The organism is Tautonia marina, from assembly GCF_009177065.1.
In the GTDB taxonomy this organism is placed as follows: Bacteria; Planctomycetota; Planctomycetia; order Isosphaerales; family Isosphaeraceae; genus Tautonia; species Tautonia marina.
In genome coordinates, this window is the sequence record NZ_WEZF01000007.1 from 1 (window position 1) to 57,671 (window position 57,671).

44 protein-coding genes (1 of these 44 running past the window's edge) are annotated in these 57,671 nt (G+C 63.8%); 21 read left to right on the plus strand and 23 right to left on the minus strand.

Going from position 1 to position 57,671, the window contains the following annotated elements:
- Positions 1–273 (plus strand): hypothetical protein (locus tag GA615_RS28120; RefSeq protein WP_235905301.1); only part of this gene is annotated, 273 nt, incomplete at its 5' end.
- 673 nt (positions 274–946) lie between these two features.
- Here the strand turns inward: GA615_RS28120 and GA615_RS10055 are convergent.
- On the minus strand, positions 947–1,456 hold the full coding sequence (locus GA615_RS10055) for a tRNA (cytidine(34)-2'-O)-methyltransferase (RefSeq protein WP_152051171.1): 510 nt from the start codon (positions 1,454–1,456) through the stop codon (positions 947–949).
- Positions 1,453–2,067 (minus strand): hypothetical protein, encoded by a 615-nt coding sequence (locus tag GA615_RS10060; RefSeq protein WP_152051172.1) that lies wholly within the window; start codon positions 2,065–2,067, stop codon positions 1,453–1,455. The genes GA615_RS10055 and GA615_RS10060 overlap by 4 nt, the downstream gene beginning before the upstream one ends.
- Before the next feature lie 283 nt (positions 2,068–2,350).
- Between GA615_RS10060 and GA615_RS10065 the strand changes: the two genes are divergently transcribed.
- Complete coding sequence (locus tag GA615_RS10065) at positions 2,351–3,124, plus strand: MlaE family ABC transporter permease (RefSeq protein ID WP_152051173.1); 774 nt, start codon at positions 2,351–2,353, stop codon at positions 3,122–3,124.
- Positions 3,125–3,265: 141 nt separating this feature from the next.
- The gene (locus tag GA615_RS10070; protein WP_152051174.1) at positions 3,266–4,390 is read left to right on the plus strand and encodes an MlaD family protein; all 1,125 of its coding nucleotides are present in this window, start codon (positions 3,266–3,268) and stop codon (positions 4,388–4,390) included.
- Positions 4,391–4,405: 15 nt separating this feature from the next.
- Here the strand turns inward: GA615_RS10070 and GA615_RS10075 are convergent, their stop codons facing one another.
- The gene (locus GA615_RS10075; RefSeq protein WP_152051175.1) at positions 4,406–4,828 is read right to left on the minus strand and encodes a hypothetical protein; all 423 of its coding nucleotides are present in this window, start codon (positions 4,826–4,828) and stop codon (positions 4,406–4,408) included.
- Positions 4,829–4,990: 162 nt separating this feature from the next.
- Complete coding sequence (locus GA615_RS10080; protein ID WP_161602264.1) at positions 4,991–5,401, minus strand: hypothetical protein; 411 nt, start codon at positions 5,399–5,401, stop codon at positions 4,991–4,993.
- A gap of 411 nt (positions 5,402–5,812) precedes the next feature.
- On the opposite strand from GA615_RS10080, the gene GA615_RS10085 reads away from it, so the two are divergent.
- Together GA615_RS10085 and GA615_RS10090 are read left to right on the plus strand one after the other, a co-directional pair.
- Positions 5,813–6,631, plus strand: a complete 819-nt coding sequence (locus GA615_RS10085; RefSeq protein ID WP_201750154.1) for a metal ABC transporter solute-binding protein, Zn/Mn family — start codon at positions 5,813–5,815, stop codon at positions 6,629–6,631.
- On the plus strand, positions 6,628–7,464 hold the full coding sequence (locus tag GA615_RS10090; protein WP_152051177.1) for a metal ABC transporter ATP-binding protein: 837 nt from the start codon (positions 6,628–6,630) through the stop codon (positions 7,462–7,464). The genes GA615_RS10085 and GA615_RS10090 overlap by 4 nt, the downstream gene beginning before the upstream one ends.
- A gap of 17 nt (positions 7,465–7,481) precedes the next feature.
- Here GA615_RS10090 and GA615_RS10095 read toward each other — a convergent pair whose 3' ends face one another.
- Complete coding sequence (locus tag GA615_RS10095) at positions 7,482–8,315, minus strand: FkbM family methyltransferase (RefSeq protein ID WP_152051178.1); 834 nt, start codon at positions 8,313–8,315, stop codon at positions 7,482–7,484.
- A gap of 137 nt (positions 8,316–8,452) precedes the next feature.
- On the opposite strand from GA615_RS10095, the gene GA615_RS10100 reads away from it, so the two are divergent.
- The 5 genes from GA615_RS10100 (at position 8,453) to GA615_RS10120 (ending at position 15,262) form a co-directional block, all read left to right on the plus strand.
- Positions 8,453–9,742 (plus strand): metal ABC transporter permease, encoded by a 1,290-nt coding sequence (locus GA615_RS10100; protein ID WP_161602265.1) that lies wholly within the window; start codon positions 8,453–8,455, stop codon positions 9,740–9,742.
- Positions 9,739–11,139 (plus strand): metal ABC transporter permease, encoded by a 1,401-nt coding sequence (locus GA615_RS10105; RefSeq protein ID WP_152051180.1) that lies wholly within the window; start codon positions 9,739–9,741, stop codon positions 11,137–11,139. Before GA615_RS10100 ends, GA615_RS10105 begins: the two co-directional genes overlap by 4 nt.
- 252 nt (positions 11,140–11,391) lie before the next feature.
- Positions 11,392–12,810 (plus strand): HEAT repeat domain-containing protein, encoded by a 1,419-nt coding sequence (locus tag GA615_RS10110; protein ID WP_152051181.1) that lies wholly within the window; start codon positions 11,392–11,394, stop codon positions 12,808–12,810.
- A gap of 143 nt (positions 12,811–12,953) precedes the next feature.
- Entirely contained in the window at positions 12,954–14,282 is a 1,329-nt protein-coding gene (locus GA615_RS10115) for an NAD(P)/FAD-dependent oxidoreductase (protein WP_152051373.1), read from the plus strand.
- Between the two features lie 62 nt (positions 14,283–14,344).
- Positions 14,345–15,262, plus strand: a complete 918-nt coding sequence (locus GA615_RS10120) for a uracil-DNA glycosylase (protein ID WP_152051182.1) — start codon at positions 14,345–14,347, stop codon at positions 15,260–15,262.
- A gap of 64 nt (positions 15,263–15,326) precedes the next feature.
- Here GA615_RS10120 and GA615_RS10125 read toward each other — a convergent pair whose 3' ends face one another.
- From GA615_RS10125 to GA615_RS10135, 3 genes are all read right to left on the minus strand, one after another.
- Positions 15,327–16,934: a serine/threonine protein kinase gene (locus GA615_RS10125; protein WP_152051183.1), complete on the minus strand. Its 1,608-nt coding sequence runs from the start codon at positions 16,932–16,934 to the stop codon at positions 15,327–15,329.
- 237 nt (positions 16,935–17,171) lie between these two features.
- Positions 17,172–18,383 carry a dolichyl-phosphate-mannose-protein mannosyltransferase gene (locus GA615_RS10130; RefSeq protein WP_152051184.1) on the minus strand — a complete coding sequence of 404 codons (1,212 nt, stop codon included), beginning with the start codon at positions 18,381–18,383 and terminating at the stop codon, positions 17,172–17,174.
- Between the two features lie 50 nt (positions 18,384–18,433).
- Complete coding sequence (locus GA615_RS10135) at positions 18,434–19,375, minus strand: rhomboid family intramembrane serine protease (RefSeq protein WP_152051185.1); 942 nt, start codon at positions 19,373–19,375, stop codon at positions 18,434–18,436.
- A gap of 199 nt (positions 19,376–19,574) precedes the next feature.
- Between GA615_RS10135 and GA615_RS10140 the strand changes: the two genes are divergently transcribed.
- Positions 19,575–20,585 carry a hydroxyacid dehydrogenase gene (locus GA615_RS10140; protein ID WP_152051186.1) on the plus strand — a complete coding sequence of 337 codons (1,011 nt, stop codon included), beginning with the start codon at positions 19,575–19,577 and terminating at the stop codon, positions 20,583–20,585.
- Between the two features lie 27 nt (positions 20,586–20,612).
- Here the strand turns inward: GA615_RS10140 and GA615_RS10145 are convergent, their stop codons facing one another.
- Together GA615_RS10145 and GA615_RS10150 are read right to left on the minus strand one after the other, a co-directional pair.
- The gene (locus GA615_RS10145) at positions 20,613–21,071 is read right to left on the minus strand and encodes a hypothetical protein (protein WP_152051187.1); all 459 of its coding nucleotides are present in this window, start codon (positions 21,069–21,071) and stop codon (positions 20,613–20,615) included.
- Positions 21,072–21,178: 107 nt separating this feature from the next.
- Positions 21,179–22,324 carry a DUF1559 domain-containing protein gene (locus tag GA615_RS10150; RefSeq protein ID WP_152051188.1) on the minus strand — a complete coding sequence of 382 codons (1,146 nt, stop codon included), beginning with the start codon at positions 22,322–22,324 and terminating at the stop codon, positions 21,179–21,181.
- 304 nt (positions 22,325–22,628) lie between these two features.
- On the opposite strand from GA615_RS10150, the gene GA615_RS10155 reads away from it, so the two are divergent.
- Entirely contained in the window at positions 22,629–24,044 is a 1,416-nt protein-coding gene (locus tag GA615_RS10155) for a deoxyribodipyrimidine photo-lyase (protein WP_152051189.1), read from the plus strand.
- A gap of 31 nt (positions 24,045–24,075) precedes the next feature.
- On the opposite strand, the gene GA615_RS10160 is transcribed toward GA615_RS10155, so the two are convergent.
- From GA615_RS10160 to GA615_RS10170, 3 genes are all read right to left on the minus strand, one after another.
- Positions 24,076–25,551 (minus strand): hypothetical protein, encoded by a 1,476-nt coding sequence (locus tag GA615_RS10160; protein WP_152051190.1) that lies wholly within the window; start codon positions 25,549–25,551, stop codon positions 24,076–24,078.
- Between the two features lie 150 nt (positions 25,552–25,701).
- A complete protein-coding gene (locus tag GA615_RS10165) occupies positions 25,702–28,002 on the minus strand; it encodes a DUF4159 domain-containing protein (protein ID WP_201750155.1) in 2,301 nt (766 codons plus the stop codon).
- A 79-nt stretch (positions 28,003–28,081) separates the two neighbouring features.
- Positions 28,082–29,188: a hypothetical protein gene (locus GA615_RS10170; protein WP_152051191.1), complete on the minus strand. Its 1,107-nt coding sequence runs from the start codon at positions 29,186–29,188 to the stop codon at positions 28,082–28,084.
- A gap of 670 nt (positions 29,189–29,858) precedes the next feature.
- On the opposite strand from GA615_RS10170, the gene GA615_RS10175 reads away from it, so the two are divergent.
- From GA615_RS10175 to GA615_RS10200, 6 genes are all read left to right on the plus strand, one after another.
- Positions 29,859–30,893 (plus strand): AAA family ATPase, encoded by a 1,035-nt coding sequence (locus GA615_RS10175; RefSeq protein ID WP_169977046.1) that lies wholly within the window; start codon positions 29,859–29,861, stop codon positions 30,891–30,893.
- 53 nt (positions 30,894–30,946) lie between these two features.
- A complete protein-coding gene (locus tag GA615_RS10180) occupies positions 30,947–31,528 on the plus strand; it encodes a Uma2 family endonuclease (RefSeq protein ID WP_152051192.1) in 582 nt (193 codons plus the stop codon).
- 101 nt (positions 31,529–31,629) lie between these two features.
- Complete coding sequence (locus GA615_RS10185) at positions 31,630–32,529, plus strand: DUF58 domain-containing protein (protein ID WP_152051193.1); 900 nt, start codon at positions 31,630–31,632, stop codon at positions 32,527–32,529.
- A 32-nt stretch (positions 32,530–32,561) separates the two neighbouring features.
- Positions 32,562–34,796 (plus strand): BatA domain-containing protein, encoded by a 2,235-nt coding sequence (locus tag GA615_RS10190; protein ID WP_152051194.1) that lies wholly within the window; start codon positions 32,562–32,564, stop codon positions 34,794–34,796.
- 74 nt (positions 34,797–34,870) lie between these two features.
- The gene (locus GA615_RS10195; RefSeq protein ID WP_152051195.1) at positions 34,871–37,099 is read left to right on the plus strand and encodes a glutamine amidotransferase; all 2,229 of its coding nucleotides are present in this window, start codon (positions 34,871–34,873) and stop codon (positions 37,097–37,099) included.
- A gap of 100 nt (positions 37,100–37,199) precedes the next feature.
- The gene (locus GA615_RS10200) at positions 37,200–38,507 is read left to right on the plus strand and encodes a hemolysin family protein (RefSeq protein ID WP_152051196.1); all 1,308 of its coding nucleotides are present in this window, start codon (positions 37,200–37,202) and stop codon (positions 38,505–38,507) included.
- Here GA615_RS10200 and GA615_RS10205 read toward each other — a convergent pair.
- The 7 genes from GA615_RS10205 to GA615_RS10235 form a co-directional block, all read right to left on the minus strand.
- Positions 38,467–40,899 (minus strand): hypothetical protein, encoded by a 2,433-nt coding sequence (locus GA615_RS10205; RefSeq protein ID WP_152051197.1) that lies wholly within the window; start codon positions 40,897–40,899, stop codon positions 38,467–38,469. The two genes, GA615_RS10200 and GA615_RS10205, sit on opposite strands and share 41 nt — an antisense overlap.
- A gap of 8 nt (positions 40,900–40,907) precedes the next feature.
- On the minus strand, positions 40,908–42,395 hold the full coding sequence (gene rsmG / locus GA615_RS10210; RefSeq protein ID WP_152051198.1) for a 16S rRNA (guanine(527)-N(7))-methyltransferase RsmG: 1,488 nt from the start codon (positions 42,393–42,395) through the stop codon (positions 40,908–40,910).
- A 26-nt stretch (positions 42,396–42,421) separates the two neighbouring features.
- Positions 42,422–43,498 (minus strand): AI-2E family transporter, encoded by a 1,077-nt coding sequence (locus tag GA615_RS10215; RefSeq protein WP_152051199.1) that lies wholly within the window; start codon positions 43,496–43,498, stop codon positions 42,422–42,424.
- Positions 43,499–43,535: 37 nt separating this feature from the next.
- Positions 43,536–44,348 carry an ABC transporter permease gene (locus GA615_RS10220; RefSeq protein ID WP_152051200.1) on the minus strand — a complete coding sequence of 271 codons (813 nt, stop codon included), beginning with the start codon at positions 44,346–44,348 and terminating at the stop codon, positions 43,536–43,538.
- A 120-nt stretch (positions 44,349–44,468) separates the two neighbouring features.
- The gene (locus GA615_RS10225) at positions 44,469–45,461 is read right to left on the minus strand and encodes a site-specific tyrosine recombinase (RefSeq protein ID WP_152051201.1); all 993 of its coding nucleotides are present in this window, start codon (positions 45,459–45,461) and stop codon (positions 44,469–44,471) included.
- A 173-nt stretch (positions 45,462–45,634) separates the two neighbouring features.
- On the minus strand, positions 45,635–46,633 hold the full coding sequence (locus GA615_RS10230; protein WP_152051202.1) for a sigma-70 family RNA polymerase sigma factor: 999 nt from the start codon (positions 46,631–46,633) through the stop codon (positions 45,635–45,637).
- Between the two features lie 23 nt (positions 46,634–46,656).
- Entirely contained in the window at positions 46,657–47,580 is a 924-nt protein-coding gene (locus GA615_RS10235) for a MerR family transcriptional regulator (protein ID WP_261343935.1), read from the minus strand.
- A gap of 503 nt (positions 47,581–48,083) precedes the next feature.
- On the opposite strand from GA615_RS10235, the gene pyrE reads away from it, so the two are divergent.
- The gene (gene pyrE, locus GA615_RS10240) at positions 48,084–48,659 is read left to right on the plus strand and encodes an orotate phosphoribosyltransferase (protein ID WP_152051204.1); all 576 of its coding nucleotides are present in this window, start codon (positions 48,084–48,086) and stop codon (positions 48,657–48,659) included.
- Positions 48,660–49,307: 648 nt separating this feature from the next.
- Here the strand turns inward: pyrE and GA615_RS10245 are convergent.
- Together GA615_RS10245 and GA615_RS10250 are read right to left on the minus strand one after the other, a co-directional pair.
- The gene (locus tag GA615_RS10245; RefSeq protein WP_152051205.1) at positions 49,308–52,214 is read right to left on the minus strand and encodes a hypothetical protein; all 2,907 of its coding nucleotides are present in this window, start codon (positions 52,212–52,214) and stop codon (positions 49,308–49,310) included.
- A 305-nt stretch (positions 52,215–52,519) separates the two neighbouring features.
- Positions 52,520–54,025, minus strand: coding sequence for a matrixin family metalloprotease (locus tag GA615_RS10250; RefSeq protein WP_152051206.1), 1,506 nt, complete (start codon positions 54,023–54,025; stop codon positions 52,520–52,522).
- Positions 54,026–54,615: 590 nt separating this feature from the next.
- Between GA615_RS10250 and GA615_RS10255 the strand changes: the two genes are divergently transcribed.
- Positions 54,616–55,680, plus strand: a complete 1,065-nt coding sequence (locus GA615_RS10255; RefSeq protein ID WP_161602266.1) for a MerR family transcriptional regulator — start codon at positions 54,616–54,618, stop codon at positions 55,678–55,680.
- Between the two features lie 140 nt (positions 55,681–55,820).
- Here the strand turns inward: GA615_RS10255 and GA615_RS10260 are convergent, their stop codons facing one another.
- Positions 55,821–56,561, minus strand: a complete 741-nt coding sequence (locus GA615_RS10260; protein WP_201750156.1) for a hypothetical protein — start codon at positions 56,559–56,561, stop codon at positions 55,821–55,823.
- A gap of 607 nt (positions 56,562–57,168) precedes the next feature.
- Here GA615_RS10260 and GA615_RS10265 point away from each other — a divergent pair.
- Positions 57,169–57,671: the 5' end (the start) of a hypothetical protein gene (locus GA615_RS10265; RefSeq protein WP_152051208.1), read on the plus strand. It continues 1,093 nt past the right edge of the window; 503 of the gene's 1,596 nt are visible here — the first part of the coding sequence; its start codon is at positions 57,169–57,171; the stop codon falls past the right edge of the window.

The following is a 57,671-nucleotide window of genomic DNA, read 5'->3' on the forward strand; positions in this document are numbered from 1 at the left end:
ATCCGATCGGCTAGACCTCCAGCAACCTCCCGCGTCGGCCCGTTCCCCCTCCCTCGGGCCGACACCATTCCCTCCCCGACGCCGCTCCGCGCCCTCTGGCGGAGCGGCGTCGTTCGTTTGCGCCGCGACCCGACGGGCAATCTGCCCCCGATCCCCTGGCAGTCCGGGTCAAGGGCGACCAACAGCCTCGGGCCTCGGGCCGACGATCTCGACGCGTACGCTGTCCTCTCTCTCGTGCCCCGGCCCAATCCTCAAATTCCTCAAACCGTGTGACTGAACCTCCCCATTTTCCCGATCCTTTCAGACGGGGATGCTCTGCGCCCCTCCCCCCGATCTTTGGCAATTCGCCCCCATCCCCTCGTCATTCAGCAAGTGTCTCTGTCTCTGTAATCGACACTCCTGAACGCAATATCGCGTCTTGTGAGCAGCACACCCTGATCCCGAAACGAATTCCCGAAACCGCAACACAACTTCTTTCAGGGAAGTGCTTTACCCCAAAAAATGCCCCGCGCACCGAGGCGCACCACACCCCGTTTTGGAGGCGCACCCGAGCCCACCACCGCGTCCGTCGCACCTTAGGAGTTCACCGTCACCGTCACCCCATCTCATTCCGACGCCGATTTCCCGAAACGAACCAGCCACAATTTCCCAAAACCCGTTTCACACCAATGATTTTCGTCTCTTATTCGGGTGCGCACCGGGGCGCACCACGCCCCGTTTTCGAGGCGCACCGGCGCGCACAACACGTCATCCCTCCCCCGGTGTGACCGGGGCCGAACGACCGGGACACCCCCTCGACCGATTTCCCGAAACGAACCAGGCTATTTTGACGGAACTTCCATGTCCACAACAGGATTCCGTCATCGCAACCTCGCGCACCAGGGCGCACCGACGCCTGTCTTCGCAGCGCACCGGGGCGCACCGGCTTCTCAACGAAGCGGCGCGATCACCCCTCCGCGTCGAACTGTCGGACCGCCTCGAAGACGCCGACGGCAACCGAAACCGACAGGTTCAGGCTCCTTGCCTCGCCCCGGATCGGAATGCGGACGGCCCGATCGGGCCGATCCTCAACCAGTCGGGCGGGCAGGCCGCGGCTCTCGGGGCCATAGACCAGGGCGTCGCCGGGCTGGTAGCGGGCCTGCGTGTAGGGAGTCGAGGCCCTCGTGCTAAACGACCAGAAGCGGTCGTGCCCGATTGCCTCGGCCACCTCGTCGAGGCTGTCGACGACCCGATAGCGGAGGTGTTCCCAGTAGTCCAACCCGGCCCGCTTGATGCGGCGATCGTCGATCAGGAAGCCGAGCGGCCGGATCAGCCAGAGCATCGCCCCGGCCGCCACGCAGGTCCGGCCGACCGCCCCGACATTGGCTGCGATCTCCGGCTGATACAGCACCACATGAAGCCGGGCGGGAGGCGCGTCCCCTGCCTCTCCCCGATCGGCGGCGGACAGGTTCGTCATGATGCGCTCGGGTCCGCCTCGACCAGGTCCGGCCGTCGCTGGCGCTCGCGGCGGAGCGAGAGGGCGATCCCCTGAAGGATCGCCCACCAGGCCACGCCGATCATCAGGAAACTCCACTCCATCATCGGCACCATTGCCAGCCCCACAAAGTACATCAAGACGGCCGGAATCAAAAACCGGATGCCACACAGCCAGGCGGTCGTGGCAAATCCGAACGTCGCCAGCCCGGCCCAGACAAGAAAGTACCAGCGGAACCCCAGGCCGGTCATGCCGTTGAGTGTCACGGCATTGAAGCCAATGATCAGGGACGTGGCCCAGACCCGCGTCAGAATTCCAATCAACGGAGACGTCTTCGTCCACCCCTTGCCGAGCATCGCGTTGAACAACGCCAGCACCAGAAGCAGCTCCGCCGGCCAGAGGGTCAGGTGAGGCCACTTGGCGTTCAAGGCCATCGCCGCCCACTGATGGACCGCGAAGAAGACCAGGTGAATCCAACCCAGCGTCATCAGAACCCGATCCCAACCATCTCGGAGCGCCACCCGAAGCAGATCGGTCCGAAGCTCGGCCTGATAGTCCGACAGGTTCTCCAGCGGCAGCGGTGCGTGAGCCATCAGCGAATCATGGGATTGAACGAGGAAGACAGGTCGCCACAAACGCTTCCCCTCAGCCGTCGGCGGAGGACCACCTGGCCGAAGGGAGAACCGAATGAACCCTTTTGTTTATCCTATCATACGGGACCATCGATGACCTCCCCATCTTTCCCAATCGTGCGCCTTGCGAGCAAGGTCGTAGGGGACCGGGCGATCCTCGGATCGGTCGGCGTCCGATTCGAAGCGAAGGGCCTCGGAAACCGCCTGAAGCCAAGTCCACCTGCCACGGGTGAAGGACACGACCATGCCGATTGACGGGTTGATCCGGCTGGGTCGATTTGTCGACTTCGCCCTTCGGGTGATTCTGGCCGCGCCGGTTGCGATCGTCCGAAGACCCGGCGAGGTGCTCCGCCAGTTCGAGCGCGTGGCCTGGGGCAGTCTCTCCCTGGTTTCGGTGGCGGGCCTGAGTATTGGCCTGGTCTCGTGGCTCCAGACCCGCCGCCTGCTGGTCCGGTACGGGGTCGAGGCGACCTTACCAAGTGTCCTGGCCGCGGCCGTGCTGGTCGAGACCGGCCCGATGCTTGCGTCGATCCTCGTGGCCGCCCGGCTCGGGGCGGGTCTGGCGGCCGAGCTCAGTTCGAAGGTCTTGACCGAGGAAGTCGATGCGGCCGAGGTCCTCGGTGCCTCGGCCATCCCGAGCCTGGTGGCCCCTCGGGTCGTCGCCTGTGCCCTGGCGGTGCCGCTCTTGACGATCGTGCTCGACACGGCCGCCCTGCTCGGCGGCCTGGCGGCCGAGCTGACCGGCGGCTCCCTCTCGGCGCAGGCTTATGCCGAGCGCTGCCTCGATTATCTCAGGCTGGCCGACGTGGTTCCCGGCACGCTGAAAACGGTCATCTTCGGCCTGATCGTGGGCCTGGTCGGCTGCTGGGTCGGCCTGCGGTCGGAGCGCTCGACCGAGGCGATCGGCAGCGCCGCCACCCGAGGAGTGGTCGCGTCGGTCCTGCTCATCTTCGGAGCCAATGTGCTGCTCGTTCCCTTGATCCAGTGGGGGACGGCGGCGGTCGGGTGGGTCGGGTAACCGACGGGAATTCAGGACTCCTCTTGACCGATCGGGGCGGTTTGGGTCGTACAATAGAATTCACACAGGCGAATCGACGCGGGCGACGGGGACTCCGCACCACCCTTCCCCGATCGGATCGAGCACCAAGGAACGTCTGCCATGCATCGAGAAATCGGCCCGCTGCGGGCCCTGGTCAACGGGGTGTTCTGCCTGGGCATTCTGGGGCTGGCCGGATTCGGCGCGGTCCAGGTGGCCGGGAAGAACTGGCAGGTGCAAGACACCTATCAGCTCTCCGCCGCGTTCGATTCGATCAGCGGGCTAGAGCCTGGAGGCCGGGTCTTCGTGCAGGGGGTCGATGCCGGGGTGGTCGAGGCGATCGTCCCACCCTCAACCCCAGGCGATCCGGTTCGGCTGACCCTGCGGATCGATGCCCGGCTTCGCCCCTTGATCCGGACCGATGCCGAGGCGAGGATCGTCACCCAGGGGGTCGTCGGCGCCCGGGTCGTCGAGATTCACCCCGGAAGCGCGGAGGCCAACGTCCTGCCCGACGGCGGTCTGATTGCCAGCGTTCGCCCCATGGAACTGGCCGACCTGATGCAGAAGGCGTCGCAGGCGCTCGAACGGCTTGATCACGTGGCCGGTTCGGCCGAGGAAGGTCTGGCCGAGGTTAACGCCATCGCCTCGGCCATTCGAGGCGGTGAAGGCACCCTCGGCCGGCTCCTGACCGACGACGAACCCGTCAACCGGCTGGTCCGCCTGACTGACCGCGGCGAACAGACCCTTTCCGACATACAAGACAATCTAGATGCATTAAAGAATACCTGGCCCATCTCGCGCTATTTCTCCCGACGCGGTTACGACGACCGAGACCTGGCACTTTACCGACCCAACGCCAGCCGAAAATCGATGACGATTTCCGAATCCGACCTGTTCAATCCGGGTCGAGCCGTCTTAACCAAGGCCGGGCGGGATCAGCTGAACAGTGTGGCCGAGTGGACCAAGGAACATCTGACGAAGACGACCGAGGTGGTGATCGCTTCGTTTACCGATAACTCGCTGGACGACCTGATGGCCGAGCGTCTGACCCAGCAACAGGCCGAGGCGATCCGCGAGTATCTGGTCGAGAACCACGGGATCAACTCGGCCGGCTGGTTTCGATCGAGGACGGTGGCCGCGGTCGGGTTCGGCCGGCACCGGCCTCGGATGGTGTCGGCCGAGCCTCAGGGAACGTCTCCCGATCGCCGGGTCGAGATTATCCTGTTCACCCCACAGGCATCATCGTGATCGGTTGGCCGCTGGTCAGGGCTGAACAACGATCGGCGGGCCAAGGGCGGGAGCATAGTAGCCGACCGGCACCCCCGACGGAGGCGTGACCCCTCCCCGAGCGATGGGGAAGGTACTGTAGCGGCCCGGAGCGGCGTAATCGCCCGGATCGGCCGATCCGGGCCGCCAGAGCGAGGCCCCAAAGGATCCAGGAAGCAGCACATACGGATCATACCCATATCCGTATCCGACCCCACCGAACGGCGTGGCGAAATTCGAGTGCGTGCGGGGAACCCCGTAGCTTGGCACCCCCCAGGCCATGCCGTAGTAGCCCGGAGGATCGTAGATCGGGGCGGCCATCGGAGCGCCGGTCAGATCCACGGATTGAGCCGGGCTGACCTGGACCGCTCCCAGTGCGATCACGGTTCCGAGCAAGGCCGAGACCATCAATTGCCTCATCTCAATGGTGCTCCAGGTGAAAGTCGGGAGAGGCACGATCCTAAGTGACACGGACCTCGGAACGAATCAAGCCGCTCCGATCATCTGACCTCCCAGGAAGGGAAGACCGACCGCCAGGCGCTCGGTGAGGAGTGCCTGGCGGCTGAACCACCTAACCATACCTCACTTCGGGCAGGTCGGGCAGTTTGCGCCGGGAATCGCCCCAGTGGTCGGCACGCCGAGGGGTGTCGAGGGCTGGATGATCCGGTATCCCGGGCCGCGGTTTCCGAAGAAGGGCCGCCGGACCTGAGTGGTCGGGACGCTGGGCGGCTGGCGATAGATCTGGGGAGCAAAGGCAACATTCCCGGCTCTTGAGGGGGCCGCGAACGGGTTGATCCGCCGCGCGGCCGTCTCAATGAGCCCCCCCGAAGCGACGCGACGCCCGTAGCGGGCCGCAGGAGTCGAGGCGACGGCATCGCCCGGCAGGACCTCGTAACCACCGACGTAGGATTGTGGGGTGGGATCGATCACCCTCCACCCCTGAGCCTCTGCCCTGCCCGCCATGACCAGCAGCACCGACAGACCGAGGGCCATCCTGAACCTTCGGGACATTACTCGCTCCTTTATGCTTCGGAACCGTGTTTGATCCAACCCGCCGCGATTCATCGTCCAGGCATTCGCAACCACGCCGAAATCAACCGACCGAATGTTTTGGGGCTCCCAAAAAATTGAATTGCGTCTCCCGTGAGGGTGGCGTAGACTTGAATTCGAGTGATTCGATCTGAGGAGAAAGGATTGATTGCCGTGGCTCGTGATCCGCGAAGGGCATTGACCAGTTTCACTGTTGCATGGAATGGGCGGCAGGGAAGGAGTCGGGGCGAAAATCGCTCTCCGGTCGTGCGGGCCGCACTGATTGCAATGGTTCTGGCGGTATCGGGATGCGGAGGACGGGCGGAATCCAGCAGCCGAGGCGCGGAACCTTTTACGGGATCAGGACCGATCCGGGTGGTTTGCTCGACCGGCATGGTGGGCGAAGTGGTCGAGCGGGTCGGGGGCGATCGGGTCGAGGTGACGGTCTTGATGGGGGCGGGGGTAGACCCTCATTTATACAAGCCGTCACCGGGAGACATCATTGCCCTGTCAGGTGCCGACATGATCGTGTTTTCCGGGTTGCACCTTGAAGGCAAGATGGGCGAGGTGTTCGCAAGGCTTGGGCGGAGCAAGCCCTCGGTCCCCCTGGCCGACGGGATCGCGTCGGGCGAGTTGCTCGAAACTAGCGGAGGGCAGGTGGACCCGCATGTCTGGTTCGACGTGAGGTTGTGGGCCGACGTGGTCAGCGTGGCCCGAGACGCCCTGGCCGGCTTCGACCCATCCTTTGCCTCGGAGTATGCTCGGAACGCCGAACGCTATCGAGACGAGTTGATCCGGCTCGACGAGGAGGTCCGGGAGAAGATCGTGGCGATTCCCGAATCGCAACGGTTGCTGGTCACGGCCCACGATGCCTTCGGCTATTTCGGGCGGGCCTACGGAATCGAGGTCGAAGCGATTCAGGGGATCAGTACCGAGAGTGAGGCCGGTGTGCATGAGATCAACGCGCTGGTGAATTTGCTGGTCGATCGAGGGGTGCCGGCGGTGTTCGTCGAGGCGAGCGTCAGCGATCGCAACGTTCGGGCACTGGTCGAGGGCTGTGCCGCGCGGGGCCATCGGGTCCGGATTGGGGGAGAGCTGTTTTCCGATTCGATGGGAGCGCCGGGTACTCCTGAAGGAACCTATGCGGGCATGGTCCGACACAACGTGTCAACAATCACGGAGGCGTTGCGATGAATTCCGCATCGTTCCTCGATCAGACCGACGCGGCCGAGGGTGCGACCACGACCTCGGACTCGGCCCCCCCTCCCCCGGTGCTGGACGTCCACGACGTGACGGTCGCCTATCAACGGAAGCCGGTCCTTTGGGATGTCGATCTGACGATCGAAGGGCCCTGTCTGGCCGGGATTGTCGGGCCGAATGGTGCAGGAAAGAGCACGCTGATCAAGGCGATTCTTGGTCTCGTGCCGATGGCGAGCGGTTCGGTGCAACTGCTTGGCAAGCGGGTGTCGGCCCAGCGGCGTCGGATCGGCTACGTGCCGCAGCGTGAAAGCGTGGACTGGGAGTTCCCGGTCACGGTGCTCGACGTGGTGTTGATGGGAACTTATGGGCAGCTCGGCTGGTTCCACAGACCGGGCAAGGCCGAACAGACCTGGGCGCAGGAGTGCCTGGACCGGGTCGGCCTGCTGCATCTGGCCGATCGTCAGATTGGGCAGCTCTCCGGGGGGCAGCAACAGCGGACCTTCCTGGCCCGAGCGCTGGCCCAGCGGGCGGAGGTCTACTTCATGGATGAGCCGATGGCCGGAGTTGATGCCGCGACCGAGGCTGTTATCTTCGATTTGCTCAGGGACCTTCGCGCCGCGGGGAAGACGGTCTTCGTCGTGCATCACGACCTGAGGACCGTCCCCGAATATTTTGACTACACCATTCTCTTAAATATGCGGCTGATTGCTCATGGACCAACCGCCGCGACCTTCACGACCGAGAACCTGCGCAAGACCTACGGCGGTCGGCTGGCGATTCTCGAAGCGGCGGGGGCGGCGGTCCAGGCCAGGGAACGAAGTCAGTGACGCAGCGCGAAGTGAGATCACCCGGCCTCGCGGCCGATCCAGTTGCGGGCGATCGCGGCAAGACGTGGGTGGCGCGCCGCCCGGTCGTGAAGCCAACGGGCCAGGTTCAGCGCTCGAGGGCCGATTTGCCGGTACGAGTCGAGGCGATGGGTCAGGTCGGCGATCTGCTGGGCGTAGCCGAAGATCTCGAAGTTGTCGGTCTGGTTGACGGGCACACTCAAGGGGGCGATCAGGTGGGCGTCTTCGTCTCGGACATAGACGCGATTGATTCCGTCAAAGAGCGTGAATTGGTAACGGGCGGCCGAGAGTGTCGGCTCCCAGCGCTCGGGGGCATACGATTCAACGATCAGAACCCGAGGACGCCAACGTTCCCAGTCGTGCCCAATCACGACTTCGTATTCATGCGACTCGACATCGATCTTGAGAAAATCGATTGTCTGACCAGCGGGAACGTGAGCCTCGCAGACCGCGGCGAGGGTGGTGGCGGGCAGTTCGATCTCACGGAGATCCTCGGGTCGGGCGCCGAACCATCCGGTGATCAAGTTTCGATCGACCGACGGATGCGCCGCCCCTTCCGCCGTGTAGAGGCGAAGCGTTCCTGCGCGATCCGAGATGGCCAGGTTCAGATTGATGTCGTTTGGCCGATCCTCACACAGGCGAGCGAAGGGGGCGGGGTCGGGCTCAATGTTGATCCCTCGCCAGCCAAGGTTCGAGAAATGCTTGGTGACCGAACCGTCGACCGGATCGTACGCACCGACATCGATGAAAAAGCCGGTCGATTGATCGGCAAAGGCGCGACGGAGCAGGACATCTTCAAAATTTCCGGCGTAGGAGATCATCCGCGACAGCATGCGGTACAACCCTCCTGGCAAGGATTGAGCGTGGGGAACGTCCTCTCAGCGCGCGGACGATCGCAAGGCTGTTGTCTAGCACGAGCCCCGGAAGGGGTCAATGCGAACCCCAGACGATGGGGGTGGGAGCGTTGCTCATGACTCCCTCGTTTCTGACGTACAACACGCTGATTGTCTTGCTCGGCACTGGCCTGCTGGGGGCGAATGCCGGGCTTGTGGGTAGCTTCGCCGTCTTGCGAAGGCGATCGTTGACGGGAGACGCCCTGGCGCATGCGGCCCTGCCGGGGTTGGCGCTGGCGTTTCTGGTGGTCGGGCAGCGGAACTTGCCGGCGATGCTGGCGGGGGCCCTGGTTTCGGGTCTGCTGGGCGTGGCGGTGATCTCGGGTTTGCGATCGAAAACGCGGGTGAAGGAAGACGCGGCGATCGGCATTGTCCTGAGCGTTTTCTTCGGCGCGGGGGTGGTGCTGAGCCGGATCGTCCAGAATACGCCGGGGGTCGGCAGCAAAGCGGGGCTCGATTCGTATATTCTGGGTAAGACGGCGGGGATCATCCGGCAAGACGTGTTCATTATTGGCGGTGTCTCGCTGGTCAGTCTGCTCCTGATTCTGCTGGCGTACAAGGAATTCAAGCTGACGGTGTTCGACCCCGACTTTGCTCGGGTGCAAGGCTGGCCGGTCTTGCGGCTTGATTTGCTCTTGATGGGTTTGATCGCCCTGGCGGTCGTCTTCGGCTTGCCGATGGTGGGTGTGGTCTTGATGGCGGCCTTGTTGATCTTGCCGGGGGCAGCGGCGCGGTTCTGGACCGACCGACTCGGCCCGTTGCTCGTGCTGGCCACGGTGTTCGGGCTGTCGATCGGGTTGATCGGCACGGCGCTGAGTGCTCGATATGCGGGGATGCCGGCCGGTCCGATCATCGTGCTGGTGGGGGCGGGGGTGTTTCTGCTCTCGGTGCTGGTCGCGCCCAAGCGAGGGGTACTCGGCCGGGCGGTGGCGGCCTGGAGGTTCCGGCGATCGCTCGATGATCGGGCGATGCTTCGCCGGCTGTACGATCTGGTCGAGCCCGACCTGCCGAGCGTTCGAGCAATCAACACCGCGGAAGAACTCAGTCGGAACGGCACGCACCGGCGACGACGCAGGGCGATTCTGGCTCGCCTGGTTCGCCAGGGGGCGCTTCGTGTGGAGCGTGATTCGGGGGGGATCCTGATGACCCTGACCGATGAGGGATTGCGACGGGCCAGGGTCGTGGCCCGAGATCAACGGCTCTGGGAGCAGTTCTTGCTGCACGCTCCGGAACTGGCGGGGACGATGGCTGACCTGTCTCAGGAAACGGTGGAGGTGCTGCCGGCCGATCTCATCGCCGAGCTGGAGCAAGGGCTTCGAGACACCGGCCGATTGCCCGAGCTTGAGCGGAGGGAGCCGGCACGATGAACGAGTCGTCTGAATCCTTGACACGTCCGGGGTGGATGTCGGGACGACGGGGGACCATCCTCCCACTGCTGGCCGTTTTGGTGCCGAGCGGATGGGCCCTGGCGGTGAGCGACGAGATCGGCCGCTGGACGATCGTGCTGGGTGTGCTGGCGAGTGTGCCGTGTGCGATTCTGGGCTGTTACCTCGTGCTCCGGCAGTTGAGCCTGCTGGGAGACGCGATCAGCCACGCGGTCTTGCCGGGGATTGCGCTGGGATTCTTGCTGAGCGGCCAGTTGATCGGCCCGGCGATTGTGATCGGGGCGATGGTGGTCGGCATCCTGACGGCGGTGTTGACCCAGTTGCTCAGTAGACTTGGCAAGGTGCCGGAAGATGCGAGCCTGGGAGTGGTCTTCACCTCCTTGTTTGCGGCGGGGGTGTTGCTGATCACCCAAGCGGCGAGCGATGTGGACCTCGACGCTGGCTGCGTCTTGTACGGGCTGATTGAGCTGGCCCCGCTGGAAAGTACGCCGATCGGCGGGATTGAGGTGCCCCGGTCGTTCTGGGCGCTCGGAATGGTCGCCCTGGTGACACTTGGGTTCGTGACCTTGCTGTGGAAAGAGCTGTTGCTCGTTTCGTTCGACGCCCCGCTGGCGACGGCGGTGGGGATCAACGCAACGGTGATCCATTACGCCTTGATGGCGATGGTGGCCGGGGCGACGGTGGCGGCGTTTGAGGCAGTCGGCTCGATTCTGGTCGTGGCAATGCTGATCGTACCGGCGGCCACGGCCCATCTCCTCAGCAATCGGCTGCCGAAGATGATGCTGGCGGCCTCGGGGGTGGCAGTGCTGGCCTCGGCGCTCGGGTATCGCGGAGCAGTGGCCTTGAATTCGAGCGTGGCGGGCATGATGGCGGTTGTGGCGGGCAGCTTGTTCGCGGTGGCCGTGATTCTTGCACCCAACCAGGGGATGCTGGCCCGAGTCATCACGCGGCTTCGGCTGTCGCTGCGGATCGCCCGAGAGGACACCCTTGCCCGGCTTTATCGGGCCGAGGAGCACGCGCCGGAGTCTCCCTCGCCGGCCGGGCCTGAGGCCCCCGCGGCGACCTCAATCGCGGATCGATGGGTCGAGGTCCTTGCCGTCGGGCAATTGCGGCGAGGGGAATTCGTCCGCGCTTCGGAGACGGGCGAGCTCACCCTGACCGATCGAGGACGGGCGGAGGCGAGCGAGCTGGTCCGCGCTCACCGGCTCTGGGAGTCGTATTTGAGCACGCACTTCGACCTGCCCCCCGACCATCTACACGACCCAGCCGAGCGCCTGGAGCACTTCATCGGCCCCGGCCTCCGCGCCGAGCTGGACGCCGCACTTGAGGCTCCCGCCGCCGATCCGCACGGCCGGATCATCCCCCCCGAGCAACCCTGAATCGCCTGATCCGGTCGAGCCGAAGCCCGAACGGCATCCAGGGCTGGGGGCGAAACCGAGAGAGCATCGTCCGCTCGCCACAACCCTACTCTGCGACGCAAACCTCCGAAACCCCAGAGCTTGCGCCACTTAACAACTGAAGACGTTTGGTTGCCGATGTCGTGGTCGGGGTCGTAAAATCGACGAGTTGATCGGCAAGTCTTCGCAGACTCGCGCGATGGGCACCCAGCGAGACTCAACGGGGGGGTCGAGATGCGACGCAACCGGACAGCGACGGGAGGAGCATGGGTCGCGGCCCTGGCAGCGGTCCTGGTCGGCTCGACCGGCGAGGCCCAGGCCGATCAGGTCAAGATCCGAGGGGGCGGAACGCTTCACGGTGCAGTCGTACCGATCGAGGATCGTCCAGGGTACGTCGAGATCTACACGGCGACCGCGTCTCGGCCGTATGTGTTTCGGCGCGATCAGATTGAGCAGATTGTTCCTGAAGCGTCTCCGATGGACGACTACCTGAAGCGCCGCCAGACGATTGAGGACAGCGCCGACGCCCATTTCGAGCTGGGGCTCTGGTGCGAGGAGCAAGGGCTGTCGGGTCCGGCCCTGGTGCATCATGGTCGAGCCGTCGAGCTGGACGAGCATCACGCCCTGGCCCAGAAGAAGCTCGGGCGGGTCTTTTTCGACGGACGCTGGATCACCTACGACGAGCGTCGGCAACTGCAAGGCCTGGTCAAGCATGGCGGCCGATGGGTCACTCCGGAAGCGAAGGAAGACCTGAACGAACAGCAGCGGATGACGCAGTCTCAGGAGGCCTGGGCCCGTCGAATCGACCTGCTGGTGAAGACGTTTTTGGAAGGAGCCCCCGCCGATCGGGCCGAGGCCGAGCAGCAGCTCCGGCAGATCAATGATCCGGATGCCGTGGTCCCTCTGGTCAACCGGCTTGGTCGGCAAGGGGTGGAGCTGAGGCTGATTCTGGCGCAGCTCCTGGGAACCATTCAGGACCCGATGGCCGACTCGGGCCTGGTGCATCTGCTGGTTCGGGAAGAGGATCGACAGGTCCGGCTGACGATGCTGAACGAGCTGGCCCGGCGCCAGGAGCCGACGGTCGTTCCGAAGTTGATTCGAGAACTGAGCAAGCCGGACCCCGACCGCGTGGGTCGAGCCGCCTGGGCCCTGGCGGGTCTGGGGGCCACCGAAGCGGTGCCGAAGCTAATTCCGGCCCTGGTGAGCGTGCAGAAACGGGTCGAGACTGTGCTGGTTCCGAGTGAGCCGGTCGGGGGAGGCATGGGGATGGGGGTGAACTTCGGCGCCTCGGGAGGTCCGGCCTTCGGCTTCGGCAGCGGCCCGAGCATCCCGGTGCTGACGGGGCCGGCCGTGGCTCCCGGGGCGATTGCCTTTGGCGCCCAGGCCGTCCCCATTTTCCAGTACCGCGGCCAGGGGACCGGCGTGGTTGTTGGGAATGTCGGTGGTGTGACCGCACCCGTGCCGGCCCCTCCGGTTCCTCGGCAAGTGGTTCGCCCGTACCAGCACCGCAACGTCGAGGTCCTGGCCGCCCTGGAGCGACTGACCGGCGAAAATCTGGGATACGATGTCTCAGCCTGGAACCGCTGGCTGCGGACCGAGTTCCGCCCTCCGGCCGAGGAGGAGCGGCCCGCTCGGCTCGTTCCCCAGCCCTGATCGGATCGGGATGGGGGACGGCTCCCAATCATCGCTCCTTTGGATCGTAGCGTCTGGCTTCGGTGGCGTTGGTGGATGCTCGCCGGTGATGAGCCGTCGCACGGACTTCCCACAAGGGACCGACTCATGCGCCGACCTGAATGATGACTGATTCATCGATTTCGCACGGTGATCGCCCGGATCGTCCCCATGTCGTAATCCTCGGGGCGGGGTTTGCCGGTCTGGCAGCCATGAAGGTGCTTGGCGGCAAGGCGGTGGACGTGACGGTCATCGACCGGACCAACCACCACCTGTTTCAGCCGTTGCTCTATCAGGTGGCCACGGCGGCCTTGAATCCGGCGGACATCGCCATGCCGATCCGTCGGATTGTGAGACGATCGAAGAACATTCGCGTCCTTATGGGAGAGGTCCAGTCGATCGATCCGGAGCGTCGGGTCGTGCGGCTGGATCACGGCGAAATTCCCTACGATTTCCTGATCGTCGCAACCGGCGCAGGGCATTCGTACTTCGGTCACGACGAGTGGGAAAAGGATGCCCCTGGGCTCAAGAGCATCGAGGATGCGCTGGAAATCCGTCGCCGGGTGCTCTCGGCGTTTGAGGTGGCCGAGCGGGAATCGGACCCGAACCGTCGCCAAGCTGCGCTGACCTTTGCCATCATCGGGGCGGGGCCAACGGGGGTGGAGCTGGCGGGGACGCTCTCGGAGGTCGCCCGGAAAACGCTCGCCCGAGACTTTCGGCGGATCGATCCGACTCAGGCCCGCATCCTCTTGCTGGAGGGAGGGCCTCGGGTGCTGGCGGCCTACCCGGAAGAACTGTCTGAATCGGCCCGCAAGCAACTGGAACAGCTCGGGGTCGAGGTTCGACTCAACAGCAGGGTCACGCACATCGATCCCGAAGGAGTGAACATTGGTGACGAGCGGATCGAGGCCCGCACGGTGATCTGGGCCGCAGGGGTGGCCGCCTCTCCCCTGGCAACGGGCCTCGGAGCGCCGTTGGATAAGGCGGGGCGGGTGAAGGTCGAACCAGACCTGACGATTCCCGGCCATGCCGAGGTGTTTGTGGTCGGCGACCTGATGGCCAAATTCCAGGATGGCGAGATGGTTCCCGGAGTCGCCCCGGCCGCCATGCAAGCGGGGCGATATGCTGCAAAAAGTCTTCTTCAACAGATCGCGGGAAAACCCCGGAAACCGTTCCATTATGTCGATAAAGGGTTACTGGCAACGATCGGGCGCGCCTCGGCGGTGGCCGATCTGCGGGGCTTGACGTTTTCCGGATTACCGGCCTGGCTCCTCTGGCTTTTTGTGCATCTTTTCTTTCTGATCGGGTTCCGGAACCGCTTGCTCGTGATGATTCAGTGGGCCTATTCGTATCTGACCTACGACCGAGGAGCCCGGCTGATCACCACGACCTGGCATGGTCTGACCCAGATGCGACCCGAGACGAACGGCTCCGAGTCTCACCGGTCGTCCTGAGCGATCGCCTCGGATTCCGAAGCGCAATCAAGTGATGGTTCTCCATATCGGACGTGACACGCATGGACGGTGACCACCAACGCCTGATCCGACAGATCCGCCAGCGGCTCGAATCGCTGGCCCGAGCGGGAATTGACCGGGCTGCGCTGGGACCGCTTCCCGAGATGCTGCCCGTAGCGGTCGCCCCGGCCGTGCCTCGGATCGCCCGAGCCGAGACGGCCCAAGCTCCGGTCGACAATCGTCCGGAGCCGAAGGAGTCCGAACCGGTACCGACCGCCACCCCCCTGCCTCGGCGTCGGCCGGCGGCCCCGACACCACCCTCTCCCATTCCCGCAACGCTCGGTTCGCTCTTTGACGAACCAGGGATCACCGAGCCGGTTGTTCCGCCCGAGGAACGACCGGAGGCCCTTCGCGTGCTGGCCGCGGAGATCGCCGAGTGCTCTCGGTGCGAGGTCCTCTGCGCCAATCGGACCCACACGGTTCCCGGCGAGGGGAACGCCTCGGCTCGCCTGATGTTCGTGGGGGAAGGGCCAGGTCAGACCGAGGATGAAACCGGCCGTCCCTTTGTCGGGAAAGCGGGGAAGCTACTCGACGACATGATTACCAAGGGCATGGGTCTGAGGCGAGCGGATGTGTTCATCGCCAATATCGTGAAGTGCCGACCGCCCAACAATCGCGATCCCGAGCCGGAGGAAGTGCGCAACTGCATCGGTTACCTGGAACGGCAAATCGCCATTATTCGCCCCGAGTTTCTGTGTCTGCTCGGAAAGCCGGCCGCCCAGACCTTGCTGAACACGTCGATGCCCATGGGCCGTCTTCGGGGCAAATGGCAGCGCTACAAGGGGATTCCGACGATCGCCACCTGGCATCCGGCCTACTTGCTGCGCAACCCCTCGGCCAAGAAAGACACGTGGGAAGACCTGCAAATGCTCATGAAAGCAATGGGAATCCCGATCCAGAAACGAGGGGGGGGAGGCTGATCATCCGTTCGTGATCACTCACGATCAAGGAAGGCAGCTCCCCTGCCCCGCCTCAACCAACGGGTCAACCCGCCTGGACGGGGGCGAGCTGACTCAAGGCGTCCTGAACCTGCTTCATCTTGATCGGTTTGACGAGCACGATCAAACGGTCGTCCTTGGGAAGTCGGGAGGCAAGGTGTCCTTGCCGGGGGCCGAGCAAGACCAGGGCGTGGAGTTCGTGGCCGTCTTCGTGGGCCTTTTCGTGCATGTCGATGAAGGCATCGAGGGCGTTGGTCCCGAGGCCGTCGATGTCGAAGATCACCACATCAACCGGCGCCTCTCGGTAACGCTCGGCGGCGAGCTCGGCATCGCCGACGATCAGGACCCGGTAGCCCATGCGGGAGAGCGTCTTGCGGAAGGCGTCCTGGATCGAATCCTGCGCTTCGACGCAGAGGACGCGACGTTGTTTGATCGCAGGAACCTCGTAGGGGGCATCGTCGTGGGTCGGTTCCGCGGCCACGCCCAGCTCGAAGTCCTCGTCATCCGGCAGGGGTTCATCGGGGGTGGGTGTGGCTCCGGCTTCGAGGGCCGCCTCATCTTCCTTGCGACGACGCATAAAGAGACGTTCAATGTCGAAGTCTTCCTCGGCCTCGACGGCGGCCTTGGGCGGGGCCTGACCGGTCATTTCGAGGTAATAGGCTTCGAGATCGGAAACGACCTCCTTCATGTTCTGGTACCGCTTGGTGAGGTCCATCTTCATCATCTTCTCGATGATGCGGCAGAGCTCCGGATCGGGAGCGTGGTCCATCTCGCTGATCGGTTTGATGGCACCGAAACTGCGCTTGAGCATCTTGGCGAGAAAGTCGTCGGCCTCGACCTCGGGCAAGGGAAGCCGACCCGTGATCATCTGATAATACACGCACCCAAGGAAGTAGATGTCGGAGCGCGGGTCCCCTTTCTGACTTCCGCAGGTGCGTTCGAGGGCCGAGTAATCGACGGTGCGCTGGCCGTGAGCCTGGGCCATTTTGCGCTCGTCCCCCTCAATGGTCGCCAGACCGAAGTCGACGAGCTTGGCCTGACCGCTGGAGCTGATGAGGATATTGGTCGGCTTGAGGTCGCGGTGGGTCACTCCCTTGCTCAACGAGTGCTGCAGCCCGTGGGCCAAGCCAAGCATCAGGGGCATGGCCTCGGCCGGCTCAAGGCGGTGACGAAAGCGGAGGAAATCGCGAAGGTTGGAACCTTCGACGAATTCCATGATCATGTAATAGCGATTATCTTGTGCGCCGTAATCATAGATGCGAACAATATTCGGGTGGACCAGCTTCATGCCGGCCTCGGCTTCGTGGTTGAAGCGCTCGACGGCTTCGGGGTCCTGAGTAAAGCGCTGGCGAAGGACCTTGATGGCGACCGGTTCGCCGGAGCCTTGTTTTCGCCCACGATAGACGCGGGCGAAGGTTCCTTCGGCCAGGTGAAAGAGGACCTCGTGGCCCCCGTAGTAGAAGCCGGTCGCCTCTCCCTTGAGCAGTTTATCGACCTGCCAACTGGTGAGAAACTGTTTCCGCATCAAGGCACGGCGGATCGACTCAACCGAACCGTCTTGCGCGTCGATCCGGGCCTCGTTGGCTTGATCCCGAGAGATCAGCCCGAGCAGGGTCGCCCGCTCGAGCAGCATTTCCGAGTCGAAATCGGACATCGCGCAACATCCTGAATGGACACAGGCTATCGGTGGCCCCGGACCGGCCCAACGGTCTCAGAGCGAAGGACTTGAGCGCCGATGCAATCGAGTCTGACCAATCCAGGTCGGCGACGCAACCGACTCCCCCGCCACCTCGGCGGCTCCGGGTGGGCGATCGAACCATGCCCTGCGATCCACCGAAGCCCCCCAATCACTCCAACGCGGCATGCTGGCAAGGGCCAGATGGCCCAGAGATTACGTCGCTGCGGGCCGCGTGTGACAGGGATGCCGGGACCGCTCGGAAGCAAGCGCCCCAGCCGCGACCAGGGCGATCGCGGGAACCACCGGAGCACGCATTCTGAGATCGGTCCAGTAAAGACTATGAACCAGGGCCAGCGAGAGCAACGCCATCGGGGCCGCGATGCGCGGCCATTGCCACGTCGATCGACGAACCAGGCCGAGGACGAGCACCCCCCAGAGCGGGATCGTCCAGGCGGCCGTCAGCCACCGGAGCCCCCGGGAATAGACGGCCGAGGAGGGAGCCACCGCCCAGAATCGGCCAACCCGTTCGAGGGTCGCCCGCGCCGCCTCGGTCGGACGATCGATCATGACCCGCACCGCCTGGAGGCGAAACCAGCGATCGGCCTGCGGTTCCGGCATTCCTTCGGCCCGTTGGTTGACCTCGGCAAACCAACGAGCCTGATTCGGTCCCGTCCAGACGGGCATCGGCCCTTTGAGCACGTCATCGTAATAGGCAGAATTGTTCGCCAAAAAAAGCGTATAGCCACCGTGGGTGGTCGTCCAGACGGGGGAACCCAGGACAACGGCGTTGCGAATGGCCCAGGGAGCCATTGTCAGGGTTAGGGCCGCCAGCATGACCACGCCTCGGACCGCTCGACGCAGCCATCGGCCCGGCGAGAGGAAGACAACTGCCGTCACAATCAGGAGCGCGGCGGGGAGCAAGCTGGGACGGCAGAGGGCGGCGAGCCCGGCAAGCAGGCCGGTTCGCAAGGCCTCGCCGATCGTTGGCACGGGACCGACCGATGCCAGCACGGCCGCGACCAGGGCCGACGCCATCGGCTCGGTCATCACGCCGCGGGCCTGGGACACGAGGACCGGATCGCAGGCCACGACAATCATGGCCAGGGCCGTCGCTCGGTCGGGTAATCCCCAGCGGCGAGCCGCCAGGCCGGTCAAGCCAATGGCCACCGCACCGGAGGCCAGGTGCAGGGTGACCACCCAGGCCGTCGCCGGCAGGCCGAGGAGGGTGACTCCCGGAGCCAGAGCCAGGGGATAAAGCGGAGGTCGGTAGGCGGTCGGTCGGTCGGCAACGCGGAAACCCTGACCATCGGCCAGCGACCGAGCGAGCACCAGATAGTTGTCGGGATCGCTCGGGGGTTCGTGTCGGAACGGCAGCATCAACGCGGCTCGGAATGCCAGGCCGATGAGCAAGATCAGCAAGGCCACAACGCGAAAACCTCGCCGTCCATCAGAACCGAGCATCCAAGCCGACCGACTCACCGGAAGACCCCATCACGAGCCATCGACGCAAAGGCGAAGCCGATCCCCACGATCAGACCGGCCACGTGCGCCGTGTTGGCGATCGGCCCAAGCAAATTGAAGGCACAGATCACCAGCCAGGCCAGCAAGAGGATGACGGTTTGCGGGTGCAGTTGGAGGCCTGAGTCCGGATCGTACTTCCCGCGCATCCAGGCGTAGCCGAACAGAGCGTACAGCACGCCCGACATTCCGACAAAGGGAGCATTCGGCCCCCGAGCCGAAGGGACCGTGAACAGGTCGGGCAGGAAGAACTGCGCCATGTCGGACAGCACCGCCGCGACGAGCAGGAGAGATACGTACTCTCCCATTCGCCTGCGGCGCTCGACGGCCCCCCCAAGAAGCACGAGCATATACATGTTAAAGAACAGGTGGATCAGGTTGCCGTGCAACAACGTCGGGGTCACGAGACGCCAGATCTGACCTTCGGCGATGGGGGCGAGCCCTCGGTTGGCGAGCTGCCGGTCTTCGGTCACAGACCATTCGGAAAAGTAAAGTGCGTTCGACAAGGGAGAGAGAGAATTCCCCCGATACACGAGCCAGTTGAACAGAAAGAGGGCGACGCAGAGGGTGACCAGGCCCCGGGTCACGGGTCCCATCGAAGCGGGATTTTGAAGCCGGTTTCGGAGATCGACGGTCCTGCGTTGGTAGTCGCGTTCTTCTTTTTCCCGACGGCGGCGAACGGTTTCGGCCTCGCGGCGAGCGTCGAGATAACGGGGAGCGTTCGGATTTTCCTGGAACTGACGAAGCTCGTCGCGGGCCAGGTCAAGCTGGTCTTCGCGATGGATCCAGACCGCGCAGCCGTCGGCCCCTCCGATGATGCGAGAGGTGATGCCCAACGTCAGCAGGTAATCCGCGAAGCGAAGGGCCTGCTCTTCGGGCAGCGAACCGATCTGGCGCATGAGTAACCGTCCTAACGTCACCTCGGGCTTGAGACTGCACCTATGGTAACGAAAACCTCGGTCGGGGCCAAATCATCGCGCGGAAAGGGACCTCAAGATGGGTTCCCTCCGTGGCCTCGACGATCGGGCTTTGCTAAGGTAGGAACCTCGAAGACGAACCCATCCCGATTCCCCCACGATGGCGAGCAATCGAAGACCAATGCCCGACCGGCCCCGCATCTTCATGATGACCCACATGCACGAAGACGGCATGAACCTGCTGCACGAGGCCGGTGATGTCGTCATGACCTCGTCGCTCGAACCCGAAATCCTGCACCGCGAGGTCGCCGGTGCCGACGCGATCGTCACACGAACTTACGGTCGGATCGATGCGGCCTTGATGGACGCCGCCGGCCCGCAACTGAAGGTGGTCGGACGGCACGGCGTCGGCGTTGATCACGTGGACGTGCCCGCCGCGACCGAGCGGGGAATCCTCGTCGTTTCGACCCCGGGCGCGAACAAGGAGGCCGTTGCCGAACACGTTTTCGCGTTCATGATCGGCCTGTCGAAACATTTTCCTCAGCAGATGATCGCCCTTGAGGAAGGGCGGTTCATGGACCGCACAAAGCTGATGGGCCGCGACATCCAGGGAAAGACGCTCAGCATTGTCGGCTTCGGCAACGTGGGTCGAGTCGTGGGCCGGATCGCCCGAACGGCCTTCTCGATGCGAGTGCTTTACAACGACATCGTGCCCGCACCGGCCGAGGTCGAGGCCGAGGCGGGTGCCACCCGCGTCGATTTCGAGACGGCGCTCCGCGAAGGGGATTATGTCACGATGCACGTTCCCCTCGACGACAGCACTCGCGGGATGATCGATCGCCGGGCGCTGACTCTGATGAAGCCCGATGCGATCTTGCTCAACACGTGTCGCGGTCCCGTCGTCGATGAGGAGGCGGTGGCCGTAGCACTCGACGAGGGCCGACTCTGGGGCTACGGAGCCGATGTTTTCGCCGAGGAGCCCCCGCCGGATGACCATCCGCTGATCGGTCGGCCCGACGTGATGCTCACGCCTCACAGTGCGGCGCAAACGATCGAGAGCCTGAAAAACATGGCCACCTGGGTTGCCGAGGATGTGGTCCGGGTGCTCCGTGGCGATGCTCCGTTGCGACCTTACAATGACCCCACCACCGTCGCGGCCAACCGGGCGAAACGGACCGGCGCGTCGGCGTGAGGTCATCCATCGGTCCAGGTGTTCCCGTTACTGGCCCCCCGCAAAGGGCACCGAGACCGGTTGCCCTTGCACGGTGGCATTGATCGTCCCGAAGAACGGGTCGAAGACATAATCGCCAGGAGAGGAGGCGAAGCGGGCCTCGCCACCTCCGGGAGTCAGGGTGATTGTGGTGGATTCGCCACCGGGAAGCGCCAGCTCGACGGAAACATCGCTCGGGGCCGGAGTGAGCGGGTCGTAGGTTTCCGTATTCTGATAGAAATAGGCCACAACGCGGGCCTGGGGGCCGACCTGTTCGGTCGTGACCTCCACGGCTCCGCCGTCAGGAAGTGAGACGAGCGGGCCGTCGTGTTGACCGAAGATCGGGTTGTCTTCCGGGGCAATCGAGACCTCGCCAGGTCCACCGCAACCGGCAAGGCAGCACGCGACCACGCCGAGGGTCAGCACGCGCGATCGAATCGAATTCTGAGCGGGCATGAGGGTGTTCATCTCAAGAGAGCGTCCTGGGGGCACCGGCAACGACGCCCGGGCAGGCGGAACCCGCCCCGGGCGTCGAGAAGGTAGATCGGGTGGAAGTTCTGGGGCAACCGAGCGGCTCAATACTGGTCGGCGCTGATGACCTCGCCACCGTTGCGCGTGCCCAATGCTCTCCAGGTGAAGACATTAACGGTGCTCTTGACGAACTTGACCGAGCCGTCGCCGAGCAGAACGTTCACCCCGCCCGGGTGATCGCTGCGGGCCGAGACGATGGCGTGTTCGCCGGGAACATCGGCAATGGCACTGGCCATGCCGCAGTCCTGCCCGTTCCAGTTCGGCGGGGCGACGTGGTTATAGAGCGATCCGGAGTAGGCAGCGGTCGGCCATCCGTTCACATAGTCGCTGCCATCGAGGAACCGCCCCATAGAATTGAAGTGGAAACGGTCAGGCACGCGGACATAACCCCCGCAGGCCTGGAAATGGAGGTCGCGATCCGCCTCGGAAACCGGGGTGGTCTGCCGCTGAGGAGACGTGATGATGTCGGCGGGAGTGGGAGGGTTGGAGGAAAGATCGGTTCCGCTCCCCTTAATGCGTTCGGAGAAGACGGCGGTGTTGCTCAGGCCATCCGTGAAGTCGGCCACGCGAAGTGAAGGGCCATAGGTGAAGGCCCCGTTGCCGGGGGCGGTTCGTACGGCATTGTTATCCCAGGTCGCCGCTCCTCCGTGGGTCAGTGAACCGCCGAAGTTGTAGCGATAGTTGTTCTCACCGACGACTCGACCGGTGTTTGCGTCGGAGGGGCAGATGTAGACATTGAAGGCAATCGAGTACGCGGTGAAATTGGCGTTTGAGACGACTCCGCCAGTCGTCAGGCGGTTCGAGGTCGCCACCGAGAAGTTCATGGCGCTGTAGGCGTTGACCTGCTCCATGAAGTTCAGGATGTGCGTGTGGACCGAGATGTTGCCGGTCCAGTTGCCCGGCACCGAGCCATAGCTGGTGTACCGACCCGTCACGGGGTTCCCGGCCGAGTCGGTCCGATCCGGCTGGAGCCGACCGGGAGGAAAGGCGTTATGACTACTTTCGTAGTTGGCCAGTCCGAGCCCGATTTGCTTCAGGTTGTTCGTGCATTGGGCGCGTCGGGCGGCCTCTCGGGCCGACTGCACGGCCGGGAGGAGCAATGCAATGAGGACGCCGATGATGGCGATGACCACGAGCAATTCGATGAGGGTGAATCCGCGACGATGGCCGGAACAATCGCTGGGGGACATCTATCCTGGAACCTCGAAGGGTTGAGCAGGGGCGAAAATTCGAAAGGGACTCCGGGCGCACAACGCCCGGGGCAAGGAAAGGAAGGAGGCTCGAGCGATCATCCTCGACCGTCTTGAGCCGCAAGCATTGTAAACGTCGAATCCAGGAGAGGTGATGAAAATTATGTGAATTCACACCATCCTCGGTCAATGTCCCTTCTCGATCATCTTGGAGAAAGGGGTGCGCTTGCCCCGGTCCTACAATCGTTCGGTCAAAGGACACCGGTTCGGCAGACGGCGAATCTTCGTGCGAAGAGGTACGGCAGTGGCTGGCATCGAGGAACTGTTGCAACCGAACCCGAGAGTCCGGATCGTTCGATCGGGAGAACCGGCGCCTTCCGGCTCGTGCGTACTCTACTGGATGCAGCGATCGCAACGAGCGGAGGACAACCCAGCCCTGGATCTGGCCATCGCGTTGGGAAACGCCCTGAATCTTCCCGTTCTGGCGGCCTTCGGCTTGACGGCCAACTATCCGGGAGCGCAGCGAAGGCAGTATCGGTTCTTGCTCGACGCCATGCCGGAGATTGAACGAGGACTGAGGGCTCGTGGCGTTCCGTTCGTCTTGAGGCTTGGCTCGCCCGATGAGGTGATCGCCTCGCTTTGCCGGGAGGTGGAACCGGCCTTCCTGGTCGGAGACGAGAATCCGGTCCGGATCGGCCGCCAATGGCGGGACCGCGTGGCCGAACAGGTTGACCTGCCGTTTCGATGTGTCGATGGCGATGTGGTCGTTCCATCCTCGCTGTTTTCGAAACAGGAATACGCCGCGCGGACGATTCGACCGAAGATCCATCGGGTCTGGGACACGTACCTCCAGCCCTTCGGGCCATCAAGGGTCGCGGAAACCTCGTGGCGGGGCCGGAGATTACCCAAGGGTGAAACGATCGACGCCGACGCCTTGCTCAAGGCGATCAAGGTCAAGGGGGTCGGTGAGGTGCCGGGATATCGCGGTGGACCGAGCGAGGCCAGCAAGCGATTGGAACGCTTCGTCAGCGATCGCTTGCCGCACTATGCGACTGCTCGGAACGAGCCGACCCCCTACATGACCAGCGAACTGTCGGCTCACCTGCACTTCGGCCACATTAGCCCCATCACCTGTGCCCTGGCGGCGAAGGAGAGCGACGCCGGGCAGGAGCACATCGACGCCTACCTGGAAGAATTGATCGTCCGCCGCGAGCTGGCAATCAACTACGTCACGCACAATCCGAACTACGACCGGCTGGAGGGCTGCCCGGATTGGGCGCTCAAGACCCTGGCCAAGCACGCCGACGACCCTCGACCGCACCGCTACTCGGCCGAGGAGTTGGAAGCGGGAGAGACACACGACCCGCTCTGGAACGCCGCGCAACGCGAGATGGTGCTCACCGGACGCATGCACAACTACCTTCGGATGTACTGGGCCAAGAAAATTCTCGAATGGAGCCCCGACGCAGAAACCGCGTTCGACATCGCCCTTGACCTGAACGATCGCTACGAGATGGACGGCCGCGATCCGAACGGCTATGTCGGGGTTTCCTGGGCGATCGGCGGCTTGCACGACCGCCCCTGGCCCGAGCGGCCGATCTTCGGCACCGTTCGCTTCATGAGTTATGAAAGCACGCGCAAGAAGTTTGATTCCAAAGGGTACATCCGGCGCGTGCAGTCGCTGGACGCTCGATCGGGCGAGTCGGTCGAATCCGGATGACACGCCCCGCCCAGTGCCGATTCCACTCCGATCAATCTTCGGGCCAGAGCGCCTTGATCGCCTCGACCGTGCGCTCAACCAGTTCGTCGCCCCCCTTCGGGCCGACCTTGCTGCTCTGAACGATCGCACTATATCCGCCACCTTGGACAGCGAACGCGGTGGGCAGGTAGGATCCCGGCCCTGCGAGCTGAATGACGAAGGTCTGCAAGGACGGACTGCGGGCCTTCATTCGGATGCCGTACTCGGTGAACAGCTCGAACGGGTTTGTGGCGATCGCAACGTCGCCGACCCGAATGACGTGCAGCTCCATCTCGTAAGGCGGGACGGAACCGGACTGTTGTTGCTCGTAACGATCGAGCACCGCCTGGTGCCAGAGCATCCGGCGCTTCTGGGCTGGGTCGGCGGAGAGCGACTCGACCTCTCGGGTGGCCTCGGCAACTTCCTCGTCCGTCACCAGTCGAACCGGCAGCTCAATGGTTTTGACCGTGTGGACCAGCGGGAGATCGGTGACGATCTCTTGCCGGGCCCCTTCGTACGCCTCGTCCCAGGCGTGAACGATGCGGCGGGCGATCTCGTCGAGGCGATCGAGACCGCGAAGCCTCCGCATCCGTTCCTCGGCGTCTTTACGTATCATCAGGTGAGGCGACTGATCGCCGGCCGCCCCAATCCACCCGAGAATGGCCAGGTTCTCTCCGTGACGCTCGCGAAGTTGTTGACGAACCGAATGCCAGAAGTCGGCGTTCACGGCCGATCGGCTCTCGACCTCCTGAGCAGGGCAGGCGACGTTGATGGCGGTTGCGATCAGCGATTCATCCTTGTCCCAGAAGAAAAGGACCTCGACGCCGTGGTCTTCGTAGCCTTCGATTCCAACAAAATCATCCTGATTCGTGCGACCATACATCACCGACCGACCATCGGCGTAAACCGAACGGCGATTCTGGGCAACGACGGCGTGACCCAGTCCCCAACCAACCCCGGCAGGCTGACGGGACTCCCAGGCCTCGGTCGACGCCTCGACAATCCGATCGACGAGGAAGGCGACATACTCGGTCGGCGAGACGATCGTGTCGTCGTCGGGCAACTCGTAACGGTCTTCCGCCATCACCGGGGCCGTATGGGTATGGGTGGCGCTCAGGACAAGCTTCATCGGGTCGAAATCCGGGAGCCGATCCGCCAGGTGTTCGCGGACCTGCTCGATGATTCCTTCCCGGATGGCGACCAACTCGCAGGAGACAAGGATTGCCTGGTCGATCACCTGGTCCCCGTCACGCGATTCCAAAGCCAGAGCAGTGGCGGTGACGGGGGTTTCCACGTTCCGAGCGATCCGGGTGGTCATCTGCCCCGAGAGGGGGACCGGGCGATCGGGCGTGATACTGATCGTGGTCGCGCCGACCCGAAGTTCCGCCGCGAACCCCTCGCGAGCAAGGCCGGTCATCAGCCCGGCCGCCAGCAGGGCCGGAATCACCACGATCCAGGTTCGAATAGTTCGACGAGTTGCGCGTCGCATGAGAACGTTCCCCTGGGTGCCAGATGCGAACGGGCGGCCGAGGCAGACACCTCGACTCGCCCGATAACCTCAGGAGCACCAGTATCAAGGAACGCACCAGGGAGTCGCAAGGATGAAGCCAACCCCGGTTTTTCCCAGCATGAGGCGGCCTCAGGGCAAGGTGGAATAGATCACGATGTTCGCCGCAATCCGCATGGCGCTTTCATGAGTGTAGCCCTTGCAGTCGAGCCCTTGCTGGCGTTCGAGGGCGCAGCCGATGTCGTAAGGGGAGTAAATGATCGCCCAGTGACCGTCGATCTTGACCCCTTCCAGACGAGGTCGGTCCTGACCACCCCCGGCGGCCTTCGTGTACTGCACGTCGGAGAGGTCGAAGCCAACCCGGGTGGTGTAGAGGTCGTCGTCCGGGGGAATGACCTCAAGCTCCTTGCCGGGAAGCAACGCTTCGACAAATCGGCGGAAGGCGGTGTCGAAGGCTGGGCTGCCGCAGGCAGCGTCGGCGAAAAAGGTGCCGCCTCCAGGGTCGAGATGGGCACGCAGCGCCTCGATATCCGACTCCGACATGTTGAACGCGGCATTGCCATGGACATAAACCAGGGGGAAATTGATCAAATTCGGATCGGACGGTAGCAAATCGCGGTGATTGATCACCACGTCATAGCCGACCCGCTCGCGCAGGATCGTCGTGAGATTCGGGATCGACAACGGAGCGACGTTCCAGCCACCGGCATGCCGAAGCTTGGCGATCTGCAACGCTCCCCGCTGAGGGAGTTCCAGATCGAAGTCGATGACCTCTCGCGGAACGAGCTTATCGGGCGGTGGCTCGCGACCGGTAGCATAGTCAATCACATTCTCACCAATCCGGGTCGCCCGCAAGACGGCCGGATTGTCGGGCTGAGCCGCCATAAAGTTCCAGAAGCCGGACAGATCCTTGGGACTATAGACCAGGACCGTGCGGCACCCCAGGTCGATCCCCCACAGCGGGGCGACGTCGGGGCTCAGCTTGTGTCGCGACCGATAGATGGGGTGGTCCGCGGTCAACGGCTTGAGCTCATAGCCCTGTTCGGACGGGAAGATGTCCCGCACGAGGTCCTTGAAGCCTCGATCGTGCTCGGCAAGACCGCAACATGCCTCGGCGAACAGGAAGCCCCCCTGCTCGACGTACGACCGAAGATTCGCCTTGCCATCCTCTCCCAGACCGATGGGCTCATGATAATTCAAGAAACAGATGGGAGCCTGTAGGAGTGACTCGACCGAGGAGAAGTCAGGATTGACCGACTGCCAGGTCAGCAGGGTGCCCCAGTCTTCGGCCACGGCCTCGACCAGGTTGCGAACCCCCTCGCGGTGAATATTCCAGTTGTCTCCGACGCCGTGGCGGAGGTTATTGATGAGAACCGGGGCGCGGCCCTTGGCCAGGAACAGGAGGGAAAAACTGGTTGTGATCACCGGGTTGTCCTCGCCGGCGTTCCTCGGCCAGTTCCCGAGCAGCTTGTCCTGGAGGTTGACCAGTTCCTCGGCTCCTTCGACGTACCAGTCGTGGCTGCCGAAATAGCGCTGGCCACTCAATCGGCCGGCGCGTTCAAGACCATAGAGGTAATAGTATTTCCAGGTCATTCCGCGTCCGAGATTCGTGTCGACGCGGAAGTTGGCCCCCATCCAGTCAAGGGCGCGCTGGATGTTCGGGTTGATGCCTCCTTCGCCACAGTTGCGGATCTCTTCGCCGACGAGGAGTTCCCGGCTCTGGATGCGCCGCAGGCCGGTGATGACCAGGCTGGAGATGCCGGCGGTGGTCATGCTGGCGGTCACGGGGTTATTCGGGGTCATGGTGTACCCCCAGCCGCCGCTGAGCCGCTGCGATTGCTCCCAGTACTGCCGGGCCAGTTGCCAGACGCGATCATCGACCGGGATGCCGACCTCGGCCGCGGCGTTCAAGCCCAGCAAGGCATATTGTGCGTTGGAATTATCGGCCGACTGCCCTTTCTGGATCGTGTAGGACCAGGCCCCCACGCCATCCACGCGGTCATCCGGCTGAATCTGGGCGGCTTCGAGCCACTTGACGTTCTCGTTCAGGCGCACGCGGTAGCGATCGGGGTCGGCCGCGGCGAAGGCCATCGTCTGCAAGGAAACGGTGTAAACCTGACCCAGGCGATTGGCGGAGTATTGCTCCAGGAACGCAAGGGCCCTGGTGATGGTCGGATCGTCGGGCGGAACCCCGGCCGTCATCAGGGAAAGGGCGGCCAACGAGGTCGTTCCGGTTTCGTATCGGGGGTTGAATTCCGGCCAGGACCCGTCGGGACGTTGCTCCCCTTTCAGGAAGCGAATCCCGTCTCGGATCGCCTGTTCCACCTGTGCCGACGTGACCTCGGCCCGCGCCGGAGCGATCGAGCCAAGGCTCAATACGCCCAGGAACGCCGCCAGGAGCAACCCAACCCCTCGAATCCCGGAACCTCGCATGACTGCTTGACCTCCCTGCAGGATCGATCGGGGAGCTTCACTGACAACTGTCAAAGTGTAGACGCTCCCCTCACGAGGGTCAACGGCCGGAGAGAGGATCGCCGGCGATCACGGGTTCCACGGCTGCGAGGGTCGGATCATGAGAACCGTCGTCGAGGGGAACTCGCAGGGGCATGGGTTCTCGACCCTGAAGGGTTTGCACGAGGAGCGAGGAACCACCATCGACGAAGACGGGGGCGTGGTTCAGGCAGGAATCGGCCAGAACCCTGCCACGGGTCGCCTCGGCGATCGGCGTGCCGGTCTGCTCGTCGAGCCGAACCGGAAGGACCCGAAGGTAGAGTTCTTCGGGCGTCCCCTTCCAGCTCAGGTAAGCCAGGCAAAGCGATCCGTCGCTTCGAACCCCGAGGGAGGGGCGGCGGCGGCTCACGTCGAGCCCTTCAGGGTCGGGGCGGGTGATCGGTCCGCAATCAATGATGGTCTGCTCGTCTTCGCTGAGTCGGAGCCACCAAATCTCGTCGTGGTCTGCCCGGTTCGGGCCTCCATTGGCACTCCGAGACATGACGGTGGCGATCAGGAGGTCGGGAGACAGCAGTCGCTCGGGGCGCATGACATCGACCAGGACTGGGTTCTCCACGTCGGGCGATTCCACATGCCAGCGCACCGGCTTGAGGCCCAGACCACTGGACCCGGAAATCGGCTCGAAATCGTAGCGGTAAAGATTGCCATCCCCGGCCACGAACAGGACACGGGCCGTCGTTCCGGCACCCCAGCAGGGAGGAGACACCGGGTAATGATCCAGGGAGACGCGATCAAGCACTTCTCCAGAAGGAATGGCCACCCGACTGAGTCCGCAATCCGTCAGACCGAGTTCCGGATCGATCACCAGCCAGCGCCCGGCCACGTGAACCTGATCCCAGGCATCGACCCAGGGAGAACCCGTCGCCAGGTCCACGCGTTCCTGAGAACTCAGGGGGAGGGAGCGAGGCGGTCCGCCGGCCAGGTCAAACAGTTGCAACCCCTCGCTGGCTGCTCCTCGATAGCACGTGGAGACACCAAGGAGATTCGTGGAACTCGGGGTCCTTCCCAGGCCGTTGGGCGACAGCTTTCCGAGGCCAATCGCACCAATCGACAACAGCAACGCGACCATTGAGGCAAGCCGAATCATGGAATGAACAGTTCGAAGCATGAAAGACACTCGTGGCTGGCGAGGCAGGGATGGGGCAGGGTCCGCCGCTGACAGTGCGCGCGGAGTGTGATGAGGGAAACGATCCGTTGCGACGGCCTGTCTCTCGTGGAGGAGCGCGAGGAACAGGCTTGGGCTCAGAACACCGCCCGGGGAGTGACGGGCTGGCGACCAAGCAGGGAGGAGGGTCCTCGACCAGAACGATTCCGTTGGCCCGGTCGAGACAAAGCGATTGCTGGCCAGGTCCATGTCGCGGGAACCTGGGAAACCGGTCGAGGTCCTGAGTGGCCTCGTGTTCGGTGCCTCCAATTCTCGCAATCAGCGGACCAAGCCCTGAGGAGGGCCGAGAGAAACCTGGAGGAACCGAACGATTCCGAAGCGGCCCCGCATCCGAACCTCAAGCCCCGCAATTATTAGGGTGCGAAGGTGTCGAGCGAGGGTGGTTGGCCCACTTCACGGCGGGAAGCCGACTCTTGCAGCTTGAAACGCCCGAGGTTCAGGCAACGCTGCCCGATCCGAGGCAAACGCCTCGGATGTGATGCCATCCTTGAATCGGGTCTTGCGGCACCTCTACAATGGTCCGACCCGTCCTTTGGCAATCGTTGCTCGTGAGTGATCGCGGGGTGACGCGCCTGTTGCTTCGATTCTTCCAAGCCCCCTGGGACACCGACGTATGGCCAGCTCCGGCGACCGGATTTCGCAATTGCTCGACGAGTTCCGTAACTCCCGAGACGTGATGATCACCGAGCTGAGCAAGTCGGTCATCGGCCAGCGAGACGTGCTGGAGCTGATCCTGGCTGCCATCTTCACGAGGGGCCACTGCTTGCTGGTCGGCGTGCCGGGGCTGGCCAAGACCTTGATCGTCAGCTCGATGGCCCGGATCCTCGACGTCGGCTTCAAGCGCATCCAGTTCACGCCCGACCTGATGCCCTCGGACATCACCGGCACGAACGTGCTGGAGGAGCCCGAGACCGGGCGCCGGTCGTTCCGGTTCGTCCCCGGCCCGATCTTCTCGAACATCATCCTCGCCGACGAGATCAACCGAACCCCGCCGAAGACCCAGGCCGCCTTGCTCCAGGCCATGCAGGAGCGAGAGGTCACCGTCGGCCAGGAAACGATGAAACTTCCTGAACCGTTCTTCGTGATCGCCACGCAGAACCCGATCGAGCAGGAAGGGACCTACCCCTTGCCCGAGGCCCAGCTTGACCGCTTCATGTTCGACATCCGGGTCGGCTACCCGAGCCAGGAGGAAGAAGAGAAGATCCTCTCGGCCACGACCAAGGGAGAATTCCCGGAACTGCGCAAGGTGCTCTCGGCCAAGGCGATCGTGAACCTTCAGAAGCTGATCACCTCGGTGCCGATCTCCGACTACGCGGTGAAGTACGTGGCCAAGCTCGTCCGAGCCACCCGCCCGGGCGACCCGCAGGCGCCGGCGTTCGTCAAGGAGCTAATCGACTGGGGGGCCGGTCCCCGGGCCGGGCAAAACCTGATCCTCGGCGGCAAGGCGATGGCCGCCATGGACGGTCGCTTTAGTGTCTCACTCGACGATATCCGCAAGGTCGCCGTCCCGGTCCTTCGCCACCGGATCAGCACCAACTTCCAGGCCCAGGCCGAGGGGATGAGCCCCGACGACCTGATCAATCGCCTCGTCAAGGAAGTCCGCGAGCCCGACGTGCCCAAGTACGACCGCCGCGGCGGTGCCGCCTGATTGCGTCCGGAAGGCGTTTGCCTCCATTCTCCCCTTGTCGGGAGCCCCATCCCATGTCGACCCAACGCACCTCCCTGCTCCTCGGTCCCGACGACGCCGGCCGATTCGTTTCGGCCGAGGAGTTCGCCGAGGCCGATTTCATCGAGCCCTGGACTTACGAACGCGAGGCCGGGAGGCTGGTCGTCGTGTCACCCGACAGCAAGGAGCACGACGACTGCTCCGAACCGATCCGCGATCACCTGGGCGCCTTTCGCCTCGCCCATCCGGGGGTGATCGAACTCGTCGTCTCCGAGGCCTGGATCCGGGTCGGAGGCGGGACTGACCGGATCGCCGATATCGCGGTCTACCTCGTCCGCCCCGAGGGTGGCCCGGAACGCCCGGATCGGATTCCGGAACTCGTCTTCGAGGTCGTCAGCCCGGACCGGGAATCCCGAGAACGCGATTATGTGCGCAAGCGTCGGGAATATCGCGCTCTTGGTGTCCGAGAATACGTGATCGTCGATCGATTCCTTGGCCGATTCGTGGTTTTGACGCTTGGCCCCCGCGGTTACCGTCGCCGGACCTTGCGGCGCGGGCAGATCTACCAGTCGCCATTGATGCCGGGCCTGGCGATTCCGCTCGACGAGGTCATTTAACTCGACTTTCTGAGGCTCCGAACGAGCCGATTCGCGTCACGGCCGGTACAATACGAGAAGGATCACGATCTCAACCCCTAGCCCGATCGGGAGGACGAGCCTTGGCCGTCACGGCCGAACAGTACCTGAAGCCCGAGGTGATTCGCCAGGTGGCGCGGCTCGACCTGCGGGCGCGTTTCATCGTCGAGGGGTTTATCGCCGGCCTGCACGCCAGCCCCTTCCACGGCTTCTCTGTGGAATTTTCGGAGCACCGCAAGTACACCGCGGGCGATAACATCTCCGACATCGACTGGAACGTCTTCGCCAAGACCGACCGCTTTTATATCAAAAAGTTCGAAGCCGAGACGAACTTGACCGGCTACCTGGCGATGGACCTCTCCGCCTCGATGGGCTACACCTACCGGCAGGATCTCACGAAGTTCGAATACTGCATCAGCCTGGCCGCGGCCCTGGCGTACCTGATGGTTCACCAGCAAGACCCGGTCGGTCTGGTCGCCTTCGACACCAAGATCCGCCAGAGCCTGGCCCCGAAGAGCAAGCGGACGCAGTTGACGAACATCCTCTCCTTGCTAGCCCGGCTTCGTCCGTCCGACGTGACCGACGTGGCCAAGTGCATGCACCAGCTCGCGGGGATGATCCGTCACAAAGGTTTAATCATGCTCTTCAGCGATCTTCTTGATGATCCCGAGCCGATCCTCAAGGCGCTGTACCGGCTCCGCTATTCCGGGCACGATGTCATCCTCTTTCACGTACTCGACGAGGCAGAAGACTCGTTCCCATTCGACGGCATGGTCGAGCTGGAAGACAATGAAACGCACGAGAAACTGCTGGTCGACGCCAATGCCATGAAAGCCGACTACCTGGAAGAACTCGCGGCCTTCCGCCAGCGCTACCGGAAAGAGTGCCTCGCGGCCCGCATCGATTATGTGCCGCTGCATACCGGCATGCCGTTTGATAAGGCGTTGATGAGCTATCTCCTCAGCCGGCAAGCCCGGGGCTGATCCCTCGCGTTGCATCGGGACGACGATTTCTCATGGACATTTCCTTGATCCACGCGGGCCTTGCGGCGGGAGCGGCCCTGGCGGTCGTCCCCTTGATCATTCATCTGGTCATGCGCCAGACGCCCAAGCGAATCGTCTTTCCCGCCCTCCGCCTGCTCCAGCAACGGCATCAGCGATCGACCAAACGGCTGAAGGTCAAGAACTGGCTCCTGCTACTCGCCCGGATGGCCCTGGTCGCCCTGATGGCCCTGGCCCTCGCCCGGCCGGCGCTCAATGCCCGCGTCCCGCTCGGCGATCGCGAGGTGCCGACCGCGCTGGCGATGGTCATCGATACGAGCCTCTCGATGGGCTACGTCGAACAGGGTAAGTCCCGACTCGATGAGGCAAAAGAGGTCGCCAACCAGGTTCTCCGCAAACTTCCCGAATCCAGCCAGGTCTACCTGATCGACTCCGGCGTGCCGGCCGTGCCGGCGGCGGTATCCCCCTCGGCGGCGCGGAAGCGGCTGGAGGGTCTGGAGCTGCGGGCCGCCAACCGCTCGCTCAACCTCTCGCTCGAACGGGCGTATGAGGCCCTGGCCGAGAGCCGACGCGACCTGCCCCGCCTCGAAGCCTATGTCCTGACCGACCTGGCCCGATCGTCGTGGGAGCCCGGCCAGACGATCCCCGGCCGGGATCGAATCAAGGAACGCTCCGGGCGCGAGGCGGCGACGTACCTCATCCGGCTCGCCCCCGACGAGTTCCGCAACGCCGCCATCGTCGGCCTGGAAGCCCGCCCCGCGTCAGAGCCGGAAGCCGACGGCCGTCGAGCCTTCGAGCTCGTCGCCACGATCCGGAACACCGGCCCGGCGACCACCCGGCTTGCCGAGTTCCTCCTCGATGGCTCGAAGCGCGGCCAGCAAGACGTGGAACTGCCGGCCGAGGGTCAGGTCGAGGTGATCTTCCGCACTCCAGCAAGCCTCGACGCCGGGTTGCATCAGGCCGAGGTGCGACTGGAAGGGGTCGACCCCCTGCCTTTCGATGATCGACGTTTCGTCACGTTCGAATCCAGCCCCGCCTTTGATGTCCTGGTCCTTTACGATCCCGACCCCGACGACGAGCCCCGGTTCATCGACGCCACCTTCGTCGCCGGGGCTCTTGACCCGCAGGCCACCGGCATTCCGAACCGGGTCGAGACGCTCAGCACCGACCAATTCGACGGCCGGATTCCCCGAGAGTTGGCGAACTACTCATGCCTTGTCATGAACAATGTCGCTCGGCTTTCGCCCCAGGCGTGGGAACAACTGGCGGCCTACGTCCGTAATGGCGGTGGGTTGGTGGTCGCCCTCGGCCGGAATACCGATCCGGCGGAATACACGTCTGAGGCCGCTCGAACCGTGATTCCCGGCCAGCCGGGAGACCCCGTCTCCCCGTCCGGCGGCACGGCGTTCGGCGATCTGGTCGATCCGAGCCACCCATTGTTCTTCCCCTACACGAGGGAGATCGCCGCCGACCTGGCCAACATCCCCGTCTTTACCTATCGGGAGTTTCGACCGATCGACGCTCCCTACGTCCGTCCGCTCCTGACCTATCAGGACGGCGCACCGGCCCTGATCGAGGCGACCTTTGACGGCCCGCAGGTCGGACGGGTCTTGCTCTGGACGACCCCCCTGTCCCGTCGGCCGACCCCCGACGATCCTGACGCCTGGAACGAGTTTCCGAACCCTCTGGCCGGCTGGTCCTTCCTGGCCCTGATGCAGCGCACCGTGCCCTACCTGGCCGGTGCCTCGGGATCGCGATTGAACTACGAGGCCGGGGAAATCGTCATCCTTCCCCTCGAACCCTCGGTCCGCGCGGCCAGCTACCTCGTCCAGGGGCCGACCGATCAGCTCAACGAACGAATCAACCCCGACCGCGACGTGTCCGAGCTGATCGTCGAGGGGCCCGAGGCGCTCGGCCAGTGGACTGTCTTGCCAACTCGCGGAAACGCAGCGGCAAGCGAGCAACCAAGGCTCGGCTTCAGCATCAACCCCCGGCCCGAGGAGGCGAACTACCGCCCCCTCCAGGCGGAAGAACTCGAGGCGTTGCTCGGCGACCCCGAGACCTTCGCCCTGGCGGACTCGCCCGACGCCATCGACCGCGTGCAACGAACCGCCCGGGTCGGCCGCGAGATCTTCCCCTGGCTCATGATCCTGATCCTCGTCCTGTTGACCGCGGAAAATTACCTGGCCAACCGCTTCCACCGCGAGCACGCCGCCGCGAGCCCAGCCCCCGCACGAGCCGCCGCATGACGTGACCGACGACCTGCTCGACCGCCGCGACCGATCGACTCGACTCCCCGACCCCTTTTGTGTAGACCGACGCGATGAGCGAACGCATCAGCCTGAGTCTCAGCCCGATCGGACACTGGGCCGTGGTCGTTCTGGCCGCGGCCGCCGTCGTATCGCTGACGCTCTGGCCGTACCGAAAACGACTGAGAGACAGCACCGACCGGCGCAAATATCTGGTCGTGGGCCTGCGTATGGTTGCGGTGCTTCTGGCCCTCCTGGCGTGCGTCAGGCCCTCGGTCCTGATCATGCAACGGGTCAAGCAGCAAGTCTCGTTGATCTTCCTCGTCGACAGCTCGACCAGCATGAAGATCAATGATGAGGCCAATAATCGCAGCCGATGGGAGATGGCCCGCCGCGCCCTCGACCGATCGCAGGAGGTTTTGGGGGACACCTCGACCGATCCCGACTCGGGCCTCGCCGTGAAATTCTATCGCTTTGACCGTGAGTTGCACCCCGGCCTGCCCTCGGACGACATGACCGAGCCGGACGGCTTGCAAACGACGCTCGGCGCCTCGTTGCTGGAAGCCGTGCGCCGGGAAAGCGGGGCGCCGATCGCCTCGGTCGTGGTCATGTCCGACGGAGCCTCGAATGGTGGGGTCGCCCCCTTGACGGCCGCGCAGAACCTCCGGGCTCAAGGGGTGCCGATCACGGCGGTCGGCTTCGGGTCGGCCGCGGCCGGGGCCGGCTCCCGAGACATCGCCGTGACCGGAGTGCAGGCTCCCGAAGCCATCTTCGTGAAGAACGAGATGGAGGTCCGCGGGGCGCTCCGGGTTCGGGGCTACGCCGGTCAGGAGGTGGAGGTCGAGCTGCGGGCCGAAGGCTTCGGGCAGCCCGTCGCCCGAACGACCGTCCAGGTGCCGGCCGACTCGGAGGTGGTGACCACCCCTCCCATGCGGTTCGCCCCGCAGACCGCGGGAGAGCAGTTACTCACCGTCCAGGTCGCCTCGCGAGAGGGAGAGTTGATCGACTCGAACAACAGCTTCAGCACCTTCGTCAGCGTCTTGCCCGGCGGGCTTAACGTCTTGCACCTGCAGGGACCTGGAACGATCTGGGAAGGGAAGTTCGTGACTCGAGCGCTCGATGCCTCCCGGGAAATCCAGGCGAACCTCAACGTGATTCTCGGCCCCGGCCGCGGCGGTCAACCTGCCATCCCCGACGAAGCGTTTGCCCCCGGATCTCATGATGTGTACATTCTTGGTGACGTTCCGGCCGAGTTCCTCTCACCGAACCAGCAGCGGTTGCTCGCCCGAGCCGTCCAGGCCGGTGCCGGCCTGATCATGCTTGGTGGACGCGACAGTTTCGGTGACGGTGGCTGGGGAGCAAGCCCCCTGGCCGAAGTTCTCCCGACGATCATGCGAAGTGGCGATGGTCAGATCGAGCCCGACGACGGACTTCAGGTCGTTCCCAACCCGCAGGCCCTCGACAACTACGTCTTGCAGCTCGGCCCGACCCAGGCCGAGACGGCCAGCACCTGGGAACAACTCCCGCCGATCCCCGGCGCCAGCCGACTCGGCCGCCCGAAGCAATCGGCCGTCGTCTGGGCACAGACCCCAGATCGTGAGCCATTGATGGTCGCCCAGGACGGCCGAGGGCGGGTGATCGCCTTCGGCGGCGAAACCTGGCCCTGGTATCGCGCCTCGGAAGCCAGCCAGGAAGCCCACCGCAAATTCTGGCGGCAGACAATCCTCTGGCTCGCCCACCAGGAAGATCAGGGGCAATCCCGCGTCGAATTGCGGCTCGATCGCCGTCGCGTGGCCATCGGTGGGGCGGTCGAACTGTCGGCCCTCGCCCGGGACGATCAGGACCAACCGATCCCCGACGCCCGATACCAGGCCCTCGTTCGTCCTCCTGGAGGAGCGGCCGCCGTTCCGGTCGATCTGTTCGTTCAGGATGAGCGTGCCCGAGGCACCTACGCTGCTTCGGGTGATCCGGGAATATACGGCGTCGAGGTCATCGCCACCGACGCCAATGGCAACGAGATCGGCCGAGCCACCTCTCGATTCCTCGTCTTCCAGGATGACCTGGAACTGGAAAATCCCGCGGCCAACATCGCGCTCTTGCAGCAACTTTCGGAGTTGACCGGTGGCCAGTTCCTCCGTCCCGAACAGCTTGACCGTTATCTCGACGACCTCGACCCCGAATCGTTCAGCCGGGTCGAAACGCAGGTTGAGTACCGCCTCTGGGACAACTGGCCGTTCCTGATCTGCTTCGTCGGCACCCTTGGCGTGGAATGGTTTGTCCGCAAGCGGATGGGATGGGTATGATCGTCGATCCCCCGATCCTCGACCCGGCTCGCATCGCCTAACCCCGCGGCTGGCCTCCAAAGGGCCTGGCCCAGAATCCCTTCCTTTCGGAGAAACCCTCGTGCCATGGTTCGAACTGGCGGGCTTGCTCGCCTTGATCCTGGCCAACGGCGCATTTTCAACCTCGGAACTGGCAATCGTGTCGGCGCGGAAGGGGCGGCTTGATGCGCTGGCCAAGACCGGGGACCGCCGCGCCCAGGCTGCCCTGGAACTGGCCGAGGACCCGAATCGGTTTCTCTCCACCGTGCAGATCGGGATCACCCTGATCGGCACGCTCGCCGGAGCCTTCGGCGGCGCCACGCTGGCGGAGCCACTGGCAAAGGCCCTTCGCCCGCTTCCGGCCATCGACGATTCTGCCGAGCCGATCGCGCTGGGAGTCGTGGTCGTCGGCATCACCTACGCCACGCTGATTCTGGGAGAGCTTGTGCCGAAGCGCATCGCGCTTGCGGCTCCCGAGCGGATCGCCCGATTCACGGCTCCGACCCTCCGACGCCTTGCTCGAATCACGGTGCCCCTGATCCGGTTACTCAGTGGTTCGACGGATCTCGTGCTCTACGCGATCGGCATCCGTCAAAGCACCGAGCCCCCCGTGACCGACGAGGACGTCAAGCAGATGATCCTCCAGGGAATCGAGCACGGCGTCTTCGAGCCGGTCGAGCACGACATGATTCGCGGCGTCCTCCGCCTCGGAGATCGTCGAGCCGGCGTGCTGATGACCCCTCGCAGTGAGGTCGTCTGGCTCGACATTGCCGACTCTCCCGAGGAGATCCGGCGCAAGGTCACCACGAGTCCTCACTCCAGCTTCCCGGTCTGCAACGGATCGATCGACGACGTGCTCGGAATCGTCCGCGTCAAGGACTTGCTTGCGCTTGGCCTCTCCGAACACGCCGTCTCGTTGAAAGGACACCTGGCGATCCCTCTGTTCCTCTACGAAGGAACCCGAGGACTCAAGATCCTCGACACCTTCCAGAAAACCGGCCATCACTTTGCCGTGGTCCTCGACGAATACGGCTCGGTCGAAGGCGTGCTGACCCTGACCGACCTGCTCGAAGCCATCGTCGGCGATCTTCCCGGCCCCGGAGAATCTCCCGGCCCTCGGGCCGTGCCGCACCCCGACGGCTCCTGGATTGTCGACGGGATGCTCCCGGCCGACGCCTTACGCGACCACGTCATGCACCGCGACCTGCCGCCGGGCGATTACCATACGGTTGCCGGGTTCGTCATCACCCAGCTCGGCCATATCCCCGCCGTGGGCGCTTCGCTTGAGTGGGATAGCTACCGCTTCACCGTGGTTGATGGCTCGGCCAATCGCGTCCACAAGATCCGGGTCAGCCCCATCGGCGAAACACCCTCTGAACCAACGTCCTGAGGCCGATGACCATCAGCACCACCCCCGCCCCCGACGAAAGGATCCCACCAATCGCCAGCCCGGGAGCGTGATACCTCATCACCACTTCGATGTTTCCCGGGTCGGGCAAGGCCACAACCCGGAACGCATGATCGCCTCGGTCCAACGGCACGGCCCGGCCATTCAGCGTTGCTTGCCAGCCCGGCATCCAGGTGTCGGCCACCACCATCAGGCCCGGCGCCTCGGTCGTCACGCGAAGGATGATCCGATCAGGATGCTCTTGTCGGTACTCGACCGGGGTGAATGGTTGCCGGGCCCCCGCGATCCCCCGCATCGGATCAGTCGTCATCACCACGACCGATCGGGGATCGACCTCGGCCAGGCGTTCCAAAGTTCGAGACGGGTTGACGACGTCGACCTCTGGAACCACCCAGGCTCTCGGCAAGGCGCCCGGATTCTCAGTCAGCTCAAAGCGAGCCCCCCCTCTCCTCCCCGACTCAATCACCGGCCCGACCTCCAGTCGAGGTGGTCGATCACTGACCAACAGGGCCACCCCCATGCAGTCCAGAATCGCGTTCGCAAGATCGGCATCGAGGTGGCGAGGAAACGGGGCCTCCGGCTCCTGAAACACCGGATAAAGCGGTCGAGTCACCTCCGCTGCATGGCGAATCTGAAATAAGTCACCGATGTTTGTTTTTTCAATTCCATCGCGCCAGGCATGCAGATCGGAGTAAAACGTGTCTCTGGCCCGAACGCGGAACGGCCCCTCCGGACGATGTCGGTCCAGTGCCTCCGACACCGCATCGCGTTCAAGAAACCGGTTGACCGAACAGATCGGCACCGCCATCACGGTCGAGAGCGACAATTCTAGAATGACGATCCCCGCCATCAACATCGCCGCCTTTGCCCCGCGCTCTGGGCGAAGGACACGCCAGCAGAACGCGGCCCCCACCCCCGCGATCGTCGTCAGGGTCAAACCGTCCTGCGCAAGGTGCCGGGTGGCCAGGAACCACAACGAGCGACCAATCCCCCTTCCCTGTGCCCCACGCTCTTCCGGAACCAGGCTGGCCCACACTCCTCCCGCCACCACAAAACACACAAGCGCAAGAAATTTTCCATAATTTCTTGCCCATCGCACAATTTGGCGACGATCAACGACCGAACCAATCACCTCCATGCCCATTCCAGCCAGCACCGAGGCCGCCGTGACGACCACAAAGAGCGAGCGAGCCGGAACCCGCGCAGCTTCCAATCCCGGAATTCCTGACACGACCGCGGCGAGCCCCAGCGACCGCCCTCCGGCGAACCAGAGACTCATCCCCATCAGAGCAAACCAGCCCCAGACCGCTCGACGATCAGGATAAGCTGCCACGCCCAGCACGAGCAGAACCAGAGGTGCCCAGCCCACCGAGAGCATCGTTTCCCACAAATTCCCCCGACCCATGTACGAGGACGGCCCCCCGAGGATCCTTGGCGAAATCAGTTGCATCAGGTTCGATGGCCACAGATGATACAGGCTCGCACCTCCCCCCCCTTCTCCCCCCATCGGCCCGGCCGCCCAGGCTCTTGCAGACAAGACCGGCACCCACTCCACGGCCGAAAGCCCCAGAGCGAGCAGAAACGCAAGACCCCATCGTCCCAGACGCCAGGCGTCCTCTCGGGCATCCCCCGCCGGTCGAACCTTCCGCAGAGGGTGACGCCTCAGCGTCGCCAACGAGCGGAACGCATCCCACGCGGCCCAGGCCGCCAGCACCAGTCCGAGATAGATCCCCTCTTGCGGATGCCCCGTCATCACCGAGCAAGCCAATCCCAGTGGCAAGAGCAGCCCGGCAGTCCATTGGCCCTTTCTCAACCAGAGCGCACCAACCAAGGTCCAGGGGTACCAACTCACCGACCAGAGATGAGGAAGATGTCCTTCAATGATCTGCGCGATGATATAAGGGTTCAACATCACGACCACGCCCGAAACCGTTGCCGCCAGGGGGCCAAGGCCGACCCCTCGCCCCAGGACAACCCCGCCGAGCCCCAGCCAGAGCAAATGCCCCACCGTCAGCCAACCCAGGGCCGACGGCTCCCCCCACGACCAGGCGAGCCAGATCGGCGGATACCAGTTCCCCGCTTGCGGGTTTCCCACATTGGGCCGACCGGCAAAGCCATGAGGATCCCACTGCGGAATCGTGCCGAACGATCGCCAGTGGTCGCTCTGCCAGAGGAATCGGGGAAGGAACAGTCCGGTCAGGTCGTTCCCAATCGGTCGATCACCCGTTCGGTACCCCTCGTCGATCCAGGATCGTTCCCCATCGACGATCAGCGCAGTCGGGTTCGCCAGCAGGCCCGAGAACCCCACCATCAGGGCTCCCACCAGCGCGACGATCGACCCGCCCCATCGTCCCCATCGACGGAGATCCGGCACGACCACTCTCATTCGTCCGCCAGAGGCCAGCCCGCCTTGCTCCGCCAGGCAAACAGCGAGACAGCCGTTGCGGTTGCGGCGTTGAGCGACTCGACCCCCGGCGCGATCGGCACGCGACGGCGATCCGGATGACCGCGCCATCGTGCGGGCAATCCCGGCCCTTCCACCCCCGGAAGCAGACCAAAGCGATCGGGCCAGGGCTCGTCATCGAGTGACGGTCCATCGATGTCGAGCGGAAGAATCGGCACCGAATCACTCACCAGATCGTTGATCGACGGCCCGAACGCAAGCGGTACCTGAAACACCGCCGGCCCCGCTGCCCGCACCGCTTTCGGATGAAACGGATGCGCCGCTTCCTTCAACAAGACCACCCGCGCCGCCCCAAACGCGGCCGCCGATCGCAAGACTGCCCCCACATTCTCGGGGTCCTGGAACGGCACGAACAGCGAACAGCCTTCGGGCCAATCGTCTTCCGCCGACCAGTTCGGAATCTCGGGAACCCGCGCCAGCAGCAACGGTGCCCCGGTTCCCGCCACGTCCAGTTCTCGGAGCAATGCCGGATCGAGCCGCAACCAGGTGACGTCGGAAGCAATTTCTTCTGGTGGCGGGTTCCCTTCCGGGCCGGTGAGCCAGGCTTCAATCCGATCAGGGAACCGATCGACAACCTCGGAAATGATCCGATGTCCCGCAATCAGCGCTCGGCTGTGCTTGCGAATGCCTCGGCCGGAAAGCACGTCACGAGCCAGCCGGAACGACGGGTTCGAGGCGCTCGACACCTCCTTGACCGGCCCGGAGAAGGCCCGATCCAGTGGAGTCTCAGCCGCCGGCAGTGTCGCGGAAACAACCGGAGCCTCAAGCCGCTCGTACACCACGAACCGCCGACGATGCTCGGTGCCCGGAATGCGGTCGGCATGATCGCCGACGAGTCGATAGGCGTCTCCAAGGCTCCGGCGCGCCTCGGCGATCTCGTCGTCGCAATCCGGTCCCTTCAGGAAGATCATGCGACCACCAGGGCGAAGGCAGTAGGCGACCCGTTCCAGCGTTTCCGGAATCGTCGCCACGGCCCGGGTGATGACTCCCTCGACCGGCCGGGTAAAGCGCGGGCCGACCTTGCCCGCGTGGACCTCCGCTCCCTCAAGGCCGAGCCGTTCGCAGACGTGACGGAGGAACGCCGCCCGCGCTCCCCGAGGTTCAGCCAGGATCATGTGAACCTCCGGTCGAGCAATCTTCAAGGGAATGCCGGGTAGGCCCGCACCCGAACCCATATCGACGAGCGGGCTGGGCAGTTCGACATGCTTGAGAACCAGCAAGCTATCGACATAATGCTTGAGCACCATGTTTTCAAAGTTGCGAATTCGTGTCAGATTCAGTTCCGCGTCCGCCTCGCGCAGCAGGCGATGATACGCCCAGAGGGCGTCATACTGCGACTCGGCCAGAGGCAGGCCACACTGTTCGAGAATTGCCTTCAGCGCGGCCCGGCTCGGAGTGCTTGGCACGACCGTCTCTCTCCCCTTCCATCCGATCAGGACGGAGTGCCGCCTTCGATCTCAACCACCTCGGCCTGACCTGTGCTGGGCGGGCCGAGCAGGATGGCCAACCACCGTGTCTCGTCCGATCCTTCCAGCACGATCTTCAAGGCCATCGTCAGCGGGACCGACAGGAACATCCCCACTGGCCCCAGGACCCACCCCCAGAAGATCAGCGAGATCCAGACAACCAGGGTCGAGATTCCCAGGCCCTTGCCCATCGCCGGCGGCTCGACCAGATATCCGATCACGAAGTTCACCGCCAGAAACAGCAGCACCACACCGATCGCCACCGGTAATCCGTTCTGCACCAGGGCGAGCATCACGGGCGGAATTGCGGCAATCAACGAGCCGATGTTGGGAATGAAGTTCAGTAAAAACGCCAGGACCCCCCACAGAACCGCATAATCCACTCCCATCAACGCCAGGCCAATGGCCACGGGAACCCCGGTGGCCAGGCTGATCCAGGACTTGATCACCATGTAGCGCCGCTGATCGGCCAGAATTTTTACGCTCCGATTCATCGCCGGGCTGTCGGTTCCGAAAATGGCCTGCATCTTCGCCGGAAAGCCTCCAGATTCCAGCAAGATGAACGCCACCGTAATCAGAATCAACAACCCGTTACTGAAAATATTACTCATCCCTGCCAGCAGGCCCCCAAGCATACGAACCCCGTAGGCGGGGTCGAAAATCGCCCCCTCGCTCCGCTCTGGAGGTACCGGCAGACCAAGGGAATCAAGCTTGTCGAAAACATCTTCACGTAATCCATACAACTGTCGCTGAATCTGTGGGAGCCTCCAGAGCAGCTCATTTAGCGAGACGCCGACATACGCCAACCCGAGTACAAGGATCACACTGACGATCAGTGTCACGAACCCCACGGCGGCCCAACGGGGCATCCCCCACCGCGCAATCTGATCGATTTTCGGTGTGATGATCACCGCCAGAAAGAGGGCCAGCAGGAATGGCACGATCAGCTCGGCCGCAGCCCGAACTCCTGCAATAATCAGGATAAACGCTGCCAGATTGATCAGGAGGCCCGTCGACTTCGGCCAGGCCAGGCGATCACTCATCGGTTTCACCCCGGGGATGGCGGCGGATCGGATCCACTTAACTACTCGCACTCCGATACGAACGCAGGGCACGACGGAAGAACCGCCGGCTCACCCACAAACTCACCGCCGTGGCCAACAGCGTAAAGCCGACCAACCGCCAGTCAAGCACCTTGACCATCGACTCGGCCGGGACGTTAATCACCAGCAGGAACGGCACGATGAACGTAAAGAACAGTCCGATCGGCTCGGCCCAGGTCACTCGCAGGTAAATTTCGCGTGGGTAGCGCGTCAAACTACTGAACAGCCACCAGAGCTCCATCATGCTTTGATTTCGCACCAGCCAGACGCCCGTGGCCGTCAAGAGCACCATGAAACTGTACGCCAGCATCACCCCGCAGCCGAACATCAGGAGGAAGACCGCCACCCGAGCCGGATCGAAGGACCAACCCAGGTTCACGAGCGAGAGCCCCATCACCGCCACGCCCATCAGCACGTTGGGAGCGGTCGACCAGTCAACGCGGCGGCATGTAATCAAAAATTGCTCGTCAATCGGTCTGATCAAGAGGAAGTCCAGATCCCCCTTGCGCACCAGTTCCGCGAACTCGTTGCAGTTCTCCAGGAACAGCGTCTCCAAAAGGCCGTTCATGGCGAAGTAGCAGCCGACGAAAAACAGATACTGCGGCTCCGACCACTCCGCGATCACACTCGTCTTTGAAAACACGACCCGATAAAAGGCCAGCAGAATGCCCAGCCAGAGCACCTCCACCGACACCTTCACCAGAAAATTTCCCCGGAACGACAGTTCACGGACCAGCGTGTAACGGGCCAGCTGGGCGTACAGTCGAAGGTAACGCAGCGCTCCGCTCATCAAAGGTCTATCGGCCTCGAAAGAATCAAGATCATCGCAACACGCGAGACGATTCTACCAGAACCTCCCGTCGAAAATCCGCGCGTCCCAACTCTCGATCTTCGGGCCTGCCCCCAACCCTCAACCGGCCTTCGATCCCTCCTCCGCTTCGCCTTGTCCCCGCGCTCGGCCCCTTGGGTGGCAACGCGCATGCACGTCAAGCAGGTGGCTGATCTCGACTCGCGTGTAAATCTGCGTTGTCCCGATCGACGAATGCCCCAGAATTTCCTGCACCACGCGCAGATCGGCCCCGCCCGCCAGCAAATGCGTGGCAAAGCTATGCCGCAAGGTGTGAGGGCTGACCCGAGACGGCAATCCCGCCGCCAGGGCGTGCGACTTCACAATCCGCCAAAGACCGGTCCGAGACAACGGCCGGCCTGATCGGGCCACAAAAACCGTCTCCGTCTCCGGGCATCGAGACACCAGACGCGGCCGGTCGCTCCGGAGGTACGTCTCCAGAACCTCAAGCGCTCGGGAGCCGATCGGCACGACCCGCTCTCGATCCCCCTTGCCGATGCAACGGACTGTCCCCGCGTGGAAATCGACATCCCTGGGCCGGAGCGAGGTCACTTCCGAGGCCCGGCATCCCGTCGCATACAGCGTTTCGAGGGCGGCCCGGTCCCGACGGCCCAGCAGCGACTCGGCATTCGGAGTCGTCAGCAGGGTTTCGACGGCTGCCGGCCCCAGCACCGTCGGCAATCGCTCCCAGAGCTTCGGGGCCACGAGCAGCTTGGCCACATTCTCCGATAGCCGCCCCTCATCGACCAGGAATCGGAAGAATGTCGACAAACTGGCCAGATGCCTGCAAATACTCGACGGCGCCAGATCGAGGAGTCCCAGGTAATCGACATAACCGGCCAACGTGCCGATGCCGATCGACTCCAGGGGGCCGGGAGCATTCTCTGCTCGCCAGCGCGAGAACTTCGAAATATCCGCCCGATACGCCGCCAGCGTGTTGGGAGAGACCCGGCACTCAGCCATCAAAAAGTGCAGGAACGGGCCGAGCGGGTCCGCGTCTCGGGACAACCGCACGTTGGGCGGACGTTTCCGCTTTGCCTGCGAATCAGCGTTCATGGCCAACCGTTCGCCCCCGCCATTCCAGGCTGCGTCTCAAGCGCAGCCCCTTGAAGGAGTCGATCGGTTCCTTAACGCCCTTGCTTGAAACCATCACCGAAACGTCGAGAAAGGAGGTCGCAAGGCAGACCTCCCTTTCTCCGACATCCTCACAGGCACTCCCGCCGACTCGGTCAGCCGACCGGCAAGGCATCGGCCAGATTGTGGTCGGCGGCGACGACCCGAAGCTTTTCCAACGCACGGTCCTGAATCTGACGGACCCGCTCCTTCGACACCTGAAGCACCTTGCCCACCTGGCTCAGCGAGAGTCGCTGCTTGCCTCCCAGGCCAAAGCGAAGGGCCAGCACCTGCTGCTCCCGCGGTCGAAGCGACTCCATCAAGAGCGTGATTGTCTCGTCCGTATCGACGTCGTCGGTCCGGTCCGAGTCGGGGTCGCTCATCGTTTGTAGCAGGCTGAAGCTCCGATCGGTGTCGATCGTGGCGTCGAGCGAGATGGTCGGCCGGGTCGCGGCGTGGATCCGGCGGATCATCTCGGCCGAAGGACCATGACCTCCCGACGACTTGGCCGGAGCCTGGTCAAGTTCCCCGTCCTCGTCGCCCTCCGTGCGATTTCCGACCTCATCCTGATTCTGAGCCAGTTGACGGAGGTGCCTGGGGCTCAGCTTCACGGGATAGGCTCCCGAGGCCACGGCCCGCTGCATCGACTGGCGAATCCACCAGGTCGCATAGGTTGCCAGCTTCGTCTCGTGATTGAGGTCGAAGCGGTCGATGGCTTCGAGCAACCCGCAGAACCCCTCCTGCATCAGGTCGCCGTAGGAGACGCCCCGATCGCGGAACCGCTTCGCCACGTGCGCCACCAGCCTCAGGTTGGCCAGCGCGAGCTTCGAACGCAATTCCTTGTACCGCTGATAAATCGCACCAAGCCGACTTTCGAGCTGAGGGTCCTGCGTGCAGGTGGCCGCAATATAGAGGGCCATCGCCTGGGGATTGTCCGGAGTGCCCTCGGGAGGAGCAAACTCAGGGATCGCCGCCATCGATTTCGCAAGTTTCGATTTACAATCACCCAGCTCTCGGAGCAATTCACGTTCCTCGGCCGGAGCGAGGACTCGGGTGACGGCGCCATCGAGGCCCGCAAAACCATCCGTCTCGCCAATCTGTCGTGCCGAACGCATGGCTGTACCCCTTTCGGGGCTCCTCAGGGCTGGGTCGAACTCGGGCGATCCATCGATCCAAAAGGGGTTGGTCCCGTCTCCGTCGAGTGCAGCCGCCTGGCAAACTCCCGCAAGTGGGCAATGCGGTCGCCGAAACTGGCGGCCACCACACGAGCCCTCAAGTCGGGAGTCAACGCCGACCCACCCAGGACCACCGCAGTCTCCGTCCTGGAAACCGAGGCATAAAAGGATTGATAATCGTGGAGGAACGTGCGTTCATCCTCCAGATGGCTCACGGAGATCCAGACCAGCTTGGGTTGCTGGACTCGGATCGCCCGAGCCAGCGAGGCCAGGGGAAGGTTCGGGCCAAGGTTGACCACATCCCATCCCAGTTCTCGCAGCGTCAGCTCGGCAAGCAGGCCGGGCAGCGTGTAAAGGTCCCCTTCCGGAGCCGCTCCCAACGCCAGGGGAGAATCTTCCGAGGGGGCAGGAAGCGTTCGAAGCAGTTCCAGCAGCGCCGTTTCAACGATGCGAGACGCCCGGTGCTCCTGGTACACGTCCAGGGAACCTCGTTCCCACTCGTGACCGATCGACTCCATGGCGGGCCGAATCAGGTCGTCCGCCAGGGCAACCGCACCACCAAGTGTCGAGTAAGCATTGATGAGCAAGTCGCGTGCCGCTGCCGATCGGCCGCGCTTCAGGGCCGTCACCAGATGCTCGGCGGTGCAAGGGTCTGTCTCCGACGGCGTGACGTCTCCTGATGACTCCGACGCCATCCGCACCAGCCGATCGACCGGCAAACCCCGCTCGCGAGCAAACTGCAAGGCCCCGGAAAGCGGGACGAGGCGGTGCCCTCCCACGGTTCGCCTCGCCGGTAATTCTCCTAGATCCACCCAACGCTTGATCGAGCTGACACTCACGTTCAGCAAATCAGCAAGCTGCTGGGTTCTGAGGAGGAGATCAACCACGGCACCTACCGAAGAAAAATGAACGATTTCGATTGAACGACTTGAACGATTTCATCCTAGACTGAAATCGTTCTTCGGACAAGACCCAAACCAACTTTTTTGGAAACTTGTCCGGAATCTCGCCCATAGCATTGCCGTCTCCTGGTCGATTTGAACGATTTTTCGCCGATCTGCTCATTTTGAACGGTTTGAAATCGTTCAACCTGGTCTGAGATCGGCCACCGCCCGAAACTTCTCCCCTGCCTCGAGTCTCGCCAGGCCGGTAAACCTCCTGGCCTGAAATCGGTGTCTGGCTCAGTCCCTCTCTTCTGTATCGTCCCAGACCCCAGAAACGTTCGGATTCAACAGAAATTTCAGATAATTCTGAAAATTGACCGACTGGTTCTTGATTCCTCCGGGCGTTATGCTTGCGGCAGACCGAGCGGTGCCTGCGAGGTCACCGAGCGGCTTGATCGATTCGAGGCACAAGCACGTCTGAAAAGGTCTACGGGAGAGCCGAAGCAATGGCGAGCGGTTGGGATCGCGATCGGTTGATCGCCTTGTTGAAGCGCGATGCCCTGAAGCTGGGGCAATTCACCCTGGCCAGCGGCCGATCGTCGCACTATTACGTCGATGGCCGACGGGTTTCGTTGTCTGCGGAAGGGGCGGCGATCGTCGGTGCCGGCATGCTGGCCTTGCTCGACGAGGTTCCAGAGGTCGAGGCCGTGGGAGGCTTGACGATGGGAGCCGATCCCATTGTCGGCGCCACGCTGGCCGCGGCGGGGATGGGGCCGAAGCCTCAGCTCAAGGGCTTCCTGGTGCGGAAGGAGGCCAAGGGGCACGGCACCGGCAATCTGGTCGAAGGCCCGCTCGAACCGGGATCGACCGTCGCCATCCTCGACGATGTGGCAACCACCGGAGGCTCCTCGCTGAAGGCCGTCGAGGCGGTTCGGGCGATGGGATGCTCCGTCGCTCGGGTCCTTGTCATGCTCGACCGGTTGGAAGGGGCCGCCGAGGCATTCGCCGAGGCCGGTGTCGAGTTCCGATCGTTGCTCACGATCCGCGATCTCGGCGTCGAGCCGCTCAAACCGGCTCAATGACGGGCGATCTCGGATGGAATCGAGCCTGCATCGCGCCTTGAAGCAGCACTATGCCGGGGGCCCCGGCGGCCGGGTCGAGGTTCCCGTTGGCGGCGATCGGGCCGATGCCATCACTGGTGACGGGGTCCTCGTCGAGGTCCAGTGCGGACCGACCGCGGCCTTGCGACCAAAGCTCGGGCGATGGCTCGACGGTTCCCGGGTCCGCGTCGTCCTTCCGGTAATCCTTGCCCGTCGAATCGTCCGCCGATCGTCTCCCCTCGGGCCGGATGTCTCGGCCCGCTTCAGCCCGAAGCGCGGCATCGTCTTCGATGCCTTCGAGCATCTCGTGGGCCTGGCCGGATTGCTGCCGCATCCGAACCTGGAGGTCCTGATCGCGGCGGTCGAGATCGACGAGGTTCGCCGCCACGGTTCCCGAGGTCGGCCCGTCGAGGTCCTCGACCGTTGCTTGCGCCGGATGATTTCCGAGACGCTGGTCCAAACGCCCGACGACCTGCGGGCCTTGCTCCCAGCGGGTCTGCCCGATCCGTTTTCGAGCAAAGAACTGGCCGCGCTAACGGGCCGACCCGACTGGATCGCCCGCCGCGCGGCCTATTGCCTGAGGGTCGCCGGAGCGGCCGTCGAGGTCGGCCGCATCGGTCGGTTTCGGGGCTACCGGTTTCTCTCGGCCGGTGTGCCCCGGTTCGAGACAGGCGATCCCGGATGGCGCCGAATCAGCTCATCAACCGATTCCAGATGCTCAGGGTCATCGACCCGAACCCCCGACTCCGACATCAGGACGCGAATCTGACCTGGCGGCTTCTCGTGCTGCCGACGCGAGACGACCCGGGCCGTCCAGCCAACCGCCAGCCCGATGCCGAGGGCTCGCATCAAGGAAACCTCGGTCCGATCCTCCTCGGAATCCTCGTCCTGGGGGTCGCTCGGGTTCCCCTGGCCCCCCGGAATCACTTCGGGCGTGACGTTCAACGACTCAGGCAGCCAGGGAAGTGACGGAGCCAGCATGGCCAGGGCGTCGTCGATCGCCTCGGACGAAACGGGACGAAGCGGTTCGAGTTCCGGAGTCGCCGACGGGGAGGTTACTGCTGCTTGCTCCAAAGGGGTTTCGGCCTGGGATGTCGGCAGGACCATCGGACCACCAAGCCTCCTGGCCTCCCCATCACCTTGGTTGACCGCCTGGCCAACGCCGATCGGCACCAGTTGTCCCAGGTCTGCCCCTTCCGCCAGGGAAGCGGTCGCGGCCAGGGCACCGCCCCGATCCGGGTGAATCGCGACGATCCGGAGCGGTTCGGTCGTCGGGAAGCCGACCGGAGCGATCTCCGGAGTCAGCATGGGCCCGACGGGCATTCCGGTGCCAACCCCCGCCATCTCGGAGGTGGAGGAAAAGAGAGCCGTCCCCTCGGACAAACCATTCGAGGGACTCTGGAAGATTGGAGAAACCGTCACCTCTCCCATCCCCAGATCAAGCTCCGCAGAGGGCGAATCGAATCCCACTTGTGGCAACCCGGCCGCCGGAGCCGCCAGCCGCATCCCCAACGCCGGCCCCTGTCCCACCCCGTTGAGCGGTACCGAGTCCAGCAAGGACCAGGTATAGCGCAGATTCAGACTGGCGTCGATCAATCGCCCCGTCGGATTGACGACCCGGATGATGTACGATCCCGGCTTGAGCGCGAGCTGAACCCCATTCATCGTCCGAGGCGAGGCCCCGAGGTCCACCCGCCCGTTCGGGCCGATCAGCTCGACCGTCAAGCCACCGCCCGGGTCATTCAAGGTCAACGCGTAGTTCGCCTCGAACGCCACCACGAACCGGACGGTGGATGACGAGCCCGGCACGACAGACACCTGCTGCTCGACGGGATCGAGCGATCGCGCCGGCAACAGAACACCCAGATCATTCGGACGACGGCTTGTCGGTTCGGTCGTCACCTCGAACCGACCAAGAACGCCTGGGTCTTGCCCCTCGGCCACCGGGTCGCGGCCGACCAGGTCCACCAGCCCTCCCGACTCCGCCAGCCGAACCTCGTACCGTCCCCGGGGCAGTCGATCGTGGAAGACGACCGACACCGACGATCCCGTTGTGTTCGTCGAAACGATTCCCGTCTTCCAGACCTTGCCCGAGGCATCGACCAGGATGATGGGGCCGCCCGGCAGCGTCGAGCCGGAGATGCCCGATTCGCCGAGTCGCACGACTCCGTCAAAATGGATCGTCAGCCCCGTCGGCACCGGGTCGGCGGGGTCGGCCCGGTCGAGTTCGATGCCGACCACCTGGGTCGGGGCATCGGCCACGTCGGCCACCAGAGCGAGCGAATAATCCCCCCCCTGCTGGGCGGGCAGGTTCACCGGCAAGGCTCCCGTCACCGGATCATACCCACCCAGCGACGGGTCGTTCCCCGCTCCCGAAAGGCCGACATAATAAATGCCCGGCTCCAACCCTTCGAACAGGAAGGGATCGGACGGCGCATCGGCCATGCCGAGCGTCCCGGTTCGGAGCAACCGTCCCTCGGCATCGAACAGCGAGAGCCGGCTCAGCAATGGCGAACCCGCTCGATCCGCCGAAACTTCCAGGCCAAGCCTCCAGAAGTGATCCGGCCCCAGCTCGATCCGATACAGCGCAACGGCCGTCGGATCGGCGTTCAAGTTCAGGGATCCGGCGACCGTCACCAGTTCTGGCCCAACGGTCCCCAGCGAGATCGCATCCGAAAGCGTTGGCCCAAGCGGGGTGACGGGTGTCTCGACCGGGTCGGCCGGCTTCGTCACCTCGGACGCCACCACCCGGAACTCCGAGAGAACCACGTCGGTCCCGTCGCCGTCATAAATCCCCCCGTCCACCCCAACAAACCGGGCATTGCCCGAAAGCGTCAGCCGGTAGGTACCGGCCGCAAGCGGCTGATCCGGAATCAGCAACACGGTCGAGCCGTCTCCCGAAAGTCGGAGCGTCGGCGCCTGTCCTGGACCAAAGATCTGTTGCACCTGACCATCGGTTCCGATCAGGTCCAGCGTGAAGTCCGACGAAACGAGCGAGTCCATCGAAAGGGGCAGACTGAAATGCACCGCCAGCTCGTTCAACTCGCCCGAGGTCCACTCGGCCCCATCACCCGGCTCGACCCCGTCGATCACGATCGACGTCGGGAGAGGTATGGGCAGGTCGACGGGAGGCGGCCCGAGCGGTGGTAACGGCCCGGAGCCGGGCAGCGTCGGATCCCAGAGAATCGGGTCTCCTTCGCTCGGGCTCGGGTCGGAATCATCAAACCAGAGGTCCCCCCCATCAAACGGCGAGGTCATCTCAATCGACCCGCCTGGTAACACCAGATCGGGCAGGTCGTCACCCGAGGGGGGAGGCAGTTGGGTCAGCGGGTCGTCCCAGGTCGTCTCCTCTCCACCAAACGCCCCTCCGAAATCCTCTCCGTCGGGATTCGGAGTCGTGGTGTTCATGTCGGGGAAGGGGGCCAGTTCGAAACTGGAGAAGGAATCGCCGGAAAGCGCCAGCCGGATCTCCAACCCCTCGACGCGAGGGCGGCCCGGTGGGCGTCTGGCTCGATGTTCATCACGTGGGTGTGCCATTCTCTGAGCCTTTCGTGACCCGACATCAGGTTCCCGGCACTCGGCGAGGACGTCGGACAACTCGTCAGCCGATCGTTCGGGGTTCATTCACCCAACCTTAGATCGCAATTCGGAAGCACTGGCTCGTTTGCCAATCAAAGGAGCCAGAACCAACGACCTCAGACTTCCAGGGGCTCCCCGAGTATCGGGAGCACCTCCGCCAACCACGTCAGACCGAATCGAGGCTCACGGAGCCCCCCCTCGAAAGAGGAGCCGAGATCAAGAGAGGACTCCGCGAGACGCCCTCGGTTTCGAGAGCGATCCGGTCAGGAGAGGTCGTATGGTCCGACCTGCTCCATCTTCCACTGCCAGCGCCGAGCCGCCGTGCCCGGCATCAGTTGATCGTCGTTGTCCAGGTCCACAACCTGGTCGATGGCCTGGGTGAACCAGAGCGGGGCCGCTCCGGACAGGGCGGCTCGGGCAAAATGCCCCATCGCGGCCCGGGTCGGCTGGACGAACTCGACCACGCCGTACGACGCCTCCGGACCGGACTGAGCATCCCAGCGATGAACTAGGCCCTCGATCCCGATGGTCTGAGCCATCAGCGGAGGAGGAGCGGCGAACACCTGCGTCCAGGGCACCCGAGCCAGATCCGGCGAGGCAATCATCTGATTGATAAACCCGCCCCCCTGATCCGGCTGCTCCGGAACCGTCGTGTTCGGAGGCGAAACGATCGCCGAGGGAATCGGTCCCCCGCTGAAGTCGGCTCGCAAGGCGTAGGCACCGATGCCGTTGACCCCACTGCTGCCGCCATTCCAACCCATCGCCCTGATGTAAATGCCGGTACCAGCCGGAACCCCGGTAAATTTCAGGGAAACCGTCGCGCCGAACGTCGAACTGGCACTCGGCGCGACCGTCCAGGCCACCAGTTGCAAGGCAGAGTTGTAGACCATGAACCGAGGACTCAGCGAGCTGAGATCCTTCGATTGCATGGTGATGATCATCTCGCCGCTCGTATTGCTCGGCGCCTGCACATAGAACCAGTCTTCATCCTGATTCGAGGTGATATCCAGGTTCGGTAGCGTTACGCGCCGGTTCGAATCGATCAACCCGGAGATGTTCACCGCCGTCCAGGGTGACTGGTTGTTCTGGAACTGATCGACCCAGTCTTGCTGCCGAACGCCGTAGAGCGATCGAATTCCGGCGATGTCGTCCGAGGTCAGCCCCTGCTTGACCCCGGTATAGGTGTCGTACATCACCGACGTGCTGAACTCGGAGTGCCCAAGCCCGAGCGAATGCCCAATCTCGTGGATCGCGACGGTCTGAAGGTCAAAATTTGCGTTGACGTTCCAGCTCGCCGAACTGTTGAACACAACATCACCGGCCAGCGTCCCCCCGTGAAACGGCGGAGGCAAAAAGGCCTGTCCTAACGCCTGAGGTGCCATCGGCTTGGCGAAAAAGCGAAGATCACCAAAGCGTGGGTCATTCTGCTGGTTCCCGGAAATCCCCATCGGGGCGCCGGTGTCGGAAACCTCGGCCATGTTGATGTTGGTGGCCGATTGCCAAAGCGCGGCCGCGCGGCGAAGCGCGAACTTCCATTGGGCCTCAGTGATGCCCCGATCCGCCATGGCCTGATGCATCTGGTTCGGCACACCGGCCACATCGGTCCCATCCGCGGGAATGCTGTAGGAGATCCGGCTGCCGTAAGCCCATTGACCCCCGAGCGTCGAATACAAAAGTAAGCGTTGCTCCAGCCCCTCAAGCTGCGGTTTCCGGCCAGCGGAACTGGGCCGACGCTCTCTGGAATGGTGTTGCATCTTGCTTCCAAACATCAGGGGTGATCCTTTCGTCTCGTGGGAACAAGACGCAGCGTTGAGGAACTGTCTCAACCAAGACCCCGCCGCGACGGCACCTCTCCGAGACCAACTCGACAGCGTCTCTCTGATCTGATCTGTTCAACACGCCTCTGAAAGCAATCTAGTTCACGCGTTGCTTTGAAAAACTTGCGCACCAAGCCATGTTGCTCTGAAGCAACATTCCCCTCACCTATGAACAGGCCAAAGGCCACCCTCGTGTCCCGTTCTTCGAGAGAGGCCAAAGAGGACCCTCGTGTCCCGTTCTTCGTGCCCTTTGGTCGTCTCCGCCATGTGAGAACTGCCGATCCCCCTTCAATCCGCTTGATAAACTCGACCGACGCATCAACATTCCCCGCAACGACCTCTTCGAAAAACTGAAAATCCAGGCAGAGGCGTTCTTGAATTGATCCGCGATTTCCCGGATCATAACTTGTTGTGCAATCTCGCCCTGCAACATCCGGAAGGGGTGGTTGTGGGTGATTGAATCAACGATTGTGATGGTCAGGGACCGCGTGCCGTCGCACTGTCCTCCATCCAGAGCCCCTCTCAACGGGAGGCGCAGACGAGTGAAGGCCAATCCTCTCTCCAAGGCCCATTACTCGATCGCGGCCGTTTCGAAACTGAGCGGCGTGAGTTGCCACACGCTCCGGGTCTGGGAACGGCGTTATGGCTTTCCCGTGCCCGAACGGCTGGCGTCAGGTCACCGTCGTTACCCTGCCCAGCAGGTTGACTTGATCTGCCAGGTTGCTCGACGATGCCAGCTTGGCGGCTCCATCGCCCAGCACATCGCCGAGGCCCGCGCCGGCCATCCCCCGCCGCCGCCGGTCAACCAGGCCCCTGCAGTCACCAGCCACCTGATGACCGAGCTCGTCGACACGCTGCAGCAGGCCGACGCCCGCTCGGCCGAGGCCATCTATCACCGCCTGACCAGCGGCCTGTCTCCGGAGAAGATCGCCAACGGCATTCTCACTCCCGCCCTCACCGAAGCGGGCGAGCGGTTGTTCCGCAAAGACTGTTCGCTTGTCGAGGAACGGCTGGCCACCATGTTCTTTCTTCGCAAGCTCGCCGCTCTGGTCGACGACGCTCAACGAGCCAACACCGCTCCCCTCGGACGTGTCATTGTGTTCGTCATGCAGGGAGACCGACACGAGGGCGGGGCCTTGATGCTCAGCCTGGCGCTCGAACTGGCGGGTTGGCGGTCCCTGTTCCTCGGCGCAGACCTTCCCATTCACGAGGTTCAGCGCGGGATCGACCGTTGGAAGCCGGTCGCCGTTGGGGTCTCGCTCAGCCTTTCACGCAACATCCGCAAACGCTTTGATGAGCTGGAAAGCCTGCGAGGAGCGCCGATCTTTGTGGGCGGGCGCAGCCTGCTCAATTACCAGGGTCTTGCCCGGCGCTGCGGACTCGGTGTCGTGCGAGGACCGGCAATTCCCAACGTGGGCCAGTACCTCGAAGGACTCGTCGGCCGAGGGAGCCAGACGGCTCCCTGCCCGGACTGCACCGCTCCAGAACCCACCGGGCTCGCCTCGCGTCACATTCAGGGCGAGGAATTCTCAGAATGGCACGACGATGCCTCGAAACCAAACTCACCCACCGGGCTCACCTCGACCAGTGAACTCCGTACCGGCTAAGGCAGACCATCAACTTCGGCGGTGACGAGCGGTCCGTCCCTCACCCGTGATTCCCCAGCGGACCGCAAACGAACGAAGCCATCCGCAAGAACGGATGGCTTCGTCGAGTCGCATCAATCGTCCAGCAGAACCGAGTCGTCTCAGCCCTTGAACGGAGCCTGAGGAGCCGGGGCAATCTGCGGAGCCGGAGCAACCTTGGCCGGGGCCTGAGGAGCCGGAGCAACCTTGGCCGGGGCCTGAGGAGCCGGGGCAACCTTGGCCGGGGCCTGAGGAGCCGGAGCAACCTTGGCCGGGGCCTGAGGAGCCGGGGCAACCTTGGCCGGGGCCTGAGGAGCCGGGGCAACCTTGGCCGGGGCCTGAGGAGCCGGGGCAACCTTGGCCGGGGCCTGAGGAGCCGGGGCAACCTTGGCCGGAGCCTGCGGAGCCGGAGCAACCTTGGCCGGGGCCTGAGGAGCCGGAGCAACCTTGGCCGGGGCCTGAGGAGCCGGAGCAACCTTGGCCGGGGCCTGAGGAGCCGGAGCAACCTTGGCCGGGGCCTGAGGAGCAGGCATCACCTTCACAGGAGCCTGCGGAGCCGGGGCAACCTTGGCCGGAGCCTGAGGAGCCGGAGCAACCTTGGCCGGAGCCTGCGGAGCCGGAGCAACCTTGGCCGGGGCCTGCGGAGCCGGAGCAACCTTGGCCGGGGCCTGCGGAGCCGGAGCAACCTTGGCCGGGGCCTGAGGAGCCGGCGCAACCTTGGCCGGCGCCTGCGGGGCCGGCATCACCTTCGCGGGGGCCTGAGCCGCCGGGGCGACCTGGGCAGTGGCGTGAACCATTTCGTGGCCGCCATGCCCGGTCCCCACGTTGCTCAGAGCAAGTGCTAGGACCAAAGCCTTGGTCATCGCGATAACCTCGAGGCAAAAGAAAATCGTGTCAGTACGTTCCGGTCGACGTCTCGATCGGTTACGGTGAGCAGTTCCCCCGCTCCTTTTTCGCTCCGACCGTCCCGTCGAGCGATCAAAAGGAGTTCAACCGTCACAAGCCTTCCCTGGCCCGTTCGGCCACCCAGCCTTCTACCTGTGACAGCGTTCAGGCCGGGTGGAGGAGTGATGAACGTCTCCCGCTCAAAACACCTCGATTTCGGGGACGACGGCAGGAATCGTATTACCAGGAAGAGTCGGCCCAACCCGCGTCCTTTCAGGGCCACTCTCGATCCTCCGTCTGGGTGGTAGTGTTGGGTATCGGCCATGACTTCCCCTCGGATGAGGTAATTCGAGGAACAAGGCGAGATGACAAGCGGGGGGAATTTAGGGGGTATAACGAACGTATTCAACACCTGCTCAATCGGCCTGGGTATTGCGTCGATCGACTCTCTCCGACGAACCGAAACTCTCTAGGCAATCCATGCCGCGGAGCGTTCGCCGTTTCTCAACCATGGACTCGGTTGTGACTGGCGGGGGCGGAGTCGGGGGCGACCCAAGGACTATGACGGGAACGACGGGAGGCAACATGCGTATCGGCAACGGGCTCAGAGGGGCGGCGGTCTGGGCCGTGATCGCCCTGACGGTGATTCCATCCGTGAACGGGGCGACGGCGCCTCAGGAACGGGTGCAGCCAGTTCCCCTGGGCGGCGCTTTGTCGGACCAGCGCGGGGACCGTTTCTACGGAGTTTACATTCCCACTCGGTACGGCGGTCAGTTGACGATCACTGTCAACGACGGCAAGGTCGATCGAATTGTCGGCCCCGATGGTCGTCCGAGGACCAACGGCAGCGAAGTCGGGCGCGACCAGCACGGCTGGTACACCTTCCTTGTTTCGGGTGCCAAGGACGCCTACACCGTCACGACGAAATTCGTCCAGGTCGGTGAAGCGGCCCGAAGGCCCTGGAATTTCTACTACTGGCCAACCAAGGGCGACTCGATCCACGAACCTTGGGCCGGCGGTAACGGCCGAGTGGACACGACCTATGTCAATGGAGACGATATTCTCGTCGCCACCCCAGGCAGTTACAT

Excerpts from the sequence above, each read along its gene's own strand:
- GA615_RS10055 (WP_152051171.1), bottom strand. The coding sequence starts at position 1,456 with ATGACGAACCTGTCCGCCGCCGATCGGGGAGAGGCAGGGGACGCGCCT.
- GA615_RS10060 (WP_152051172.1), bottom strand. The coding sequence starts at position 2,067 with ATGGCTCACGCACCGCTGCCGCTGGAGAACCTGTCGGACTATCAGGCC.
- GA615_RS10065 (WP_152051173.1), top strand. The coding sequence starts at position 2,351 with ATGCCGATTGACGGGTTGATCCGGCTGGGTCGATTTGTCGACTTCGCC.
- GA615_RS10070 (WP_152051174.1), top strand. The coding sequence starts at position 3,266 with ATGCATCGAGAAATCGGCCCGCTGCGGGCCCTGGTCAACGGGGTGTTC.
- GA615_RS10075 (WP_152051175.1), bottom strand. The coding sequence starts at position 4,828 with ATGAGGCAATTGATGGTCTCGGCCTTGCTCGGAACCGTGATCGCACTG.
- GA615_RS10080 (WP_161602264.1), bottom strand. The coding sequence starts at position 5,401 with ATGGCCCTCGGTCTGTCGGTGCTGCTGGTCATGGCGGGCAGGGCAGAG.
- GA615_RS10090 (WP_152051177.1), top strand. The coding sequence starts at position 6,628 with ATGAATTCCGCATCGTTCCTCGATCAGACCGACGCGGCCGAGGGTGCG.
- GA615_RS10095 (WP_152051178.1), bottom strand. The coding sequence starts at position 8,315 with ATGCTGTCGCGGATGATCTCCTACGCCGGAAATTTTGAAGATGTCCTG.
- GA615_RS10100 (WP_161602265.1), top strand. The coding sequence starts at position 8,453 with ATGACTCCCTCGTTTCTGACGTACAACACGCTGATTGTCTTGCTCGGC.
- GA615_RS10105 (WP_152051180.1), top strand. The coding sequence starts at position 9,739 with ATGAACGAGTCGTCTGAATCCTTGACACGTCCGGGGTGGATGTCGGGA.
- GA615_RS10110 (WP_152051181.1), top strand. The coding sequence starts at position 11,392 with ATGCGACGCAACCGGACAGCGACGGGAGGAGCATGGGTCGCGGCCCTG.
- GA615_RS10115 (WP_152051373.1), top strand. The coding sequence starts at position 12,954 with ATGACTGATTCATCGATTTCGCACGGTGATCGCCCGGATCGTCCCCAT.
- GA615_RS10120 (WP_152051182.1), top strand. The coding sequence starts at position 14,345 with ATGGACGGTGACCACCAACGCCTGATCCGACAGATCCGCCAGCGGCTC.
- GA615_RS10125 (WP_152051183.1), bottom strand. The coding sequence starts at position 16,934 with ATGTCCGATTTCGACTCGGAAATGCTGCTCGAGCGGGCGACCCTGCTC.
- GA615_RS10135 (WP_152051185.1), bottom strand. The coding sequence starts at position 19,375 with ATGCGCCAGATCGGTTCGCTGCCCGAAGAGCAGGCCCTTCGCTTCGCG.
- GA615_RS10140 (WP_152051186.1), top strand. The coding sequence starts at position 19,575 with ATGCCCGACCGGCCCCGCATCTTCATGATGACCCACATGCACGAAGAC.
- GA615_RS10145 (WP_152051187.1), bottom strand. The coding sequence starts at position 21,071 with ATGAACACCCTCATGCCCGCTCAGAATTCGATTCGATCGCGCGTGCTG.
- GA615_RS10150 (WP_152051188.1), bottom strand. The coding sequence starts at position 22,324 with ATGTCCCCCAGCGATTGTTCCGGCCATCGTCGCGGATTCACCCTCATC.
- GA615_RS10160 (WP_152051190.1), bottom strand. The coding sequence starts at position 25,551 with ATGCGACGCGCAACTCGTCGAACTATTCGAACCTGGATCGTGGTGATT.
- GA615_RS10165 (WP_201750155.1), bottom strand. The coding sequence starts at position 28,002 with ATGCGAGGTTCCGGGATTCGAGGGGTTGGGTTGCTCCTGGCGGCGTTC.
- GA615_RS10170 (WP_152051191.1), bottom strand. The coding sequence starts at position 29,188 with ATGCTTCGAACTGTTCATTCCATGATTCGGCTTGCCTCAATGGTCGCG.
- GA615_RS10175 (WP_169977046.1), top strand. The coding sequence starts at position 29,859 with ATGGCCAGCTCCGGCGACCGGATTTCGCAATTGCTCGACGAGTTCCGT.
- GA615_RS10180 (WP_152051192.1), top strand. The coding sequence starts at position 30,947 with ATGTCGACCCAACGCACCTCCCTGCTCCTCGGTCCCGACGACGCCGGC.
- GA615_RS10190 (WP_152051194.1), top strand. The coding sequence starts at position 32,562 with ATGGACATTTCCTTGATCCACGCGGGCCTTGCGGCGGGAGCGGCCCTG.
- GA615_RS10195 (WP_152051195.1), top strand. The coding sequence starts at position 34,871 with ATGAGCGAACGCATCAGCCTGAGTCTCAGCCCGATCGGACACTGGGCC.
- GA615_RS10215 (WP_152051199.1), bottom strand. The coding sequence starts at position 43,498 with ATGAGTGATCGCCTGGCCTGGCCGAAGTCGACGGGCCTCCTGATCAAT.
- GA615_RS10220 (WP_152051200.1), bottom strand. The coding sequence starts at position 44,348 with ATGAGCGGAGCGCTGCGTTACCTTCGACTGTACGCCCAGCTGGCCCGT.
- GA615_RS10225 (WP_152051201.1), bottom strand. The coding sequence starts at position 45,461 with ATGAACGCTGATTCGCAGGCAAAGCGGAAACGTCCGCCCAACGTGCGG.
- GA615_RS10230 (WP_152051202.1), bottom strand. The coding sequence starts at position 46,633 with ATGCGTTCGGCACGACAGATTGGCGAGACGGATGGTTTTGCGGGCCTC.
- pyrE (WP_152051204.1), top strand. The coding sequence starts at position 48,084 with ATGGCGAGCGGTTGGGATCGCGATCGGTTGATCGCCTTGTTGAAGCGC.
- GA615_RS10245 (WP_152051205.1), bottom strand. The coding sequence starts at position 52,214 with ATGGCACACCCACGTGATGAACATCGAGCCAGACGCCCACCGGGCCGC.
- GA615_RS10250 (WP_152051206.1), bottom strand. The coding sequence starts at position 54,025 with ATGTTTGGAAGCAAGATGCAACACCATTCCAGAGAGCGTCGGCCCAGT.
- GA615_RS10260 (WP_201750156.1), bottom strand. The coding sequence starts at position 56,561 with ATGACCAAGGCTTTGGTCCTAGCACTTGCTCTGAGCAACGTGGGGACC.